The organism is Micromonospora sp. HK10 (genome assembly GCF_000982955.1).
Lineage (GTDB): Bacteria > Actinomycetota > Actinomycetes > Mycobacteriales > Micromonosporaceae > Micromonospora.
In genome coordinates, this window is record NZ_KQ058836.1 from 3,400 (window position 1) to 58,127 (window position 54,728).

The following is a 54,728-nucleotide window of genomic DNA, read 5'->3' on the forward strand; positions in this document are numbered from 1 at the left end:
TGGTGTGGCGGTCTGCTCGGCCTGGACCGGTGTGGCGGTCTGCTCGGCCCGGACCGGCGCGGTGGCGACCGGCTGCGGCGGCGCCGCGGCGGGCGCGGCGACCGCGCCGCTCCGGTCGGGAAGCCCGTCGGCCACCACGGCCAGCGTGTGGGCCAGCCCGCCGGGCATGCCGGTGATGCCGGCGTCCCAGGCCCGCAGGGCGAGCCAGGCCGCGGCCGGGTCGTGCCCGGGCGCGACCCCGGGCGGGCCGATCAGCATCAGGCTCGCCGCGAGGTCGAGCAGCGCCGGCAGCTCGCCGTCCGGCACCCCGGCCAGCCGGGCCGCGCAGACCGTGGCGGTCAGCACGCCGGTGCTCACCGGCACCGTGGGCGCCGACAGCCCGGCTGCGGCAGCCAGTCCGGCGTCGACCGCCGCCGCCAGCTCCGCCACCGACCGGCCGTGGGCCGCGCCGACCGCGAGACCGACCAGCGTCGGCCCGACCGCCGGTCCGAGCGACGCGCACCGTTCGCCGTTCCAGTGCAGGGCCACGTAGGTCTCCGCCCGGGTGCCGGCGCCGATGAGGGGGAAGTCGCCGTCCGGCGTGCCGACCCGGGCGGCCCACGCGGCCAGGGAGCCCTCCGGCGGCGGCAGGGCGGCGAACCCGGCCAGCAGGGCGGCGACGCTCATTCCCGGGTCACCTCGACGCTCTCGGTGACCAGGTAGAACTTGAACTTCGTCCGGCCGGCCGGGCCGCGCTCCGCCGGCAACGGGTGCTCCTCGAACCAGCGCAGGTAGTTCGCGTACGCCTCCTCGTCGGCGTAGTGCATCTCGGCGATCCGGTAGAAGGTGTAGCCGTCCGGCACCGACGCCGTGCCGCCGGAGGCCTGCCGCACCGGGCGCAGCACCTTGTTGAAGACGATCCGGTCGAGATAGGGGTTGGCCAGCAGGTCCGGTGCGTGCACCTCGAAGAGCCAGCGCTCGTACTCCTCGGGGCTGACGCCCTCCTCGATCTCGTACCCGAGAATGGTCTTGATCATGTGGTCGTTCTCCTCACTGTCCACAGGTGGGACTCGGCGCCCACGCCGAATCCCTCGAGCCGCACCCGGACCGGCTCGATCCGCACCCCGGCCAGCTCCGCCGCCACCTCGTCGTCGGTGCGGACGGGTGCCCGGTCGAAACCGGACGCCCGCTGCCGCGCCACCTCCCGGCGGTAGACCGCGACGGTCCACTCGGCGGGCATGACCGAGGCGGTGCCGCGGACGGCCACCATCCGGGGCGGCAGCAGGCCGAGGTCGAAGACGTGCGGCCGCTCGTTGCTGGCGCCCGGCGCGGGCGGGCCCACCCAGGCGACCAGCGTGCGCGGGTCGCGCCGCCACTGCGCGAGCCGCCGGTGGCCGGCCCGCTGCACCAGGCTGACCGACCAGTCCGGCTCCAGGAACGCGGTCATCGTGCGGTTCACCGGGAACCCGCCGGCGTCGATGGTGGTCACCTGCGCGAAGCCGGCCTCCCCGTGGACGAAGGCGTACGCGGCGACGCGGGCCGCGGCCAGCTCCATCACCGGCTCCACGGCGCCAGGCGCCAGGTCGTCACGCTGGCCGGCGTCCGCCGGACCCGGGCGGCGAGTTCACTGTGCGTGTACGCCCGGTCGGGCACGACCGCGCTGACCACGTCCACCGCGATGCCGGACCGGGCGAACGGGTACGGGTCGAGCCAGATCTCGCCCGGCCGGCGCACGCCCACCGTGATCCGCTCCGCCGGGCCGAACGGGTGGGTACGCACGGGCGGCAGCAGCACGTCCTCGGCCGAGTGCTCGAGGGCGGCCAGCTGCGGCCCCCAGGGCCGGGCCGGGCCGGGCTCGGCGGCCGGCCGCGACGGCATCACGCACAGGTAGAGCGAGAGCAGGTCCCACAGTTGCAGCAGCTCGTAGTTGTGCCAGAGCCGGGTCTCGAACGCGGCCCGGGGCTCGGCCGCCGTCCAGGCCAGCCGCTTCGCCTCGATCCACCGCCGCTCCTCGGTGTCGACCGCGTCGTCCTGCGCCGCCCGGCCGTCCGCGCCGAGGTCCAGCCGACCCCGGGCGCCCGGCGCCGACCACCGGCCCCGGTACAGGCCGGTCCAGTGCATGCCGACCAGGACGCCGGCGTACACGTCGCCGAGCGCCACCCGTTCGACGCCCTGCCGGTAGAGCCGCACGTGCTCGGTCGCGTCGATCTCCAGGAAGTGCAGCGGCCGGCGTTCGAGCTCGTGGAAGAGCACCCGGGCGTCCCAGGCCCGCCAGCCTTCGTCGTGCCGGCTCGCGGCGGTGCGTACCGGGGAACGCGGCGTGGGTGTCTCGAACCGCTCGTTGCCCCAGGCGTCCGCCAGCTCGCCGGCGATCCGGCCGTGCTCGACCTGTTCGATGAGGTGCAGCGCGCCGTCGCGCCGGACGACGATCATGCCGCCACCGCCCGCAACGCGGCCCCGAGAGCCCGGGCGCTGCCGCCGGCCAGCCCGTCGACCGCGGCCAGCACGGGCGCGGCCCGTCCGGGGAAGCGGTGGTCGAGCAGCCGCCGGGCCTTGGCCCGCGACGCCGCCCGGTCGAAGGCCCGGGGGCCGTCGCCGCGCGGCAGGTCGGCGGCGCCGACCAGCACGGTGCCGTCGGCGCGGACCACCCGCACCCGGGCCGGTCGGCCGGCCGGGTAGCCGGCGTCCAGCGCGGGGTCGTGCCGCACCTGCACGCGCGCGGCCAGGTCGCGCACCGCCGGGGAGGATACCGTCGCCGCGGTCAGCGTGGTCTCGTCGAGCCGGCCGGTGAGCAGCGCGACCGCCACCGAGGTGGGCACGCTGAACCGGGCGGCCAGCTCGCTGTCGGCGACCGCGCCGAACCGGGCCGCGTGCGCGAACGTGCGTACCTCGACCCGCGCCACGTCCGGCAGCGGGCCGGTCGCGGCCACGATGTCCGCCACCGCGTCGTTGACGCCGTGCAGGTGGGCGCAGGTGGGGTGGGCCTTCGTGTAGCCCCGCAGCACCTCGTGGCCGTGGTCGCGCCCGAGCCCCGACCAGTCGCGGGCGGCGACCGCCGCGAAATGCCGGTCCAGCGTGCCGGGCAGCGGTTCCAGACCGGCCACGGCCGCGGCGCCCAGGCTCGCGCCCAGCTGCACCGAGGCGCCCAGGAACGCGTGCCCCCCGGTACGCCCAGTGAAGATCGTCGCCGCGTCGCTGAGCAGCACGGCCGAGCCGGCCAGCTCCACGGCGCGGCGCATGGCGGCGGCATCGCCGGGCGCCAGCAGCCGGGCCACCCCCGCCGCCGCGCCGACCTGGCCCCAGGTGCCGATGTCGTGTACGCCGTCCGGCGTGCCGCCCATCGCCCGGCCCACCCGGACGCCCACCTCGTAGCCGGCCAGCACCGCCGACAGCAGCTCCCCGCCCGGCAGGTCCCGCTCCTCGGCCACCGCCAGCACGGCCGGGACCACGTGCGACGCCGGATGCCCGCGCGCCGGCCGGTGACCGTCCTGCAGCTGGTCGGCCGCGATCGCGCTGCCGTTGCGGAACTGGGCGTCGGCGGCCGGCCAGCCGCGCGACGAGCCCACCACCGTCGACTCGCCCGAACCCCCGGAACCGGCGCCAAGCGCGCGCAGCTCGGGCCGCCCGCTGCCCAGCGCGGCGACCGCGATCGTGTCCGCGACCAGGTCCACCACCCGGTCCCGCACGGCGGCGGGCGCCGCCGCCCAGTCGGTGGCCGCGGCGGTCGCGGCGAGCTGCTCGATCATCCCCGCACCCGGGCCATCAGGCCGGCCACGTCCGGCGCGGCGGCCAGGTCGAGGACGGCGGACGCGATGTCCTCCCGGTCGGGCACCCGCGCCGCGTTGGACGCGAACTTGGCGGCCAGCTCGGCCGAGCTGAGCGGGTTGCCCGGACCGCCCCGGTTGACGTCGACCCGCTCCTCGTGCCGGGTGCCGTCGCGCAGCACGACCCGCAGCACCGCCGGGAACTGGTTCGGGAAGATCTCGTCGCAGCGGGCGTCCGCTACGCACCGCACCTTCGCCGCCAACGCCAGCCGCGCCTCGTCCGCCGCGGCCGCGTCGGTGAAGTCGTCATGGCCCAGCCCGAGACCGCCGCCGCCCAGCAGGGCCGCGGCCACCGTGTAGGGGCCGCTGAACGCCGCGTGGTAACCGGACTCCGGCCGGGCCTTGTCCTGCGGCGGTTCGGCGATCGTACGCAGCACCGGCGACGGCACCCCCAGCTCGATCGACTCGATCGCGTCCGGTGCCACACCCCGGGCCCGCAGGGCCAGCGCCGCGTCGATGCCGGCGTGCGTGAAGTGGTTGCACGGGTACGGCTTGAAGAAGATGCCGGGCAGCTCCCAGTGCGTGCCGAGCCGGTCGACCACCGCGTCGACGTCGGCCCGCTCCCCGCAGAACGCGTGCAGGAAACCGAAGCGCCCCTCGACCACGGTCGGCGGCCCGGTGAGCCCGTGCCGGGCCAGTTCGGCGGCGACCACGCCGGAGTGCGCGGCCCAGCCGCAGTGCACCCGCTTCACGGTGCCGCCGGTCCGGTTGGCCTCCAGCAGGCCGGCGCCCATGCTCGCGGCGATCCCGGCGGCGTGCGCGATGCCGTCGGCGTCGGCCCCGCCGACCATCGCCGCCGCCACGGCCGCCCCGACCGCGCCGCAGATCGACGTCGCGTGCTGGCCGCGCTCGAAGAACTCGGAATTGCCCAGCGCCCGGTCGTAGCCGCCCATGCCGAGCCGGACCGCGACCTCGATGCCCATCCCGGCCGCGTCGAGCAGCGCGGCCCCCGACGCGCCGCGCGCCTCGGCCACCGCCAGCGCCGCCGGCACCACCGGCGAGGAGGGGTGCAGCACCGACGGCAGGTGGGTGTCGTCGAAGTCCAGCGAGTGCGCCAGCGTGCCGTTGACCAGGGCCGCGTTCGCGGCCGGCACGCGCAGGCCGGTGCCGATCGCCACCGCCTCCGGCGTGCCGCCCGCCGCCCGCACGTAAGCGGTGACCGCCCGGGCGGGCGGCAGCCCGCTGGCGGCGAGGCTGTTGCCGATCAGGTCGAGCACCCGGCGGGCCACGTCCTGCCGCAGGTCCCCGGGGAGCCCGCAGCGCCGCACGTCCTCGGCGACCGCCGCGAGCCGCTGGACCACGGTCGGGCTGCTCATGGGGTCACCGCCGCGAAGGGGCGGATGGGGGAGCCGGTGCCGCCGACGATGCGCAGCGGCGCCATCACGAAGACGAAGGCGGCCAGGCCCTCGGCGGCGGCCTGTTCGAGGTTGAGGTGCTCGATGATGTAGATGCCGGCGTCGACCAGCAGCACCCGGTGCACGGGCAGCACGCTGTGCCCGGAGCCCGGGCGGATCTGCTCGTACGCCGTGGTGTCCGAACCGGTGGCGACCACCCGGCGCGCGGCGAGCCACTCGGCGGCGTCGGTGGTGGCGCCCGGCACGCCGGCGGTCTGCCCGAGATAGGTGGTCGCGTCGGCGAAGTGCCGCGCCCAGCCGGTGCGGACCAGCGCCACGTCGCCGGGGCCGGGCTCGACGCCGGCGCGTTCGGCGGCGGCGGCCAGGTCGGCCGCGGTCACGCCGTACCCGGGGGGCAGCACCTCGACCCCGTGTACGGCGGCCACGTCGAGCAGCACGCCGCGGGTGAGCAGCGCGGGCGTGTGCTCGGCGCCGAGCGCGGTGAACCGGCCGCCGGTCTGCGCCGCCGCGGCGTCCACGCCGCCGTGCAGCCGGCCGTCGTGGCTGACGTGGGACAGCGCGTCGACGTGGGTGCCCACGTGCCCGCCGGTCACGATCATCTCGTTGGCCGCCGAGCCACCGTCCGGGCGGACCATGTCGCCGTGCCGGCGGATCAGGCTCATCCGGAAGCCGGGGTGGTTGGGTGAGCACGGCATGCCCGTGAAGTGCGGGTGCCCGAGCTCGACGAGCCGTACCCCCGCGGTCACCGCGGCGAGTAGGGGATCGTCCGTGCGCGCCGGGCGGGCCTGCGGCTCGGTGGTCAACTCGTTCCTCCTGAGGGTGGTTCGGACGGGTCGGTCAGGTCGAGGACGAGTCGGGCCCGGCGCACCACCGCTGGGTCGACGAACCGCCCGGCCGCGTCGAGCACGGCCACCTCGCCGGCTTCCTCCGCGCGGGCCGCCGCGGCCACCACGGCCCGCGCGGCGGCCACCTCGGCGGCGGTCGGCGTGAAGACCTCGTGCACGACCGGGATCTGTCGCGGGTGCACCACCGACCGGCCGACGAAGCCGGTGGCCCGGGCCCGTTCGGTGCTGGCGCGCAGGCCGTCGAGGTCGGCGACGTCGGTGTAGACGCTCTGCACGGGGGACGGCAGCCCGGCGGCCCGGGCCGCGACCACCACCCAGCCGCGCGCCCAGGCCAGCCCGTCGTCGCCGGTCACCCGCAGGTCGGCGGAGAGGTCGGCCTCGCCCAGCCCCAGCCCGGCGACGCGCGGGTGCGCGGTGGCCAGCTCGGCGGCCCGGGCCAGCCCGGCGGCGCTCTCCAGCAGCAGTTGCAGCGGCAGGAAGGCGCGGTTGGCGACCTCGCGGACCAGGGCCGGGTCCTCGCAGCGCGGCAGGCGCAACCCGGTCAGGCCCAGCCCGGCCAGCGCGTCGACGTCGTCCTCGCCCCACGGGCCGGCCGGGTCGTTCACCCGTACCCACAGCGGGCGGTCGTGGGGAGCCTCGGCGGCCAGCCGCAGCGCGGTGTTCCGGGCGGCGGCCTTCTGGTCCGGCGGTACCGCGTCCTCAAGGTCGACGACCACCGCGTCGGCGCCGGCGGCGAGGGCCTTCGCCACCCGGTCGGGGCGGTGGCCGGGCACGTAGAGCCAGGATCGCGGGGTCACTTGGGCAGCCCGCCGGACCAGCCCAGCGCCCGCGAGATGCGGTCGGCGGCCTCCCGGACCAGCGGACCGAAGCGTTCCCGGGCGGCGGCGTCGACCCGGTGCGCGGGGCCGCAGACCGAGATGGCGCCGACGACGGTGCCGTCGATGCCGAAGACCGGTGCGGCGACCGAGCCGGCGCCGTCCTGCCGTTCGCCGTCGGAGTGGGCGAGCCCGGTCTCGCGGATCGTGGTGAGTCGGGTGCGGAGCACGTCGGGGACGGTCACCGTGCGGCCGGTCAGCGACGGCAGTTCGGTGCCGAGCACGGCCTCCCGCTCGAGGTCGGGCAGGAAGGCCAGGATGCAGGTGCTGGAACTGCCGGCGTGCAGCGGGAAACGGCGGCCCACCTCGACGGTCATCTTGATCTCCCGGGTGGACTCGACCTGGTCGAGGTAGACCCGGCCGCCGTGCACCCGCGCCGACACGGTCGTCGTCTCGCCGGTGGTCAGTTGCAGCTCGCGCAGCACCGGCATGGCGACCGTGCGCAGCTGCGACTCGCGCAGGGCGCGGGCGCCGAGCGCCGCGGCCCCCGGGCCGAGCTGGTAGCCGCGGCTGGCCGGATCGCTGACCAGCAGCCGGCGCTCGACCAGCGTCTGCAGGATCCGGTGCACGACCGCCTTGGACAGGTCGAGGCTGCGCGCGATCGCGGTGACCCCGAGGAAGTCCGGCCCGTCGGTGAACAGGAGGAGAACATCGGCCACGCGGCTCGCCGCCTCGGTGCCCTGACTCTCTGCCACGTCGTCGTCTCCCCATGCCATGTTTCTGCCAGCGGAACACGATTCCAGCACCGACCGGCTGCGGGGTCAACCCCCCAATGTGGGCTCTGTACTGCGATGAACACGATTCTGCGACGAACCCTTGACCAGGTGAACCGGCGGTGCCAGCATCATGCCCCATGTGATGTTCCGTGCGGCGGAACACCGTCACCCCCAGGAGCTGACATGAGGAAGACCTGGACCCTGAGCCTCGCCATAGCCCTGCCGTTGGCCCTCGCCGGGTGCGGCGGGTCCGCGCCCGCCGGCACCAGCAACGGCGGTGGCGCGCAGTCCGGCGGCACGATAAAGATCGGTTCCCTGCACCCGCTGAGCGGCGCGGCCGCGGCGGACGGGCAGCAGATGGACAACGGAGCCAAGCTGGCCGTCGAGGCCATCAACAACGCCGGCGGCATCAAGTCGCAGGGCGGCAAGAAGCTCGAACTGGTCAGCGCCGACACCCAGGGCAAGCCCGAGGTCGGCCAGAGCGAGGCGCAGCGCCTCATCCAGGACGGCGTCGTCGGCCTGGTCGGCACCTACCAGAGCGCGGTCACCGCCAACGTGTCCACGGTGGCCGAACGCAACAAGGTGCCGCTGCTGATCGACGTGTCCAGTGCCGACTCGATCCTCTCCCAGGGCTACAAGTTCACCTTCCGGGTGCAGCCCAGCTCCACCGTGCTCGGCACCGCCGGGGCACAGTTCCTCGACCAGGTGGCCAAGGCGGCCAACCAGCCGGTCAAGACCGTGGCGGTGCTGCACGAGCAGGGCCCGTTCGGCACCGCGATCCGGGACGCCTTCAAGGCCGAGGCCGAGAAGGCCGGCATCAAGGTCGGCCCGGCGCTCGCCTACGACGCCGCCAACGTCTCCGACCTGACCACCCAGGTCACCCAGGTCAAGGCCAGCGGCGCCGACGTGCTGATGGTGGCCGGCTACTACCGCGACGGGGTGCTGGCCGCGAAGGCCGTCGCCACCGTCAAGCCGCCGGCCCTCAAGGCCGTCTACGGCGTCGCCAACGGCGCGTTCGACCTGCCGCAGTTCCCCAAGGAGGTGGGCGCAGCGGCGGAGGGCTACTTCGACGCCAACTACCACCCCGACATGACCAACCCGGACATGCAGGCGCTGGCGAAGCTCTACCAGGACCGCCACAACGACCAGATCCGCACCGGCGCGGTGCTCGCGTACGACTCGGTCCGGGTGATCGCTGACGCGCTCGAGCGCGCCGGCAGCGCCGAACCGGCCAAGGTCCGTGACGCGATCGCCAGCGGCTCGGTGCCCACCCTGATCGCCGGCAACGGCCCGATCAAGTTCGGCCCGACCGGGGAGAACGAGAACGCCACCCCCATCCTCATGCAGGTCCAGAGCGGCGTGATCAAGCAGGTGTTCCCGGCCGACAAGGCGGAGGCGAAGCCGGTCTTCCCCGCCTTCAAGAGCCAGTGACCTCGCCAGCAGACCAGGGCCACGTCGCCGCCGGCACCGGCGGCGGCGTGGCGACCCTGGATCCCGACGAGGTACGCGCGCCCACCGCCCGCGCCGTGCCGTGGCTGCGGATCGGCGTGATCGCCGCGCTGGTCGTGCTCGCCATCGGGCTGGCCTACGTCCGCTCCGGCAGCGGGGTGGTCGTGGTCCAGGCGGTGGCCACCGGTGTCCTGATCGGCGGCGTCTACGGCCTGATCGCCATGGGCCTCACGCTGATCTTCGGCGTGCTCGACATCGTCAACTTCGCGCACGGCAGCTTCCTGGCGCTGGCCCTGTTCCTCACCTTCGGGCTGACCCAGGCCGGGCTGCATCCGTACCTCGCCCTGGCGGCCAGCGTGCCCGCGATGTTCCTGCTCGGCGTGCTGGTACAGCGCGGCGTCCTGGCCGGCGCGATGGGCAAACCGCTGGAGAACCAGCTCCTGATCACGCTGGGCATCTCCCTGATCATCGAAAATGGACTGCTGCTCTTCTTCGGCGCCAACCCGCGCTCCGTGGCACTGCCCGGCGACCGCGGCGTACCGATCTTCGAGGCGGTGGCCAACCTGTCCCGGATCCTCGCCTTCGTCGGCGCGCTGATCCTGGCCGGGCTGCTCTACCTGCTGCTGCAGCGCACCCGGCTGGGCACCGCGATCCGCGCGGTGGCCGCCAACGACACCGGCGCGCAGCTGGTCGGGATCGACACCCGGGTGATCTACGCGGTGACCTTCGCGCTCGGCACCGCCTGCGCCGGCGCGGCCGGCACGCTGGTCGCGCCGCTGGTCACCATCGAGCCCACCACCGGTTCGCTGTTCAACATCGTGGCCTTCGTGGTGGTCGTGCTGGGTGGCATGGGCAACGTGGTCGGCGCGCTGGTCGGCGGCCTGGTGATCGGGCTGGCCGAGCAGCTCGGCGGCATCTACCTGCCCGGACAGTCGCCGCTGCTGTCGGTGTTCATCGTCTTCGTGCTCGTGCTCTTCCTGCGCCCGCAGGGACTCTTCGGGAGGTCGGCATGACGACCACCACCGACACCCCGGCGGCGGAGACGGCGGCCGGCCGGCCGCTGCCGCGGCTGCCGTGGAACCGGCACCTGGTGGCCATCGCGGTCCTGGCCGTGCTGTTGGTGCCGCTGCCGCTGATCCTGCCGGCGGCGCAGGCCTCGGTCGCGGTGCGGGTGCTCATCTTCGCCCTCATGAGCATCGGCTGGAACATGATGAGCGGCTTCGGCGGCATGTTCAGCTTCGGTCACGCGGCCTACTTCGGCATCGGCGCGTACGCCTGCGCCTGGCTCCTGGTCGAGCAACGGGTGTCGCCGTGGATCGGGATGCTCGCCGGCATGGTGATCGCCGCGGCGTTCGCCGCCCTGATCGGTTTCCTCGCGCTGCGCTACAAACTGCGCGGCGCCTACTTCGCGCTGGCCACCTTCGCGTTCGCCGAGATGCTCCGGCTCTGGGCGACCAACAGCGACTTCGTCAACCGCGCGGTCGGCTACCACGTGCCGCTGCGTACCGACAGCTCCTGGTGGTGGCTCCAGTTCGAGCCCAGCTCGCCGAACTACTTCTGGATCGCGCTCGGGCTCACCGTCGTGGCGCTGGTGGTCAGCGTGCAGTTCGTGCGCTCGCGCGCCGGGCAGTTCACCAAGGCGGCCCGTGACGACGAGGAGGCGGCGGCCGCGGTCGGCATCCCGGTGATGCGCTACAAGCTGCTGACGATGGCGCTCTCCGCCGCGATCACCGCGGTCGCCGGCGCCTTCTACGTGCAGTACTTCCTGTTCATCGACCCCGATCTGGCGTTCGGGTCGAGCGTGTCGATCCAGGCGATCCTGCCCGCGGTGATCGGCGGCGTGGCCACCATCTGGGGTCCGGTGATCGGCTCCGTGGTGATGGGCCCGCTCAACGACGTGACGGCGACGATGCTGCGCAACCCGCCGCCCGCGCTGGAGTTCCTGCAGGGGCGCAGCGGCCTTGACGTGATCGTCTACGGCATCCTGCTGATCATCATCGTGCTGGTGCTGCCGAAGGGCATCTACGGCACGATCCGGCAAAGGTGGTCCCGGCGATGACGCTGCTACGGGTCGACGGCATCTCCAAGTCGTTCAAGGGTCTCCGCGCGGTCGACGAGGTGAGCTTCGAGGTCGCCGAGGGCAGCATCCTCGGCGTCATCGGGCCCAACGGGGCCGGCAAGACCACGGTGTTCAACCTCATCACGGGCGCCCTGCGGCCGGACACCGGCCGGGTGCACCTGGCCGGCCGGGAGATCACCGGGCACGTGCCGCACCAGGTGACCGCCGCGGGCATGACCCGGACGTTCCAGCTGATGCGGCCGTTCTACTCGATGACCGTGCTGGAGAACGTCACGGTCGCGGTGCTGGCCGGCGGCGCCGCCCGGCGTACCGCCCGGACCGCCGCCGCCGAGCTGATCGAGCGGGTCGGCCTCGGCCGGTGGCGGGACGCGCCGACCGAGGGCCTGCCCACCGCGGCCCTCAAGCGGCTGGAGCTGGCCCGGGCCCTGGCCAGCAAACCCCGCGTGCTGCTGCTCGACGAGGTGCTGGCCGGTCTGGTGCCGGCCGAGCGGGCGCCGGTGATGGAGCTGCTGGAACGGCTGCGCACCGAGGACGGCGTGACGCTGGTCTTCGTCGAGCACATCATGGCCGCCGTCATGCGGCTGTCGGACTCCGTGCTGGTGCTCGATCTGGGCCGGGTGCTCACCTCGGGCGCACCGGAGGAGGTGACCCGCGATCCCCGGGTCATCGAGGCGTACCTCGGGGAGGACCCGCATGCTCACGCTTGACGGAGTCAGCGCCGGCTACCACGGCCTGCAGATCCTGCACGAGCTCGACCTGCGGGTCGAGGAGGGCGAGATCGTGGCGATCGTCGGGGCCAACGGCGCCGGCAAGACCACCACGCTCAAGACCATCTCCGGCCTGGTGAAGCCGACCGCGGGCACGATCACGTTCGACGGCCGGCGGGCCGACGGGGTACGCCCCAGCGAGCTGGTCACCCGCGGGTTGTTGCAGGTGCCGGAGGGGCGGGCGCTGTTCGGGCCGCTCAGCGTCGAGGAGAACCTGCGGATGGGCGGCTGGACCCGCGGTCGCAAGCCGCTGGACGCGCCGCTGCGCGAGGTCTTCGACCTGTTCCCGATCCTCGCCGAGCGGCGCGCCCAGGCCGCCGAGACGCTCAGCGGCGGGCAGCAGCAGATGCTCGCCATCGGCCGGGCGCTGATGGCCGGTCCCCGGCTGCTGCTGCTCGACGAGCCGTCCACCGGGCTGTCGCCGAAGCTGACCTGGACCGTGCTCGACGCGGTCAAGGCGATCCGCGACCGGGGCGTCTCGGTGCTGCTGGTCGAGCAGAACGCCGCGCACGCGCTGAACCTGGCCGACCGGGCGTACGTGCTGGAGAGCGGCAGCCTGGTCCTCGACGGCCCGGGACCCGAACTCGCTCGCGACGACCGGGTCCGCGCCGCGTACCTGGGGCTCTAGCCATGACCTCGACCGTGGCGGCCGTAGCCCGGCTCGGCGCCTGGGCGGCCGGGCTGCGCTGGGCCGACGTCCCGGACGCGGTTTGCGACCGGCTCGGGCTGGTGCTGCTCGACTCGCTCGGGGTGACCGTGGTCGGCGCCCGGCAGGCCGAGCAGCGGGCCCTGGCCGCCGCCTGGCGCCCCGGTCCCGGTCCCGCGCCGCTGGTCGGTGGCGGCACGACCACCACCGTCGAGGTGGCGGCCTGGCTCAACGCGACCGCGTTGGCCCGGCTCGAACTCGACGAGGGGCACAAGTACGCCAAGGGCCATCCGGCGGCGCACGGGCTACCGGCGGTGCTGGCGCTCGCCGCCGACCTGGGTGCCTCCGGTCCGGAGACGATGGCGGCGCTGCTCGCGGCGTACGAGGTGGCGGCGCGGTTCGGCCGGGCCACCACCCTGCGGGCCGGCCTGCATCCGCATGGCAGCTGGGGCGTCGCGGGCGCGGCGGCCGGCTGCGCGCGGCTGCTCGGCCTGCCCGGTGAGGGCGTCGCCGCGGCCATCGACGCGGGCGCCGGCCTGCCGGTCGCCGGGCACTTCACCAGCGCCCTGGACGGCAACCCGGTCCGCGACGCCTGGCTGGGCGCCTCGAACGGGTCCGGGCTGGCGGCGGCGCGGATGGCCGCGGCCGGTGTCGCGCGCAACACCGGCACGCCCGCCGTGTCGCTGGGCGACGTGCTCGGCCGGTTCGACCCGGCCCCGCTGACCGATGGGCTGGGCAGCCGGTGGGAGGTGCGGCTGGGCTATTTCAAGCGGCACGCGTCCTGCTCGTTCACCCACCCGGCCGCCGACGCGGCCCTGCTGATGCGTGCCGACGGGCTGCCGCTCGACGCCGTCGAGGAGATCGTCGTCGAGACCCATTCGCTGGCCGGCGGGCTGGGCCGGACGAGCTGGGACAGCCGGTTGGCCGCGCTGTTCTCCACGCCGTTCGTGGTGGCCGCCGCGCTGGTGCACGGCACCGTCGACCCGGCCGTCTCCGCCGACGGGCAGCGCGACGACCCCCGGGTGCGGGCGCTGGCCGGCAAGGTCGTGCTGCGGGTGGCACCGGACCTCGACGCCAGACTGCCCGACGAGCGGGCCGCCCGGGTCACCGTCCGCACCGCCGGCGGGCCGCCCCGCGTGCTCGAGGTGCCCAACCCGGTCGGTGACGCGGCCCACCACCCGATGGCCGAGGACGACGTGTTGGCGCTGCTCGAACGACTGCTCGACGCCGGCACCGTCCGCGCCGTGCACGAGGTCGTCACCGGCCTGGCCAGCAGCGCCGATGTCGGCCCCGACCTGCGCCGCCTCGCCGAGATCTAGGAGGAAGACCGTGCGGATCTACGCCGTGACCCCGATCCACGTCGACGCCGAGGAGCTGGCCCGCCGGCAGGCGCGCTACGCCGCGCTCTCGCCGCCCGGCGTCGAGGTCGTGCTGCACGACATCGGCGCGGACGCGCCGCGCGCCCTGGACACCGACGCGCAGGTGCGGGAGAGCGAGGCGTTGGTCGCGGCGGCGCTGCGTACGGCGCCGACCGGGTTCGACGCGCTGCTGCCGGACTGCGTCCTCGACCCCGGCGTCGCGGACCTCGCGGGCACCCTGCCGGTACCGGTCTTCGGACTGCTCCGGCTCAGCCTCGGCTGGGCCGTGCTGACCGGGCGCAGGTGCGCGGCGGTGGCCCGCAACAAGGCGATCGCCGACGAGATCGTGGCTCGGGCCGGGGTCTACGGCTGGTCGGCCGACCTGCTCGGCGTCGAGGTGCTCGACCTCGACGTGCACGCGATCGCGGACACCTCCCGCTGGGCCGACACCCTCGGCGCCGCCGTCGGCACGCTCGCCGCGGGCGGCGCCCGTTCGGTGATCAACGGATGCTCGGCGGTCGACCTGCCGTCCGGCGCCCGCCTGCCGGCCCGGGTGGTGGACCCGACCGCGCTGGCGCTGCGGCTGATCGCCGCGGGGGAGGTGGCCGTATGAGCGACCGGCACAGCGTGACCGGACCGGACCTCGTGGTCGCCGGCGCCGGCGGGGGCCTGGTGGCCGCCCTGCGTGCCGCGCAACTCGGCCTGGACGTGCTGGTCGTCGAGGCCAGCAAGCACTTCAGCCGGGGCAACAACACCTCGATGTCGACCGCGATGATCCCCGGCGCGGGCTCGCGGTGGCAGCGCGCCGCCGGCATCGACGACTCGGCCGAGCTGTTCGCGGCGGACGTCGCCCGCAAGACCGGGGGACAGGGCGACCAGCGGCTCGCCCGCGCGCTCGGCGCGGTGAGCGCCGAACTGGTCGAGTGGCTGGCCGACAGCGTCGGGTTGGAGTTGTCTCTGGTCACCGACTTCCACTACCCGGGCCACTCGGTCGACCGCTGCCACACCGTGGCGGGCCGGCACGGCACCGTGCTGCTCGACCAGTTGGTCCAGCAGCTGACCAGGGCCGGCATCGACCTGATGGTGCCGGCCCGCCTGGTCGACGTGGTGGTCGACGCGGGCCGGGTGCGGGCCGCCGTGGTCGAGCGGCCGGACGGCACCCGCGAGGAGATCCCGACCCGGGCGGTGCTGCTGGCCACGAACGGCTACGGCGCCGACCGGGCGCTGGTCGCCGAGCACCTGCCGGAGATCGCCAACGCGGTCTACCACGGAAGTGAGACGTCCCGCGGCGACGCGCTGCGGATCGGCACCGCGCTCGGCGCGGAGAGCGCCTTCCTCGACGCGTACCAGGGGCATGCCGCGCTGTCGGCCCGCGCGGCGACGCTGGTCGGCTGGGCGACCGTGATGCACGGCGGTTTCCTGCTGGACACCACCGGACGGCGGTTCGGCGACGAGACGAGCGGCTACTCCGAGTACGCGGCCGCGCTCGCCGCCCGCCCCGACGCCACCGGCTGGCTGGTGCTGGACCGCCGGATCCACGACGCCTGCCTGGCGTTCACCGACTTCCGGCAGAGCGTCGAGTCGGGCGCGCTGCTGGAGGCGGCCGACGCCGCCGCGCTGTCGTCGGTCACCGGGTTGCCGGCCGACGCCGTGACCGCGGAACTCGCCGAGACGGCCGCGGTGGCGCGCGGCGAGCGCGCCGACCGGTTCGGTCGCACCTTCTTCGAGGCGCCGCTCGAGCCGCCGTACCTCATCGCCCGGGTGGTGCCGGCGCTCTTCCACACCCAGGGCGGCCTGGTGGTCGACGAGCACGCCCGGGTGCTGCGCCCGGACGGCGCGCCGATCCCCGGGCTCTACGCCTCGGGCGGGGCGGCGGCCGGCATCTCCGGCCACGGCGCGGCCGGCTACCTCGCCGGCAACGGCCTGCTGCCCGCGCTCGGCCTCGCCTACCTCGCGGCGAACCACGTCGCCCGAACCACGGAAGGAACCCCATGACACCCCTGGAAACCCTGATCAAGAACGTGACCGTGGTACGTCCTGACGCCGGCTCGCCCGACGGCGACGCGCTCGACATCGGCATCGCCGGCGGCAAGGTGGTGCGGCTGGAGGCGGACATCCCGGCCGACGAGGCGCAGACCGTGGTGGACGGCCGTGGCCGGTTCGCGTACCCGGGGGCGGTGGACGCCCACCAGCACTGGGGCATCTACAACCCGCTGGCCGAGGACACCGAGACGGAGAGCCGCGCCAGCGCGCAGGGCGGGGTGACCACCGGCCTGACCTACATGCGTACCGGGCAGTACTACCTGAACCGGGGCGGCTCGTACGCCGAGTTCTTCCCGCAGGTGCTCTCCGCCTCGGCGGGCCGCTCGTTCATCGACTACGGCTTCCACCTGGCGCCGATGTCGAAGGAGCACATCGACGAGATCCCGTCGATCGTGGAGAACTTCGGCGTCACCTCCTTCAAGATCTTCATGTTCTACGGCAGCCACGGCCTGCACGGCCGGTCGGCCGACCAGAGTTCGTTCCTGATGATCCCGCCGAACGAGCGGTACGACCTCGCCCACTTCGAGTTCGTGATGCGCGGCGTGCAGGCGGCCCGGGAGAAGCTGACCGAGGCCGCGCCGCACGTGTCGTTGTCGCTGCACTGCGAGACCGCCGAGATCATGACCGCCTACACGAAGCTGGTCGAGCAGGACGGGTCGCTGTCGGGTCTGGCCGCGTACAGCGCGTCGCGGCCGCCGCACTCGGAGGGGCTCGCCGTGACGATCGCGGCGTTCCTGGCCGACGAGACCGGACTGCCCAACATCAACCTGCTGCACCTCTCCTCGCGCAAGGCGCTGCGGGCCGCGATGTTGATGGCCCGGACGTTCCCGCACGTCGACTTCCGCCGCGAGGTCACCATCGGTCACCTGCTGGCCAGTGTGGACACCGCGCACGGCCTGGGCGGCAAGGTGAACCCGCCGCTGCGCCCGCAGGAGGACGTGGAGGCGCTCTGGGAGTACGTGCTCGACGGCAGCGTCGACTGGGTGGTCAGCGACCACGCGTGCTGCAAGGACGAGATGAAGTTCGGCGATCCGCGCGACGACGTCTTCGCCGCGAAGTCGGGCTTCGGCGGCGCCGAGTACCTGCTGCCCGGCCTGGTCTCGGAGGGTCGTAAGCGCGGCCTGTCGCCCCAGCGGATCGCGCAGCTGGTGGCGTGGAACCCGGCGCGCCGCTACGGCCTGCCCGGCAAGGGCACCATCGGGGTCGGCTTCGACGCCGACCTGTGCCTGGTGGAGAACGCGAGCTGGACCGTGCACGCGGCCGACTCCGCGTCGACCCAGGAATACACCCCGTTCGAGGGCTTCGAACTGGGCGCCCGGGTCACCGACACGTGGGTCCGGGGGCAGCACGTGCTCGACGCCGGCAACGTCGTCGGCACCCCGAGCGGCCGCTACGTCCACCGTCCGTACCAGGGGTGAGCATGTCCGGTGGCAACGACGGGCCGCTGGCCGGTCTGCGGGTGCTCGACGCGTCGACCATCCTGGCCGGCCCGCTGGTGGCGCAGGTGCTCGGCGACTTCGGCGCCGAGGTCATCAAGATCGAACATCCGGGCCGGGGCGACGGCATGCGCGGGCACGGGCTGGCCAAGGACGACCAGCCGCTGTGGTGGAAGATGATCGCCCGCAACAAGCGGACCGTCGGGCTCTATCTCGGTGACCCGGCCGGCGCGGAGATCTTCCGCAAGCTGGCCGCCACCGCCGACGTCGTGATCGAGAACTTCCGGCCCGGCACGCTGGAGCGCTGGGGGCTCGGCTACGACGTCCTGTCCGCCGACAACCCCGGGCTGATCCTGTTGCGGGTCACCGGCTTCGGCCAGTCCGGCCCGTACGCGGCGCGGCCGGCCTTCGGCACGCTGGTGGAGTCGATGAGTGGCTTCGCCCACCTGACCGGCGAGCCGGACGGCCCGCCGACGCTGCCGGCGTTCGGTCTGGCCGACTCGATCGCCGGCATGGCGGGCGCGGCGGCGGTCTCGATGGCGCTCTTCCAGCGGGAGAAGGACGGTCGGGGTCAGGAGATCGACCTCGACCTGCTCAGCCCCATCATGACGGCGGTCGGGCCCGGGGTGATCTACGCCGACCAGCTCGGCGTCGACCAGCAGCGCACCGGCAACCGGTCGCAGAACAACGCGCCCCGCAACACCTACCGGACCGCCGACGGGCACTGGGTGGCCATCTCCACCAGCGCCGACAGCATCGCCCGGCGGGTGCTGACTCTGGTCGGCCATCCGGAGGTGATCGACGAGCCGTGGTTCGCCACCGGCCGCCAGCGGGCCCAGCACGCCGACCTGCTCGACGGCTACGTGGGGGAGTGGATCGGGGCGCGCACGCGCGACGAGGTGCTGCGCGCGTTCGCGGAGGCGGGCGCCGCGGTGGGCCCGGTCTACCGGCCGAGCGAGCTGCTCGACGACCCGCAGGTGCGGGCGCTGGAGCTGGTGACCACGGTGGAGGATCCGGACCTGGGTCCGATCCGGATGCAGAACGTGCTCTGGCGGATGGGTCGCACGCCGGGCCGGATCCGGTTCACCGGGCGGGCGCCGGGCGCCGACACCGATGCGGTGCTCGGCGACGAGCTGGGCCTGTCGGCGGCGGAGCTGGCGGCGCTACGCGAGCGCGATGTGATCCGCTAGGTTCCGCTGAGCGGAACGATGCACATGGATATTGACAGGCTATTCTCCCAGCTCTAGCGTCATTCTCCAGATCGTGGTGCTGTCACCGCGTTCCGCTTAGCGAAACACTGGAGGGCATGTGCTCCACAGGTTCCGTTTCCTCACCGGACTGGCCGTCGCCGCCGGCCTCGTCGTCGCCGGGTCTCCCGGCATCGCTCAGGCCGCGCCGCGACCCGACTGCTCCACCACCACTCCCGCCGCCGCCCAGAAGCTCCTCCGTGCGGTCGGCTACCCGACGACGATCACCTCCCTCACCACCGGCACCACCGCGGCCGGCACGCGCTACTGCGACGTGCGGACCAGCATCACGGTCGGCGCCGACGACGGCAGCACCTCCGTCATCCAGCTGCGCCTGCAGGCGCCGATCGACTGGAACCGCCGCTACGTCCAGCTGGGCGGCGGCGGCTTCTGCGGCAGCATCCCGACCGCCGGCACCTCCGGCGACGGCAACGTCGACCTCGGCTACGCCGTCGCCTCCGACGACACCGGCCACGTCGGTGGCGGCTCGGACGCCTCGTTCGCCTACCAAAACACGGCCGCCCAGAACACCTGGGCGTACCTCTCCGAGCACCTGACCGCGCTCGCGGCCAAGGCGATCCTCAAGGAACTGACCCACCACAGCCCCGCGTACTCCTACTTCGTGGGGTGCTCGACCGGCGGGCGGCAGGCCCTGATCGAGGCGCAGCGCTGGCCCGGCGACTTCGACGGGATCGTCGCCGGCGCGCCGGCCCACCGGCAGAACTACCTCGCCCCGCTCTCCCAGGGCGTGCGCGAGCTGCAGAACCGGGACGCCGACGGCCGCCAGATCATCACCGCGGCCACCGCGGCGGTGATCAACCAGGCCGTGCTGGCGGCGTGCGACGGCGTGGTCAAGGACGGCGTCGTCGACGACCCGCGCGCCTGCCGGTTCGACCCGACCACGCTGCTCTGCCCGGCCGGCACGACCGGACCGGATTGCCTCAGCGCCGCGCAGGTCGCGGTGCTCAAGAAGTGGTACGACAGCCCGCGCGACGACCAGGGCCGCGAGCTGTACCCGGGCGGGCTGCCGCTGGGTTCCGAGGGCGGCTGGGTCGGCGCCAACATCAGCACGTCGCCGAGCGGGCTGAGCGGCGGCGGCGCGTACGCCGAGCAGGTCCTGCGCTACCTGGCGTTCCCGACCGACCCGGGACCGAGCTACTCGCTGTGGGACTTCGACCCGAACCGGGACGCGGCGAAGCTGGACACGATGGCGAAGGTCTACAACGCGGACACCCCCAACCTGGACGCGTTCCGCAAGGCCGGCGGCAAGCTGATGCTCTACCACGGCCTGGCCGACCCGCTGATCACCGCCTTCGGCACGATCCAGTACTACGAGGACGTGGTGGCGCGGTACGGCTCGTTGGCCAGCACCCAGCAGTTCGCCCGGCTGTTCCTGCTGCCCGGCGTGTACCACTGCTCCGGCGGCCCCGGCGCCGACCGGGTCGACTGGCTCGGCGCGATCCGCGACTGGACCGAGCGGGGCCAGGCGCCCACCTCGGTACTGGCCAGCAAGGTCAGCGGTGGTGCGACGACCATGCAGCGTCCGGTGTACGCGTACCCGCTGCAGGCCAGCTACGACGGCAGCGGCGACCCGAACACGGCGACCAACTGGGAGCCGGTGCCCGGCCCACGCGGTCGGCACTGACCCGTGGCCGCAGAGCGGGGCCCGCATCGGTGCGGGCCCCGCTCTGCTGCGTCAGCGGGCGAGGGAGCGGCGGCCGACCCTCGCCGACGTGGTCCGTTCCGAGCGGCGGTCGCCCCCGGGTGAGCCGCCGCGCGATCTGTCCGGCGGCTTACCGGGCGGGCGTGCGGTGCGTGGTGTCGATGACCTCGTCGGGGATCAGCGGGCCGTCCCGGAGCGGGCGCGGTGCCGCCCGCTGGTGGTCTTCCCGCGGGCTGCGGACGCCTCCGGTGTGTCCGCAGCCCGGTGCTCGCTCGCCGGGTCCTCACGGACGGATGCGGATGACCGTCTTCCCGGTGACCCGCTCGGTCCGGTTGAAGGCGGCCACCGCGTCGTCGAGGGTCGCGACCAGGCCGATGTGGGTCCGGAGTCGTCCGTCCCGCACCCGCCGGACGACCTCGCCCAGTTGGGCGCGATCGGGCTCGACGACGAAGTCGACCGCCAGGCCCTCGGTGGGTCGGGCCTCCGGCGGCCCGACCACGGACACCAGCGTTCCGCCGGCCCGGATCAGCCCGGCCGAGCGTTTGCCGATGTCACCGCCGATGACGTCGAACACCAGATCGACTCCGCCGACGTCCTCGAGGGCGTCGTTCTCGAGATCGACGAACTCCTGCGCGCCGAAGTCGAGCGCCGCCTGACGGTCGCCGGCGCGTCCGGTGCCGATGACGTACGCGCCGGCCTCGCCGGCGAGCTGCGTGACCAGCGAACCCACCGCGCCGGCCGCGCCGTGCACGAGGACGCTCTGCCCCGCGCGGAGGCGGCCGTGCTCGAACAGCCCCTGCCACGCGGTCAGGCCGGAGATCGGCAGGCTCGCGCCCACGGTGAAGTCGACGTCGCCGGGGAGCGGGGCGAGATTGCGCGCCTCAACGGCCACATACTCCGCCAGCGTGCCGTCGCGACTCCAGTCGGCGAGGCCGAACACCCGCTGCCCGACGGACAGTCCCGTCGTGCCGTAACCGAGGGCGGTGACCACGCCGGCCAGCTCGTGCCCGGGAATCGACGGCGTCCGGTCCTGGCCGAGGCGATCGGTCCAGGTCGAGGGCCAGGCCAGCTCGGTCGGGACGAACCCCGACGCATGAACCTCAACGACGACGTCGTTCAGCGCCGGCGTCGGCTCGGGCCGGTCCACCAGCGTCATCCCGGCCTTTCCCGCGGCCTGGTCCGTCACCACGATCGCTTTCATGGGAATTGCCTCCTCGGTCGTTGTCTCTGTGCTGGAGATGCGGTCGGAATGAGAAGCCCACCTGGTCTGATGCCGGCGGCCATCGGCCAGCCGAATGGTCCGTCGCACGGTTCGCGGTTGGTGTCAGCATCGCCCGGTTCCCCGGCGGCAACCTCAGGTACGGGGAACTCGGCACCGGTGGGCCCGCCGGGCACCTCGTCGCCAACGGCGGCGCCCGGTCGGACGCCTCGAACCTAGCCGCCGCTCAACTGGTCGGTCAAGTCCAGCCTGAAAGCGGACGAGTGATACCGTGACGGCGTTCTAGCACAGCTTGCTGGCGTGCTGCCCGCGTCGGGTCGGCACCGCTATTGGACTAACTGGTCCAAAATAAGTCGATCGGCTGCGGGAATACGGCCGGCCCGTGTGGCGTCTGTACAGGGGCGTCTCACGTCATGGCGGAGATCTCCCGTCGAGACGCCGGGAGGGCGGTGCCGCAGCGGAGGCGCGCCCCTGTGCACGAGTGACACCAACCACCAGTCAGGAGACGACGTGACCATCGAAAGGGCGATCCTCGCCGGCGGCTGCTTCTGGGGCATGGAGGAATTGTTCCGGCACCAGCCCGGCGTCGTGTCCACGCGCGTCGGCTACAGCGGCGGCGACGTCCCGAACGCCACCTACCGCAACCACGGCACGCACGCCGAGTCGATCGAGGTCAGCTACGACCCCGAGAAGACCGACTTCCGCGCCCTGCTCGAGTTCTTCTTCCAGGTCCACGACCCGTCGACGAAGAACCGCCAGGGCAACGACATCGGCACCAGCTACCGGTCGGCGATCTTCTACACCAGCGACGAGCAGAAGCGGGTCGCCGAGGACACCATCGCCGACGTCGACGCCTCGGGCCTGTGGCCCGGCAAGGTCGTCACCGAGGTCACTCCGGCGGGCGACTTCTGGGAGGCCGAGCCCGAGCACCAGAACTACCTGCAGACCTACCCGGACGGCTACACCTGCCACTTTCCCCGCCCCGGCTGGAAGCTCCCGAAGCGGGCGACGGCCTGACACCCCCGGCGCGCGGACCCCGAGGTCCGCGCGCCGGCGCGCCTGGATGAGTGTCGGCACGGCCGATCGTCGTCCCCACGGCCAGCATGGGACACGACGCCGGACCGACTCCACGGTGCGGTCCGCCACGGACTTTTCGGGCGTGCCGCTGGATACACTTGCGCGATGGGCGACGAGCAGGTGGCTCCGCCGACGAAGCCGCGGAGGATCAGCCAACGGGGCATCGCGACGCGCGAGCGGATCCTCGAGGCGGCGAACCGCCTCATGTTCGTGCGCGGAGTGAATGCGACGACCCTGGACGACGTCCGCGAGGCGAGCCAGACCAGCAAGTCCCAGCTTTACCACCACTTCGCGGACAAGCAGGAACTCGTCCGCGCGTTGGTCAGTTATCGAGGCGCACTCGTGCTGCAGCGTGAGCGCGGCGGGCTCGAACGGTTGAGGTCCTTCTCCGGGCTGGTCCGGTGGCGTAACGCGCTGGTCCAGGCCAACTCGCTGAACAACGGCAGATACGGGTGCGGCCTCGGGTCGATGGCAGTCGAGCTGTCCGATCAGGACGAGCAGGCGCGATCGATGCTGTCGGAGACGTTCGCGGAATGGGAAAAGCTGATCAGCGACGGCCTGCACCGGATGCGGGACAGCGGTGCGCTGCGCCGGGACGCCGACCCGGAGAAACTGGCCACCGGGTTGATGGCGGCCCTACAGGGCGGCTACCTGCTGGCGAACGCCGCGCACGACGTGGCGCCCATGGAGGTCGCCCTGGACATGGCCCTGGACCACATCAGGTCGTTCCTCACGGAGCCGTCCGGCCAGCCGACCCGTTGATTGCGGCCGCCCGAACGGCGGCTACCCGAGGCGCGGCTTGATCTCGATCCACGCGCGCAGTTCGGCGGCGAGCTGCGGGTCGTGGACCTCGTCCAGGTGCCACTGGGCCGCGCTGAGCAGGGCCTGCTGGAGTTGGCTGGCCGGCAGTCCGACCGGCCGCTCCGCGAGGTGTTCGTACATTTTCGGGACCTGGTGTCAGCGGACATGGACTGGGCCGACTCCCGCAAGACCCGATTCCGGCGCGCCGCGTCCCGGGTGAAGATCGCATCGCTTGTTCTGGCCGCGCTGTCGACCGTCGTGTTGGGAATCAACGCCATACCGGCCAATGCCGCGATCGCGTTGCCGATGGTCGGGCGCTGGACGCGGCACAGCCCGGCAGCCGGTTTCCCGTCGGCACCGTCGGCGGACAGTAGCGCGGAGCGGCCAGCCTGACCCGCGGTCACCGCGGCGGATCGTCGGCGCCGGCGGGCTCGGCCCGTCCGGCCCGGTGCCGGTGGTAGTACCGGGCTACGCGGGCGCGGTTGCCGCACCGGGTGCGGGAGCACCAGCGGCGACCGGGATGCGCCGGCAGGAAGAGCACGACGCAGTTCTCGGCCTCGCACTGCCGCACGGTGGCCAGCCCCGGATCCGTGAGCAGCTCGACGGCGGCCTCGGCGAGGCGGGCCGCGAGCTGCGCACCCGGGCTGCCCTCGCGGCCCACGCGCGCCCGTGGGGCACCCGACAGCCAGCGCAGCTCCCGGATCGCGGGCGCCCGGCGCTGACTGTCGTTGAGGTACGCGACGGTGTCGGCGGGTGGCGCCAGGCCGCGCCGGGCGTGGTCGACGGCGACCGCGATGTGGCCGCGTACGGCCTGGACCATCGCCACGTCGTCCGGCGTGATCGTGGCCGACGCCTCGGGCAGGTCGGACCCGCGATCGGCTTGGGCGGCGAGCCACGCCTGCACCTGTGCGGGCGTGGCGAGCAGGTCGACGGTGTTGCCGCCGTGCCGCACCACCGTGTTGATCAGGTCGAGTGGCAGCGGCTCGCCCACGAGTGGCGTCAGGTCCGTCATCGGCTAATGGTATCCCGGCCTCTTGACGCGTTAGGTCGGTCACCGGTAACTCTAATGCAACATTGGGCTAAAGAAGGGTGTGACCATGACTGTGCGCGTGACCCGGGTCGTGCACCGGCACCTCGACGTGGGCGGGCTCCGGCTCTTCTACCGGGAGTCCGTCCCCTCCGCGCCGGGAGGGGCGGACCGGCCACCGGTCCTGTTGCTGCACGGCTTTCCGTCGGCCTCGCACCAGTACCGGCGGCTCATCGACGCGCTGGGCGACCGCCACCGGCTCATCGCGCCGGACTACCCGGGCTTCGGGCACAGTGACGTGCCGACGCCGGCGAGTCTGGGCGGCACGTTCGACTACACCTTCGACGGACTGGCCGACGCGGTCGACCGGTTCGTCGAGCGCCTCGGGCTGACCCGGTTCGTGCTGTACATGTTCGACTTCGGCGCCCCGGTGGGCTTCCGGCTCGCCACCCGCCACCCGCACCGCGTGGCCGGGCTCATCGTGCAGAACGGCAACGCGTACCTCGAAGGGCTGTCGGATCAGGCGCGGGACTTCATCGCGCTGCGCCCCACCGACCCGGGCGCGGAGGAACAGGTCCGCGCGCTGCTGACGCTGCCCGCCACCCGCGGCCAGTACGAGGGTGGCACCTCGAACCCGGAGGAGGTCGCGCCCGACGGCTGGACCCTGGACCAGCACTTCCTGGACCAGCCGGGGCGCAGCCAGCCGCAGCTCGACCTGGCCTTCGACTACCAGTCGAACCTCCGGCAGTACGACCGTTGGCAGGAGTGGCTGCGGCTGCACCAGCCCCCGACGCTGATCGTGTGGGGCCGCAACGACCCGTTCTTCCCCGCGCCGGGCGCCGAGGCGTACCTGCGCGACCTTCCCGATGCCGAGCTGCACCTGCTCGACACGGGGCACTTCGCGCTGGAGGAGAAGCTGCCGCGGATCGCGCCGCTGGTGGCGGGCTTCCTCGACCGGATCGCCCGCGCCGAGCGGTCGGCGGGCGCCGCGACGAGATAGGCCGATCGGTCGGTCCGGGCGTGTGCTGCGCGTCACAACCCGAGCGGAAATGGACGCCCCGTCCGTTTCGTTGGCAGGGTCGAAGCCGGTAAGCGGACATGGTGTCCGTATATCCGGGAGGAAGAAGGGAAGGTCGTCATGGTCCATCTGCTGCACCTGGACACCAGCGCCCGCCGCGCCTCACACTCCCGCGCCCTGAGCAGGGTGTTCGCCGAGCAGTGGCGGGCGGCGAGCCCGACGGGCACCTACACCTACCGGGACCTCGCCGCGGATCCGGTCCCGGTGATCGGCGAGGCGTGGACGGAACTCTGCGACTACGCCCTGGCCCACGGCATCACCGACCCGGTCCGCCTCGTCGACGGGGTGCGCACCCCGGCGCAGCGCGCGGCCTGGGCGGTCGTCGAGCCGCTGTTGACCGAGCTGGTCACCGCCGACGTGCTGCTCATCGGAGTGCCGATGTACAACTTCTCGATCCCGGCGAGCCTCAAGCTCTGGCTCGACCAGGTGACGTTCCCGCGCGCCGCACTGGACGCCACGGTGGTCGTGGTCTCCGCGCGCGGCGGCTCGTACGCGCCGGGCACACCCCGGGAGCCGGTCGACCATCAGGAACGCTACCTGCGCGACTTCTTCCGGGGGCACTTCCAGGTGGACGACATCACCGTCATCAACGCCGAGTTCGTGAACTCGACCGTGGACCCGACGCTGGCGCGGTGGCGCGAGTCGTACGCCGCCTCGTTCGACGCGGCAAAGCGGGCGGTGTCCGACCTGGCACGCACCCTGGCCGCCGGTGGCCCCGTCGCGGCACGGGCCGGGTCATGACCTGGCTGATCCTGGTGCTCGCCGGCCTGGTCGAGATCGTCTGGTCGCAGAGCATCAAGCCCACCCAGAACTTCACCAGGCCGGTGCCGACGCTGATCTGTCTCGTCCTCGGCGCCGCGGCCGTGTACCTGCTGTCCCGGGCCATGCGGGACCTGCCGGTCGGCACCGCCTACGCCGTGTTCACCGGGATCGGCGCGATCGGGGCGATCTCGCTGGGCATCGTCGTGCACCGGGACCCGGTCAGCGTCGGCAGGTTCGCCGCGCTGGCCCTGATCGTCGGCGGCATCGTGCTCGCCCGGGTCACCAACCCGGACTGAGCATGCGGAGCACCGCCCCCGCGGTGGCCTGATCGGCGCGGGCGGCGCTCGTCGGTCCGGACGGGAACGGCCGTGCGGGACGGGTCCGGCAACGGGCAGCGGACCCGTCCCGCACGGCTCATCCGCCGTCGAGCACGCCGGCCGCGAGGGTGCGCAGGGCGGCGGCGATCTGCTCCGGCGTGCGGCGGCGCTGCTCCCGCTGGTACTGGTAGACGTCCGGGGCGAGCGGCGCGAGCAGGACGTCGACGAGCGCGTCGACCTGCGGCGCGGCGGCCTGCGCCAGCAGCGCCCGCACGTGTGCCCGCCAGAAGCCGTACGCCCCGGTGGCGAAGCGCGCCGGCCCGACCTCGGCGCCGAGCACGAGCGGCAGGTGTTGCTCGAGCAGGTCCACCATCGCGGCGTAGAAGGCCGCCAGCCGTTCGGCCGGGGGAGCGCCGGGACCGAGCGGCGGGGGCCCGGACATCATCCGCTGCTGGAGGTCGCGCTCGTGCTCGTCGAGCAGGGCCTGGGCGATCGACGCGGGGTCCGGGTAGCGCCGGTAGAGGGTGGCGCGTCCCACGCCGGCGGCCCGGGCGATGTCCTCCATCGTGACGCTCCGCGGGTCGCCGTCGGCGAACAGGGTCCGGGCGGCGGCGAGCACCCGCGCCCGGTTCCTGGCCGCGTCGGCCCGCTCGCCCGGAGCGCGATCGCCGAGCGGGTCCCCGGTCAACCGGTCGGTGCGGCCGTTCACCGGGCCAGCCTAGCAAGTGGACGCGGCGTCCGAATGGGTGGCGACGGCGCGCCTGGCCGGCGTGATCCGCCGTCCGCGGTCCGGCCATCCCGGCGTGGCCCCCTTCGGTCATGATGGGGCGGCGAGCCGGCCGGCGAGGCCCTTGACGATCTCGGTCGCCAGTACCGCCTGCCCGACGGTGGCGAAGTGGATCCCGTCCCGACTGAGCAGATCCGGCCGGTCGTTGACCGGGTGGTCCCACATGTCGACCAGGACCGCGTCGTGCCGACCGGCCAGCGCACGGGTGATCGCGTTGATCCGGCGTACCCGGTCGGTCCAGTCCGCGTACCGCGGCACGACGAAGGCCCGGCCCAGAGTGAACACCGTCAGCTGCGCACCGGTCCCGGCGGCGACCTCGAACAGCCGCTCCAGCCGGCTCGCGATGAGCGCGTAGTCCGGGTCCGGCCGGAACAGGTCGTTGGCGCCGCAGGGCAGGTGGATCAGGTCAGGACGGAACTCGACGAGCCGGTTCACCTGCGTGCGCAGGGTTCGGGACGTGGTCGCGCCGGCCTCGCCGAGGTTCAGGTAGGCCAGGTCCGGGTGGACCTGACGCAGCACATCCGCGACCCGGGCCGGCCAGCCCAGGAGGCCGTATCCGGGACTCGGATCACCGACGCCGGCCGACAGGCTGTCGCCGACGGTCGCGAAGCGACGCCATGGGGCCCGGCCGAGCAGGGCCGTAGCACGGGACGGGGACAGGCAGGAGGGATCCGATTCCTCCGTCAGCTCTCCGCTTGCTGGGCTCATAAACAAAACGTACGATCGTTCGTGTACTTTTTGCAAGGGTCGCCGAGCGAGAGCTGCCATGACCACTGACCAACGCCGGGCCCGCGGGGCGCGTACCAGAAGGACCATCACCCGACACGCCGCGGACGTGGCCTCCGTGACCGGCCTGGCCGGCCTGAGCCTCGGCGGTCTCGCCGCCGACCTGGGACTGAGCAAGAGCGGGGTGGCAACCCTGTTCCGCAGCAAGGAACAGCTCCAACTCGCCACCGTGGAGGCCGCGCGGGAGGTCTTCCTGGACGCGGTCGTGCGGCCGGTCCTGGACACGCCGCGCGGCGCCGCTCGACTGTGGGCACTCGTCGAGCGCTGGATCGGCTACGCCGAGCAGCCCACCTTCGCGGGCGGCTGCTTCTGGGCGGCAAACCTGCCCGACTTCGACAGCCGCCCCGGCCCGGTCCGGGAGGCGCTGCGGCGGCAGCGCCGGGCCTGGCTGGCGCTCATCGCCGAACAGGCGCGGCACGCGATCGCCGCCGGCGACGTCGTCGACCCGGACGCCGACCTGGTCGCCTTCCAGGTCGACGCGGTGCTCACCGCGGCCAACACCGCCATCCGCCTCGATGAGCCGCACGCCGCGGACCACGTGCGCCGCTCCGTCGAGCGGCTGGTACCCCGACCATGATCCCACCGGTCGGATGGCGGTCCGCCCGACCGTGCCCGGACCACTAGGCTGGCCCGGAACCGCACCAGCGCCGGCGCCCACCCGCCCGGGCGGGAAGGCGCCGATCCGGCCACCCGAGGAACCCCGTGCACCCACGCCGAATCGTCTGCGCCGTCGCCGGCGCCGCCGCCTTGACGGCCCTGGTCGGCTGCGGCGGCGGTCCGCCGGGCCGGCCGGCCGCGCGACCCACCACGGAGGACGGAATGCTGGTCGAGCACATCCACACCGCCGATCCGTCGGGCCACGTCTGGAACGGCCGGCTCTACGTGTACCCCTCGCACGACGTCGACACGGGCGTGCCGGCCGACCGGCTCGGCAGCCAGTACGACATGCGCGACTACCACGTGCTGTCCATGGCGCAGGTCGGCGGGGAGGTCGTCGACCACGGCGTCGCCCTCACCCTCGCCGACATACCCTGGGCGGACAAGCAGCTCTGGGCTCCGGACGCCGCGCGCAAGGGCGACCGCTACTATCTGTTCTTCCCGGCGAAGGACCGCGACGGGATCTTCCGGATCGGCGTGGCCACCTCGGCCGACCCGGCCGGCCCGTTCGTCGCCGAGCCGGAGCCGATCGCCGGCAGCCAGAGCATCGACCCGGCCGTCTTCACCGACCAGGACGGTACGACGTACCTCTACCTGGGTGGGATCCTCGGCGGGCAGCTGCAGCGCTGGCGGAACGGCGAGTACGTGGGGACGGACACCTATCCGGCGGACGACGAGCCGGCGCTCGGCCCGCGCGTCGCGCGGCTCACCGACGACCTGCTGGGCCTGGCCGAGCCGGTCCGCGAGGTCGTCGTCCTCGACGAGGCCGGCCGGCCGCTGCGGCAGGGCGACCCGCGCCGCTTCTTCGAGGGGTCGTGGGTGCACCGGCACGCCGGCCGCTACTACCTGATGTACTCCACGGGCGAGAGCCGCCAGCTGGCGTGGGCGACGGGCGACTCGCCGTACGGCCCGTTCACCTATGGCGGCACGGTGCTCGAACCGGTCGACGGCTGGACCACGCAGGGTTCGATCGTCGAGTTCGGCGGCGACTGGTACCTGCTCTACCACGACGCCAGCCGGTCCGGCGTCGACCACCTGCGCGACGTGCGGATCGCCCCGCTCGAGTACACCGAGGACGGTGGGATCCGCACCGTGAGACGGTAACCGTCCGCCGGTGCCCGGGTGAGCGCGGCGGCGGGCGACGGCTGACCCGGAGTCGGCCCGGCGTCTGCGTCAGCTTCCGACTTGCGCAGCTGCGCAAAGTCGTCCTTGTGGCGGTGCCGACAGCGCGGTGAGGGTGAGTGGAGCCCGTGCCGCACCGAGCCCTCCGGGCTGGACGCGGTCCTCACCACGCAGGAGCAACAGTTGCGAAGTCTCAAGGCACCACCCGCCCTCGCCGTCCTGGCGGCGGCCGCCCTCCTCGGCACCACCGCCCAGGCCGCGCACGCGGCGAGCCCGTCGCCGGCGGGCCCGAGCACGGCCGCCGGGGCGTCCGTCCCGGCCACCGTGGCACCCGCCACGGACACCCCCGCGCTCGTGGACGACCTGGCCGACCCGGCCGACGCCACGATCGCACCGGACAAGGCCGCGCGGGCCCACCTCGCCGGCCACCGGGACCGCTACCGGATCGCCGACCCGGCCGGCACGCTCACCACCGGGCGGGTCGACACGCACGGCACGCGGGAGACGGTCCGGCTGGACCAGAGATACCGGGGCCTGCCCGTGTTCGGCGCCCAGTACGTGGTGCGGATGCAGAAGAAGGCCGGCACCCGTACGGTGACCGGCACCTCGGGCACCTACTTCACCGACCTCGACGTCGACACCACGGCCACCCCGCTGCCCGCGGACATCGCGATCGCCCGGGCCGTCGAGGACGTACGCAGGAGCCTGCACCCCGGCGCGGCCGTGGTGGCCCGCGCCCCGCGGCCCGGCGCGAAGCCCGACCCGGCCCGCGCCGACCTCACCGGCACCGACCAGGGGCTCGTGGTCATGCCGACCGGCACCGGCGTGCTCGCCCGGCGGGTGCTCGTCAAGGGCCGGGACGTCGTGACGGGTCAGCCCGTGCTGCGCGACGTGTACGTGGGCGCGACGAACGGCGTGCCGCTGCTCAGCGTCAGCCGGATCAAGACGTTCGCCACCGCGCAGCAGGCCGCCGCCCTGGCCGCCCGGGGAACCGCCAAGGCGCCGCAGGCCGCGCCGGCGGCGACCGCCACGGGCACCGGCGCGACGCCGGTCGCCGGCACGGGCACCACCCTGCACGGCGCCACGGTGCCGATCCCGCTCATCCGGCCCGACGGCGGCGACGGCTACCTCATGACGGACCGGACCCACGCCCGCAAGGACGGCCGGACGGTGCCGATCACCACCTGGGACGGCCGGGGCCGGGACTACTACGACCTGCTCGACGGCGGGTGGCCGGAGGGCGTCGGGCCGTTCGCGTCGCCGTCCCGCACGCTCGGGGCCGACCTGACCGACGCCGGCGCCGTCGACGCGGCCTGGGACGCCGCCCAGGTGTTCGAGTGGTACCAGGCCGAACTCGGGCGCGACAGCCTGGACGGCGACGGCATGCCGATCGACTCGATCGTCGGCATCACCTACGGCGGCTACCCGTGGGTCAACGCGTACTGGGACGGCACCCGGATGGTGTACGGCAGCGGCGACGACGAGTACCTGCCGCTGGCCGCCGACCCGGACGTGGTGGGCCACGAGATGACGCACGGCGTGGTGGAGCACACCGCCAGCCTGGTCTATGGCGGCCAGCCGGGCGCGCTCAACGAGGCCATCGCCGACTACTTCGGCAACGCCATCGACGTCGACGCGTCGGGCACCTCGATGTCCGACCCGGAGGCGAGCCTGCTCGGCGGCGACCTCTGCCGCACCCTGGCTCCCGCCCGGTGCGCCCTGCGCAACCTCGACGACGGTGCCACCACGGCGGACTTCCAGCACCTGATGGACACCCCGGCGATGGACGACGGCGGCGTGCACCTCAACTCGACGATCGTGTCCGGGGCGCTCTGGGACCTGCGCCAGGCGTTCGGCGGCGCGGTCGCCGACAAGATCGTCTACCGGGCGCTCACCGACTACCTCGCGCCCATGTCCGACTTCGTCGACGCCCGCGAGGCGGTGCTCGCCTCCGCCCGGTCGTGGGGTCTGAGCAAGAAGGACCTCCGGGTGGTGCAGGCCGCGTTCGACTCGCGGGGAATCACCGCGAAGTGGAAGGCCGGCCTGTACGGCAAGAAGACCGACCTGCTGGTCGACCGGCTCAACACCGGGCTGTACGTCGACATGACGGCGAGCCTGGCCGGCGGCTGGTTCGCCGTGCCGCGGTCGGACGCGAACCACACCCAACCGACCTCGATCTGGGTGGGCCGCACCAACGGCAGGACCGCGCCGTACCGGATCTCCCCGGACGACGGGAACGTGCACAGCTTCCCGCACACCGACGGCAAGCGGGTGGTGTGGCTGTCGATCGAGGCGAACGCCGACTCGCCGACGTGGGAGATCGACCGCATCCTGTCGGCGCCCGTCGGCGGCGGCAAGGTCGAGGAGCTCTACCGTTCCCCGTACCGCATCGACGGCCTGGGCTTCGACGGCACCGTGCTGGCGTGGAGCCAGTACGACCCCGAGCAGAACTACCTCGACGTCGTGCGCTACCTGCGGGGCGACTCGCCGACCGTGCACACCCTCGCCCACCCGGGCTGGGTCGGCAACGCCACCGCGCCGAGCGTCCGGCACGGGAAGATCTCCTACGTCCGGTACGAGGACCTCGCGCAGCCCAACCCCGACGGCACCTGGTGGTCGCTGGGCGTCGAGGTGTACGACGTCGCGACCGGGAGGACGACCTTCGCCGGCGGTGACCCGGGCGCCGAGACGATGAGCTACCCGCAGGTGTCCGGCACCGCCGTCGCCTGGGTGATCAACCGGGACTACGGCCGCTACGTCGACGGCGCGTGGAGCCAGGGGACGTACCACGACTCGGTGCGGCTCTTCGACTTCGCCACCGGCACGAGTCACCTGCTCTTCGAGGAGAACTCCCCGCAGGCGAAGCGGGCCGACGTGCTCACGCTCTCCGACACCACCCTGACGATCACCGAGGAGGCTCCCGTGGACCGCTGGCTGGCGACCGGCGGCTACCCGGACAACTCGCTGAACCCGAAGCTCGAGCAGTACCGGTTCGACGGGACGTACGTCGGGCCGGCGTCGTGCAGTCCGGGCGCGCAGATGTTCGCGACGGCGGGCGCGGGGCGCGACGTGATCTACATGGACTCGTCGGCGGGCGGTTTCGGCCTGGCGTACGCGACGGGCGCGAAGTCCTGCCGGTGAGCCCCGGTTAGGCCGGCCCGAACGCCCGGCGGCGCGCCGGGAACCCGCGGGTGGGGTTCCCGGCGCGCCGTGCCTACCGGCCGCGCTGCCGGTAGGTGGACGGTCCCGGACCGGTCAGCCACGCTGCTGACACGGTACGCAACAGCGGGCCGAGGGCAGGATCTCCAGCCGCGCCGTCGGGATGTCCTGGCCGCAGCGGTCGCAGACGCCGTAGGTGCCCTCGGACATCCGCCGCAGCGCCTGGGCGGTGGCGGCGACGCCCTGCTGGGCCACCTCGATCAGCCGGCGCAGGGTGTCCGGGTCGTGACCGCCGTGGTCGGGCTGTCGGGTGTGCACGGTGAGCTCGGTGAGCTGGTCGGTGTGCTGCTGGAACTGGCGCTCCAGCAACTCGCGCAGCGCTTCCGTGCGGTTTTCGAGGGTGTGCGTCATGCTCGCTCGTCCTTTCCGGAAGGAGGCCGGGTCCGGTCGGCCATCGGGTGTCGGGTCGCCGCGACGGCGGCCATGCCGGCCCCGGTCAGCGCGGCGGTGCGCGGTGACGCCGCGCGGTGCACGGTCGCGCCCAGCGTGGCGACCAGCCGGGCGGTCAGGTCGGGCCGGGTGGCCCCGTCGCCGATCACGACGACGCCCCGGCCCAGGGCGGCCCGGAGGGGTTGCCGCAGTGCCGGCTCCTGCCGCAACTCCCGGATCAGCCTGGTCGCGGTGTCCGCGAGCATGCCGGCGGTCACCGCGTGGTTCAGGTCCCGGGTGCCGACCTCGGCGCGCCGGGCCGCGACCACCCGGCCGTGCTCGAGCAGGGCCACCTCGGTGAGCTGGGCGCCGATGTCGGCGAGCAGCAGGGTGCCGGCGGCGGCGCCCGCGCCGATGGCGCCCGCGCGGACGCTGTCGACGAAGAGCAGCCGGGACGGCGCGAGTACGGCGTTGAGCACCCGGCGGGTGGCCGCCTGGTCGGCCGGCGTGGCGAGGACCGGACGGCAGGCCACCACGAGCGAGCCCACCGGCAGCGGGAGCCGGTGGTCCCGCAGCAGCCGCCGCAGTTCGGTGGTGCAGGCCGGGCCGTCGACGATGCGTCCGCGCCGTACCACCGGGGTCCGCAGGCCCTGGCCGACCGGGACGCTCAGCATGCCGTGCGGCCCCAGCCAGATCCGCAGCTGGGCGCTGCCGAGGTCCACGGCGACCGGCTCGGGCGCGACGGAGACCACCGGGCGGGTGGTGTGGGACCGGCCGACCAGCATCCCGGTGCGGGCCGGAGGGTGTACGGAAGTGACGTTGCCGGACATACCGACCTCTTCTACGGTGAGACCCCCGGGCCGTCGAGGCGGCGGGGGTGGAATGCGGTGGAACGGGCGGTCGGGCCGTACGGCGACCGTCAGATCGGTGCGCCCGCTACGGCGTCGACCCGCCGGGGCTCAGGGACGTCCAGCACGCGGCGGCGGGATAACCTCACCGGTCCGGGCGGCGGGCCGCTGCGGCCCGGACCGGGCCACCCGGGCCGGCGCACGCCGGGACAGCGGCGGGCAACCGGCGAACACGCGTCGGGTGGCCACCGGCGTGCGGGTCATCATCACCGCCTCCTCGCTGCTCGGGTACGCGTCGGACCTCAAGCGTCGCCCGGAAGCACGACGTTGGCATTGCGCGCGGCCGGCCAACAAGAGCGCGCTTGATTGCCGGCCGCCGGAGAACACCATCGCGTCCCGTCCGGCCGCCGTCACCGTTGGTGGCGGCCCCTGGTCGCCGCCCCGGTGACCTGCGCATGTCGGCCACGCACGGGTGTTCAGCGGCTATGGTTGGCCGCATGGAGAGCCGACGGCGCCCGGCCGGCGCGCAGCGGTCGCTCGCGCTGTCGATGCTGGCGGTGCTGGCGGTCGTCCTCGCGGCGCTCCGTGCCGGCTGCGCGTTCGGCATGTGCATCGTGGTCCGGTTGAACCGTGCCATCGCGGGCTGCGTACCCGCCTGGTCGGCCGACCGGGCGCCGCCGTCCATCGTGCGAGCCGAACGATCGTCCACCGCGCTGCCGTAGCGCCGGCCCCGCTCCCGGCCGGCCCTGGGCAGCCGTCCCGCAAGGAGCATCCGCTGTGAACATCGAACGCACGACGCTGCCCGGCATTGGCGTACGGCACATCTTCACCACCCGGGAGGGCCGCCGGATCGGCATCGTGGAGTACCTGGTGGGCGACCGCCGGGACGTCGTCCACGACGACCCGAACGATCCGGACGGCATGGTCACCCTCACCCTGACCCGCAGTGAGGCCAGCGCGCTGGCCGCCCTGCTCGGCTTCCCGGAAGTGGTCGCCGTGCCGGCCTGACCCATTAGGCCGGCAACGGCCGACGGGGCCAGTCCAGTGCGCGCGCGCCGAGCACGGCGGCATGCAGGGTGAACCGGTCCCGCGGGTCGGCGGGGTCGTAGCCGCTCAGCGCCCGGATCCTGCCCAGCCGATAGGTGACGGTGCGGACGGACACGTGCAGGCGGCGGGCCGCCTCCGTGGCGACCTCGCCGCACCCGAAATACTCGTGCAGGGTGTCCAGCAGCGGCTCGGCGCCGCCCCGGGCCTGGCTCAGCGGGGCCAGCACCGCCTGCACGAGGTCCACCATCGCCGCCTGGTCCCGCAGCAGGACCCGGTAGACGAGCAGGTCGTGCGCGTCGATCACGGCGGTGTCGGCGTGCAGCCGCCGCGCCGTGGTCAGCGCCTCCCGGGCCTCCTCGTAGGAGCGGGCGATCCCGTACAGGCCCGGGTGCGGGCGGCCCACCGCCACCTGCCACGGCCGGCCCCGGACCAGCCGGTCCAACTCGCCGTGCATCAACCGCCCCAACGCCGGCCCGCCGTCGCCCGCGCCCCGGTCCGGCGTCACCGGCTCCGCCGGGGCGATCACGACGAGCAGCCCTTCCTTCGTGGCCACCAGCACGTCCCGGTCGCCCAACCGGTCGAAGATGACCCGCTCCAGCGCGCTGATCGCCGACTCGGCGTCCGGCAGGCGGTGGCCCGGTGCGGCGAGCGCGACCTGGTGGACCCGGGCCAGATCCAGCCCGAACGGCTCGGCCCGCTCCACCAGCCCGCCGAGGTCGGAGTCGCCGCGCAGCAGGTCGTCGACGAGTTCCCGGCGCAGCGTCTCCTCACGCCGGACCAGTTCCCGGCGGGCCGCCGCGTAGCCCTCGGCGAGCGTGGCCACGGCGGTGTCGACCACGTGGAGCACCGCGTCGGCCGCCGCCCGCACCGTTTCGCTGTCGGTGGCCGAGGCCAGGTGCGGCAGCTGCCGCCAGAGCCGCCGGGCCGCCGACAGGTAGAGCCGGACGGCGCGGCCCGCGGAGACGCCCTGCTCGGCGGCGCGCCGGCCGAGCGCGCCCACCGCGTCGAGTTCGCCGCGGCGCGGCCGGCGGCCGGTCGCCGCCGCCTCGGTCAGCAACCGTAGATAGTCACCGAGCAGTTCCACCGGTACGCCGCCGGCGTCGGCGCTGGCCGCCCGGGCCACCTCGGTCAGCCACCCGTCGTCGCCGGGCGCCCCGGCCCGATCCGGTCGGCGGGCGCTCTCGGTCATCGTGCTCTCCCCGGGCGGGGCCGGCACCGAACGCCGGCCCGATCCGTCCAGCCTATTGCCGGCGGCCGGACGCCGACGGGCTCCCGGGCCACGCCGGCCGGTCGAGGCTAGCGGCTGCGCTCCACGACGTACTCCGCCAGGTCGAGCAGGAAGCGACCGTCGGCCGTGTCGGCGGCGGCGCCCAGCGCCCGCTGCCCCTCCCGCCGGGCCGCCACCGCGAGTTCCCGGGCGCTGCGGCGCGCCGACTCCACACAGTCGTACGCCAGCAGGCGACCGTGCAGCCACCGCACCTCGGACGCGGTGCGCTCCGCGCGGGTACGGCTCAGGAAGCCGAGCAGCCGCTCGCGCTCGTCCGCGGTGCACCGCCGCATGAAGTCGATGAGGATCAAGGTCCGCTTGCCCTCCCACAGGTCACCGGCGATCTCCTTGCCGTACCGGGCGTAGTCGCCGGTGAGGTTGAGCGCGTCGTCCTGGATCTGGAACGCCGCGCCCAGATACCAGCCGTAGCGGTCCAGCACGTCGACGGCGTCGTGCCGGCCGGTGGCCACGAGGATCCCGGTCCGGCACGGGTAGATGCAGGTGTACCAGGAGGTCTTCTTCAGGCACATCCGGTAGTAGTCGTCCGCGGCCAGGTCGCACACGTTGTCCCGGATCCAGCCGATCTCGATGGCCTGCCCCTCCAGCGAGTGGCGCAGCATGAGCTCGGTCTCCTCGAACAGCCGCCAGGCGATCCCGGAGCCGAGCGCCGCCCGGTTCGCGGCGAGCCGCTGCAACGCCAGCAGGTTCGTCATGTTGCCGACGTTCAACGCCACGCCGACCCCGTAGCGGGCGTGCAGGGTCTCCTCCCCGCGCCGCTGCTCGCTGGCGTCCTGGATGTCGTCGTGGATGAGGAAGGCGTTGTGGAACAGCTCCACGGTCACCGCGGCGTTGAGCCCCACCGACGGCGTGCCACCGAACGCCCGGCAGGTCGCGAGGCACAGCGCCGCGCGCAGTCCCTTGCCCCACCGCCGCGGGTATTCGGTGACCAGGTCGTAGAGGTAGCGCGGGCCGCCCGGGGGCACGTCGTCGAGGAGCGCGCCGAGCATGAGCGCACGGTAGCGCTCCAGGGTGCCCTCCACGTCCGGCGGGACCGCGCCGGCCCTCGGCGTCATCGCCGGTTACCGGTCCGGCGACGCCGGGCGCCTGCCGGTCGGTGGCATGAGCCGGTCGGCGAGCCCGTTGGCCACGTCCGGCACCAGGCGGGCGAGGTTGAGCACGGTGTCCAGCGCGTCGTGCGCGTCCGACGTGTACCGGCGGACGACCTCGCCGCGCCGTTCGTCCGCGGTCCGCAGTTGGGCGATCACCGTGTCGATCAGCGCGTGCCCGTCGGTGCGGACCCGCGCGACCAGCTCGTCGAACGCCTCCGGATCGACCCGGCGGTCCTCGCTCAGCCGCTCCTGCAGCCGCCGGGCCCCGGCCAGCCCCGCGGCGAGCTCCTCCTCCAGCACCGTGGCCGCGTGGGTCACGGTCTCGGAGGTCTCGTCGGCCACCTTCTCGAAGCGCTCGTCGCCGCGCTCGTGCTCGCCGTTGCTCATGGGCGCAGTCTCCACCCGGGCGATCGGCGCGGGCCAGAGGTGTGTCGAGATGGTGACTGACCGTGTCGTACCTGCTCGCGACGGGTGTGGCCGGGTCGACCGGCGCTCAGCCGGCCCGGGGGGCGTACATGATGACCGCGACGCCGACCAGGCAGATGGCGGCCCCGATCAGGTCGTAGCGGTCCGGGCGGAACCGGTCGACGACCATGCCCCAGACCAGCGAGCCGGCGACGAAGACCCCGCCGTACGCGGCCAGGATGCGGCCGAAGTTGGCGTCGGGCTGGAAGGTGGCGACGAAGCCGTAGACGCCCAGCGCGATCACGCCGCCGGCGACCCAGAGCAGTCCCCGGTGCTCCCGCCAGCCCTGCCACACCAGCCAGGCGCCGCCGATCTCGGCGAGCGCGGCGAGCAGGAACAGCAGGATCGACCGGGCGACCGTCATGCCCAGACCGTAGCCGGGCCTCCCGGCGGTCCCGCTGGTCACCCGGCCGGCGCGCGTCCCGGTCCGGTCATCGGCGTACCCGCCGGGCCCGCTCGGCGAGGGCGTCGAGGATGTCGACGTGCGCCGCCGGCACCCGCACGTCCAGCGTCAGGCCGGTCGCGTCCGCGCGCGAGATGTCGAACGTGAAGAACGAGCAGCAGGACGACTCGCGGGCCGCCAGGTCCCGGGCCGCCCGCTCGGTCTGCTCCGCGCCGTCCAGCCGGAGCAGCAGCCACCCTGCCGACAGCCGGTCGACGCCCCGGACCGCGTCCTGAAAGAACCGGTCGAATTCGGCGAGCCGCAGCGGCTGCTCGGCCGTCGGCAGGGTGCACGCGTCGGGCACCCAGGAGTCATCCGGCATGCCATGCTGGTCGCTCATGCGCCAACGGTACGCCCGGAACCGGGTGCCCGGAGGCTGGCGCCGGCCCGGGGGAGCAGGTGGCCGGCGGCGGTGGCGTCAGGGACGGCGCAGGAGCGCCCGGGCGTGGTCCGCTGGCGTCCGGAGGCGGCATCGGGCACGCTGGCGCGCATGGTTTCGGTGGTGCAGAACGTGGCGATCGATTGTTCGGATGCCTACGGGCTGGCCCGGTTCTGGAGCGGGGTCACCGGCCGCGACCTGCATCCGGAGGACCGGCCGGGCGACCCCGAGGCCCAGGTGGCGCTGGCCGACGGCCTGGTGCTGCACTTCAACCAGGTGCCCGAGCCCAAGCAGGTCAAGAACCGGGTCCATCTGTGTCTGCGCCCGGACACGTCGCGGGACCAGGAGGTGGACCGTCTCCTCGGCCTCGGCGCCACCTTCGTCGCCGACCACCGCAATCCGGACGGCTCCGGCTGGGCGGTCCTCGCCGACCCGGAAGGCAACGAGTTCTGCGTCCTGCGCAGCGCGGCCGAGCGGGCCGCGACGTCCTGACCCGGGGCCGCGTCGCCCTGCCAGGGCCCGAACCAGCGCGCCGTGCGTTCCGGGTCGGTGAGGCTCGCCCAGACGTCCGCCAGTGGCGCGCCCGGCCGGCGGTGGCCGTCGACCGGCCCCGCATACTGGCCGGATGGCGAAGCGGATGACCGACGGGGAGTGGCAGCGGTTCGTCACCGAGGGCACGCGCACCGGCAAACTCGCGACGACGCGGGCCGACGGCTCGCCGCACCTGGTCCCGGTCTGGTTCGTGCTCGACGGCGACGACGTGCTGTTCAACACCGGCAAGACCTCGGTGAAGGCCCGTAACCTGGCCCGCGACGGCCGCGCCGTGCTGTGCGTGGACGACGAGCACCCGCCGTACGCGTTCGTCACCCTGCGCGGCCACGTCACCATCAGCGAGGACCTGGCCGAGATGCGGCAGTGGGCGACCCGCATCGGCGCGCGCTACATGGGCGCCGACCGGGCCGCGGAGTTCGGTGCCCGCAACGCCGTGGCCGGCGAGCTGCTGGTGCGCCTGCGGGTCGAGAAGGCCCTCGGCTACACCGGCATCGCCGACTGAGCCCTGGCGCGGACGCCGGGCGGCGGCAGCGCCGCCGCCCGCCGTCCGGACCGGGGTCAACCGGTCTCAGGAGCAGGGCGCTCCCGCGCAGACGTCGACCACGGCGCCGGTGAGCAGGAACGTCGCCTTCTGCTGCTGCGCCGCGGGCTGGGCACGCGGGAACTCGTGCGGATCGTCGCCGTACTCGGGGCCGGCAGGCGGGAGGTTCGTCGGCGGTGGCGCGGTGGCGCCGCCGCTGTTCCAGATCACGATCGCCGAACCGGTGTACGGGTACGCGCGGATCGGCGCGATGCCCCAGTAGGGCGTGACGTCGCGCGACCAGCCGTCGGCGAGCGCCGGGGTGTGCAGGCGGGCGCCGACGGTGCGCGCCTCGACCTCGGCCGCGGCCGGGGAGACCTGGTGGTCGCCGAAGGCCACGTGCATCAGCACCTGGTGCGCCGGGGTGCCTGGCAACGGCCGGTCGGTCATGTGCTGGGCGTACCCGTTGGCCTCGGCCCGGTCCCACAGCATCTGCAGCAACGCGAAGATCAGCTGCTGGTCGGCCCGGTCCGGGTAGGACTGGTCCATGATGCTCTGGAACGGGGCGAAGTCGAGGCTGCGCTGCAGCAGCGTCGAGTAGTTCATCGCCGGCACGCCGAGCACCGAACGGGTCCAGTCCTGGGCGATGGCGGTGAGCGCTCCACCGTTGATGCCGCCCTGGCTGTTGCCGTCGTAGTGCAGCCCGCCCGGCCCGTCGATCAACGGCCGTCCGGTGGCGTCGGTGAACGCCGGGTCGGCGCCGAAGCCGGCCGGGTGGATCATCGCCCGGCCGAGGAAGAGGAAGTTCAGGAAGCTCTGCTGCAGCCGGTCCGCCACCGCGGGAAAGGCGCTGAGGTCGCTGAACGCGCCGGCGACGTACGGGACGTCGGCGTTGGCCATGCCGATCCAGCTGGTGGCGCAGAAGGTGAAGTTGTGGCTGGCCGACATCTCCTTGACGTTCCCGGCGTTGATCTCGGTCGGGCGGCCGAGCAGGCCGTGGCCGTAGAGCGACAGGTGCGCCGGAGCGGCGGCCGAAGCGCTGCGCGGGATGTTGCAGACGAAGTCGGCCTGCACGGTCGCGCCGGAGGGGGTGGGCCGGTCGTCCGGCGTGCGGGCCTTCCCGTCGCCGCCGGCGGGACCGTAGTGCAGCCGCGACCCGGGCCCGCCGGTGCCGGTCAGATAGGACGGTACGGCGATGGTGCCGCTCACCTGCCGGGCTATCCGGGGATCCTGCTCCGGCGCGTAGTTCACCACCTGGCTGACGGTGAACGAGGGCGCCTGCGCGCCGAGGGCGGCGAACGCGCCGTCCCGGATCGCCAGCATCCGCCCGGTGAGACCCGGCCGGCTCGCCACGGTGAAGTCCCAGGCGAGGTAGAGGTCGTGCCGCTTGACGTGGGCCGCGCCCAGGTCGGCGAGGATCCGCTTCAGCTGCGGGGTGCGGGGGTCGCCGGGGTGGGCACCGCCGCCCTTGACGTACGCCCGGAACGCGGCCGGCGCCGGAATCGCCCGGCCCTGGTGGTCCCGCAGGCCGCGCAGGCCCACGACGTAGCGGGTGCCCTCGCTCAGCGCGACGGCCGGCCGGATGATCAGCACCTGGCGGTCGGGCTGACCGGCGGCGTGCGCGTCCAGCTCCGCCCAGTACGGCGTGCGCCGGCCGGTGGCGGTGTCGAGCAGCACGACCGGCGCGTCCGGGGCCAGCGACCGGCCGATGTCGGTGACCGGCGCGATGCCGCTGGCGGTCGCGTCCAGGCCGGGCACGTGCACCAGGATCGGGGTGCCGGGGCTGAACCCGTCCTGCCGGTTCCACTCGGTCGGGTCGATCGGAACGCCGCCGACGGTGGTCGGCATCGAGCTGGCCGCGAACCGCACCCGCCGGCCGGTGGGGCTGCTCCGGTCGGGCACGGTGAAGTAGTCGTTCGGGAACGGCAGCAGGCACGCCGTCGGGTCGATCGGGTCGCAGACGCCGTGCGCGGCCGGCCGCGGCGGTGCCGTGGGCGGTGCCGCGGCGGCGGTGGAACCGAGCAGCACGGCACCGACGGTGACCAGCACGGACAGGGCAAAAGGCAGCCGCCTGGGGGTGGTCACAGGCATCTCCTTCGAGGGTGGACGGAGGGGGAGCGCCGAGGTGGTGGCACGGGCCCGGTGGTGGCGGGCGGATGTCCTTCCTACGCTCGCGAATGATCCTCGGCAATAGGCCGACCAGATCGGGCTGCCGCGGGCGCGCCGGTGCCGGCGCCCGGCGGGCAGGTTTGGCCATTTGTTGCCGGGGGCAAGGATCGGGGCGACACACCCTCTCGGGAAGGGACGGCTCTCGTGCATGTCACCGGCATCATCTCGGCCATCATCATCGGTCTGATCATCGGCGCACTCGGCCGGCTGGTCGTACCCGGCAAGCAGAACATTCCGATCTGGCTCACGCTGCTCATCGGCGTCGTCGCCGCGCTGCTCGGCACCGCTGTCGCCGGCGCGCTCGACGTGGCCGACACCAAGGGCATCGACTGGATCGAGCTGCTCATCCAGGTCGTCTTCGCGGCGATCGGCGTGGCGATCACCGCGGGCGCCTACGGACGTCGCCGAATCTGACCTCTACCCGACGGCCGGTCCGCCCGCTCCCCGGGCGGGCCGGCCGTCGGCTGTCCGGCCCGGGTGCCGGCGCGCACCCCACTGTGGTGCGCCGGCCGGGGCCGGCCCCTGGGCCCCACCGGGTGTCGGGCGGGCGGTCAGCCGCCGGCGGGCTGGAACAGCTCCACCGGGTTCCCGGCGGGATCGTCCAGCACGATCTGGCGCCCGCCGGGGCCGGTGACGATGTCGCTGCGGAACACCACGCCACCCGCCCGGAGCCGGGCCACCTCGGCGTCGATGTCCTCGACGAGCAGGTGGATGCGGTTCCAGCCGCCCGGGTGCGGGGTGCGTCCGTCGGGCATCGCCCGGCCGGCCGAACTGGCCGGGCCGGACAGCAGCAGCCGCAGGTTTCCGCGGCGTACGTCGGCGAACGCGGGCGGGAAGGCGGTGTGCGGGCTGAAGCCCAGGTGGGTGGTGTAGAAGTCGACGGCGGCCTGGACGTCGTCGACGAGGTACCGGACGTGGACGGTCTGGTCGGTCATGACGCCTCCAGTGCGGGTGCGGCGGCGATGGCGTGCAGCAGGAACTCGACGCGTTCGGCGAGCTCGGCGGTGACCCGCTCGAAGGCGGGCCGGCCCTGCGGGTCGGTGGCCGGGTCGGGGATGCTCCAGTGCGCGGTGGCCGGCCGGCCCGGGAACTCGGGGCACACCTCGCGGACCCGGTCGCAGAGCGTGATGACGTGGTCGAAGGGCTGGCCGGCGAACTCGTCGAGGTGCTTCGGCCGGGCGGTGCCCAGGTCGATGCCGCGCGCGGCCAGCACCGCCGCCACGTCCGGGTGGATCGGCTTCGGCCGGCTGCCCGCGCTGAACACGGCCAGGGCGCCGGCGGACCGCTGTCGTAGCAGGGCCTCGGCGAGCTGGGAGCGCGAGCTGTTGCCGGTGCACAGGAACAGCACCCGGGCCGACGGGGGCGCGGCCACCGGCGGGGGCGTGTAGCGCAGCCCCGGGTGCAACGCGCCGCCGGCGGCGGCCAGCAGGTGCCCGCAGCGGGTGAGGTCGAGCCGGTAGTAGACGTCCCGGCCGTCGGCGGAGCTGCGCCGGGTCCGGACCAGCTCCGCCCGCCGCAACAGGCCGAGGTGGTAGGAGACGAGGCTCTGCTGCTCACCGAGCAACGCGGTCAGCTCGTGCACCTGCCGGTCGCCGCGGGCCAGCTCGCCCAGCAGCCGCCACCGCACCGGGTGCCCCGCGGCCCGCAGGAAATCCGGCAGGGCCGCGCCGGTGCCGCTCCGGTCGCGCCGCATGGCCCGACAATACATCAAACCGCTTTGATGCAAAACGCGATCGGCCCGCTCGACACGCGCGACCGGCACCCCGATCGGTCGAGGGTTCCGGGCGGGAGATGGCGATATGCGCCTCAGTGGATGCTTTGGGTGTGATGATGGCGATGTGGGAAATGCCGCTACCGAAATGACCATGCCTCAGATCTCGCCGCTCGCCGGTGAGCCGATCAAACGTGCCGACGCCGAGCGGCTCGCCGGGGTGCTCAAGGCCCTCGCCGACCCTGCCCGGCTGCGCCTGGTCAGCCTGATCCAGTCCGCCCCCGAGGGTGAGGCGTCCGTCTCGGACCTGACCGCGCCGCTGGGCCTCTCCCAGCCCACGGTCAGCCACCACCTGCGCATCCTCACCGAGGCCGGCCTGCTGGAGCGGGAGAAGCGCGGGGTCTGGGCGTACTACCGGCTGGTGCCGACCGCGATCGCGACCATCGCGGATCTGCTCACCCCGCCCCGCAAGCGATCGACCCGGCGGACGCGCTGACGGGCGCGGCGGCGCCGCGGACCTGACGCCGGGCCGGCGGCCCGGCGGCGCGCTGATCGGCTTGACCCCGGCATCGGTAAGTCATAACCTACCGTTCGTGGCTACTTACCAAGCGCCCGACGGGTGGGACGCATTGGGCGATCCCACCCGGCGGGCCATCGTCGCGTGCCTGGCCGAGCGACCCCGGGCCGTCGGCGAACTCGCCGACGAGCTGCCGGTCAGTCGGCCCGCGGTGTCCCAGCACCTCAAGGTCCTCAAGGACGCCGGGCTGGTCACCGATCAGGCGGCGGGCACCCGCCGGGTCTACCGGCTCAATCCGGCCGGGGTGGCCGCGCTCCGGGACCAGCTGGACACGTTCTGGCGCCGGGCGCTGGGCAGCTACCAGGACATCGTCGAGGAACCGACCGAGGAGATCCCATGACCGGCACCACAGTCCCCACCGTCCACCGGCAGATCGTCGTCGAGGCCCCGCTGGAACGGGCGTTCACCGTGTTCACCGAGCGGTTCGGTGACGTCAAGCCGCCGGAGCACAACCTGCTCGGTGCCGCGATCGCGGAGACGGTGTTCGAGCCCCGGGTCGGCGGCCACATCTACGACCGCGCCGTCGACGGCACCGTCTGCCGGTGGGCGCGGGTGCTCGTCTACGAACCCCCGAACCGGGTCGTGTTCAGCTGGGACATCGACCCGCAGTGGCAGATCGAGACGGACCCGGACCGGACCAGCGAGGTCGAGGTCCGGTTCCTCGCCGAGACCCCGCACCGCACCCGGGTCGAGCTGGAACACCGCCACCTCGACCGGCACGGCCCGGGCTGGCAGTCGGTGAGCGACGGCGTCGGCCACGACGAGGGATGGCCGCTGTACCTCGCCCGGTACGCCGCCCTCATCGGCCAGGCCGGCTGAGGGCCGCGCGGCAGCCGTCGCAAACCCCCGTCGATCTCCCCCCGGGTACGCCATGATGAGTCGTGGCGTACCCGGCTTCGCGCCCGGTGCCGGACGCTGCCGACGGCCGGACTACGGCGCGACCGGGCGGCGGACCTGGTCCGGGCGTGTCGTGGAGCAAAACTTGATTGATTCCAAAAGACTGGGCTAGGGTCGTGCCATGGCGTCCGACTTCGAGACTCGACTGCGGGCGGTCTCGTTGCGGGTGACCCGGCCCCGGCTGGCGGTGCTCACCGCACTGCGCGACCACCCGCACGTCGACACCGACACGGTGATCGCGCTGGTGCGGGCGGACCAGCCCACCGTCTCCCACCAGGCGGTGTACGACGTGCTGCGCGCCCTCACCGACGCCGGGCTGGTACGGCGCATCCAGCCGGCCCGGGCCACCGCCCGCTACGAGCTGCGGGTGGGGGACAACCACCACCACGTCGTCTGCCGCTCCTGCGGCGCGATCGCCGACGTCGACTGCGCCGTCGGCCACGCTCCCTGTCTCACCGCCTCCGACCACCACGGCTTCGTGGTCGACGAGGCGGAGGTCGTCTACTGGGGCACCTGCCCCGGCTGCGCGACCGCACGCACCTCCCAGTGAACCGCCAGTTCGGAAGGAAACAGATGAGCGACACCCAGGACAACACCCCGGTGAGCGCACAGGGCGTGGACGCGAAGGCCGCGGCCGGCTGCCCGGTCGCGCACGACTCCGTGACCGCGCACGGCAGCGAGAGCGAGAACCCGGCGATCGACTCGCCGACTCCGAAGACCGGCGGTCGTCCGCGCAGCAACCGGGACTGGTGGCCCAACCAGCTCGACCTGTCGGTGCTGCACGCCAACTCGCCCAAGAGCAACCCGCTGGGGCCGGACTTCAGCTACGCCCGGGAGTTCGCCAAGCTCGACGTCGAGGCCCTCAAGCGGGACATCACCGAGGTCCTCACCACGTCGCAGGACTGGTGGCCGGCCGACTTCGGCCACTACGGCGGCCTCATGATCCGGATGAGCTGGCACTCCGCGGGCACCTACCGCATCCAGGACGGCCGCGGTGGCGCCGGCGACGGCAGCCAGCGGTTCGCCCCGCTCAACAGCTGGCCGGACAACGCCAACCTGGACAAGGCCCGCCGGCTGCTCTGGCCGGTCAAGCAGAAGTACGGCCAGAAGGTCTCCTGGGCCGACCTGCTGGTGCTCGCCGGCAACGTCGCGCTGGAGTCGATGGGCTTCAAGACCTTCGGTTTCGCCTTCGGTCGTGAGGACGTCTGGGAGCCCGAGGAGATCTTCTGGGGTCCGGAGGACACCTGGCTCGGCGACGAGCGCTACGTCTCCGAGAAGGAGATGAGCGAGGGCGTCGGCGCGACCGAGATGGGACTCATCTACGTCAACCCGGAGGGCCCGCGCGGCAACGCGGACCCGGCCGCCGCGGCCCACTTCATCCGGGAGACCTTCCGCCGGATGGCGATGGACGACGAGGAGACCGTCGCCCTCATCGCCGGCGGCCACACCTTCGGCAAGACCCACGGCGCCGGCGTCGCCGACGACCACGTCGGCCCCGAGCCCGAGGGGGCCCCGCTGGAGGCGCAGGGCCTGGGCTGGCTGAGCACCTACGGCAGCGGCGCGGGCCCGGACACGATCACCAGCGGTCTCGAGGTGACCTGGACCGACCGGCCGACGCAGTGGAGCAACCGCTTCTTCGAGATCCTCTTCGGCTTCGAGTGGGAGCTCACCACGAGCCCCGGCGGCGCCAAGCAGTGGGTCGCCAAGGACGCCCCGGAGATCATCCCGGATCCGTTCGACCCGGCGAAGAAGTACAAGCCGACGATGCTCACCACCGACCTGGCGCTGCGGGTCGACCCGGCGTACGAGAAGATCTCCCGCCGCTTCCTGGAGCACCCCGACGAGTTCGCGCTGGCCTTCGCCAAGGCCTGGTACAAGCTGCTGCACCGCGACATGGGTCCGGTCAGCCGCTTCCTCGGCCCGTGGGTGCCGGAGCCCCAGCTGTGGCAGGACCCGGTGCCGGCCGTCGACCACGAGCTCGTCGGCGAGGCCGACATCGCCGCCCTCAAGGCCAAGGTCCTGGAGTCCGGGCTCACCATCGCGCAGCTGGTCACCACCGCCTGGGCCTCCGCCGCGAGCTACCGCTCCACCGACAAGCGGGGCGGCGCCAACGGCGCCCGGATCCGGCTCGAGCCCCAGCGCAGCTGGGAGGTGAACGAGCCGGAGCAGCTCGCCACGGTGCTGGCGACCCTCGAGGGCATCCAGCGGGAGTTCAACTCCGCCGGCGGCGCGCAGATCTCGCTCGCCGACCTCATCGTGCTGGCCGGTTCGGCCGCCGTCGAGAAGGCGGCGCGGGACGCGGGCGTGCCGGTGACCGTGCCGTTCCACCCGGGCCGCACCGACGCGTCCCAGGAGCAGACCGACGTCGAGTCGTTCCGGGTGCTGGAGCCGCGCGCCGACGGGTTCCGCAACTACCTGCGCCCCGGTGAGAAGACCCAGCCGGAGGTGCTGCTCGTCGACCGGGCGTTCATGCTCAACCTGACCGCGCCCGAGATGACCGTCCTCGTCGGGGGCCTGCGTGCCCTCGAGGCCAACGTCGGTGGCGCCCGGCACGGCGTGCTCACCGACCGGCCCGGCGTGCTCAGCAACGACTTCTTCACCAACCTGCTCTCGCCGGGCACCCGGTGGAAGGCGTCGGAGTCCGACGAGCACGTCTACGAGATCCGCGACCTGGCCACCGACGAGGTGAAGTGGACCGCCACCGCGGTCGACCTCATCTTCGGCTCCAACTCGCAGCTGCGGGCCCTCGCCGAGGTCTACGCCAGCGAGGACGCGCGCGAGAAGTTCGTGACCGACTTCGTCGCGGCCTGGACCAAGGTCATGGAGCTGGACCGGTTCGACCTGGCCTGATCCGGCCCCGACGGCGAGCCCCGGCCGATCCCTGGTGGATCGACCGGGGCTCGCCCGTGCTCGGGGGCCGGCTCGCGATCCCCGCCTGCGGGTGGGACGCCTCAGCCGAGCCGCACCCGCGACCCGGAGGTCCCCCACGGGTGCAGACCGGCCGACCGCGCCCGTCCCCCCGCCACGGGCTGTTAGCCTGCGGCAATGTCCGCACCGGAGGATGTCGAGCCGGGCGACCCCGCCGCCGGGCCGGCGGACACCGGCCGGCTGGCGGCGTTCAGCGACGCGGTCTTCGCGATCGTCATCACGCTGCTCGTGCTGGACCTGCGGGTGCCGGACCTCCACGAGGGTGAGCTGGCCGCGGCGCTGCGCTCGGAAGCGCCGTCCTTCCTGGCCTTCGTCGTGTCATTTGTCTACGTCGGCGTGCTCTGGCTCAACCATCACGCGGCGCTGCGGCTGGTCCGCGGCACCACGCTCGCGTTCAACTGGATCAACCTCGCCATCCTCTTCGGCGCGGTCCTCATCCCGTTCCCCACCATGGTGCTGGCCTCGGCACTCAGCGAGGGCAACCGGGCCGACCTGCGGGTGGCGGTGGTCCTGTACGCCGCCGCCGCGGCGCTGATGTCCGCGCCCTGGCTGGTCTTCTTCGCCTACCTCCGCCGCCATCCGAGTCTGCGGGCGCGCGGGGTCAGCCAGGATCGGGTCCGCGCGCAGGAGGTGCGGCCGGTCACCGGCCTGGTGCTCTTCGGGCTGACCGGGCTGCTCGGCTGGTTCGTGCACCCGCTCCTCGGGCTGCTCGGCATCATCACGATGATCATCTACCACGCGTTCACCAGCGAGGGCGTCCGCGGCGGACCTCCCCGGTGGCGGGCTGGCGGCCGGCGCTGACCACCGCCGGCCGGATGTTCAGGCGGGACCGGCCGCCGGCGATCACGCGCCGGGGATCAGCACGCTCAGGCAGGTCACGCAGCCCTCGAGCTTCTCGAACTCGGCGATGTCGACGATCACCGGGGTGAAGCCGAGGTCCGTCACGAGCGCCGCGGTGCGCGGCGCCGAGGCGGCCAGCAGCACGCGGTCGCCACCGAGCGGCACGACGTGGCAGCCGGCCTCCTCGTCCACCGGGCGCACCGGATGCCGCAGCGCGGCGGCGTCGAGCAGGTCCGGCAGCGCGAGGAGGGTGCCGTCGGGCAGCGCGGTCACCGCCGACTTGAGGTGCAGCACGCCGCGCAGCGGGACCGGGACCACCGTGCGGCCGCGGGTCGCCAGGTGGGCGGCGAGCTGGGCCGCGCCGGCGGCGTCGGTGCGCCCGCCCTGGCCCACGTACACCGTGGTGCCGACCTGCAGCACGTCCCCGCCGTCCAGCGTCCCGGGCGCCTCGATCCGCAGGACCTCGAGCCCCGCCTCGCGTACCGTCTTCTCGGTGCCGGCGATCTCCGGACGGCGCTGGGGCGCACCGGGTCTGGTGAGCACCGCCAGGCCGGCGCAGACCACGACGGTGTCCTCGACGAAGACCGCGTCCGGGCAGTGTTCGGCGGGCGGGACCTCGCGTACCGGCCAGCCGGCCCCGGTGAGCGCCGCCCGGTACGCGTCGTGCTGCCGCCGGGCCCGCGCGACGTCCACGTCGGTGCGCTCGATGTGGGTGACCAGCCCTTCGGCCAGCCGGCTGCCGGGTCGCCGGACCAGGGCGATGCCTCGCGTCATGCCCTCAGTCTGCCGCACCTCGATGCGGTGGACCGCCCGGCGGACGGGTACGTCCACCTCGGGCACCGCGATCATCCGCGCGGCCGCCTGGCCGGCCGCGCTCACCGGCGCGCGGGCTCGCCCTCGTCCGGTCCGTCCAGCCAGTTGCGGATGCCGCCGAGCGCGGTGGGGCCGTAGTCCTCCTCCACGCCGCGGGCGAGGTCCGCGATCGACACCGCGCGCAGCGCGGCGCGCCAGGCGGCGTCGGCGCCGGCCATCGCGCGGGCGACGGGGCACGGCCGGGTGCAGGCCTCCGCGGGCGTGGCCAGCGGGCCGCGCTGGCGGATCTCGGTGCACACGAAGGCGGGCGCCGCGCCGTCGACGGCGGCCACCACGTCGAGGACGGTGATGAGCTCGGGTGCCCGGGTCAGCACGTATCCGCCTGCCTTGCCCTGCACGGAGGTCACCAGGCCGGCGCGGGAGAGCGCCTGCAACTGCTTGGCCAGGTAGCTGCCGGAGACGTCATGCAGCGCGGCGAGCCGGGCGGCCGGCACCGGCTCCGTCGCCGTGGTCAGCACCACGCAGCAGTGCAGCGCCCACTCCACCCCACCCGACAGCTTCATCCGACCCCCCCTTGACTCGGACAAAGGCTATCCGATTATTGTCTCGGACAAGAAGTATCCGAGTTCGAGGCCGGGCGCCTCGACGAACCGGGCGTGCCGGGCGGCAGGCCGTGGAAGGGTGAGAGCCATGAAGCTCACAGTCATCGGTGGCACCGGACTGATCGGCTCCCAGGTGGTCCGGAAGCTGACCGAGGCCGGGCACGAGGCCGTCGCGGCATCCCCGTCGACCGGCGTCGACCTGCTGTCCGGTGAAGGCCTGGGGCAGGCGCTGGCGGGCGCCGACGTGGTCGTCAACGTGGCGAACTCGCCGACCTTCGACGAGGCCTCGCTGGACTTCTTCCGTACCTCGATGAACAACCTGCTCTCCGCCGGGGAGCGGGCCGGCGTCCGGCACCAGGTGGTCCTCTCCATCGTCGGCGTGGACCAGGTCCCGCAGCTCGACTACTACCGGGCCAAGACGCTGCAGGAGGAGCTGCTCCGCCAGGGGCCCACGCCGTACTCCATCGTGCGCGCCACCCAGTTCTTCGAGTTCGTCAACGCGGTCCTGGCCTGGACCTCGGACGACAAGACCGTCCGCCTGCCCGCCACCCCGGTGCAGCCGATGGCCGCCGCCGACGTGGTGGACGCGGTCGTCGAGGTGGCGACCGGGGCGCCGCTGAACGGCATCCGCAACGTCGCCGGCCCGGACGTCTTCGCCCTCGACGAACTCGGGCGACTCACCCTCGCCGCCCAGCAGGACGACCGGACCGTGGTCACCGACGACCAGGCCGGCATGTTCGCGGTCGTCGACGGCGACGTGCTCATCGGCGGCCCGGACGCGCGCCGCGCGCCCACCCACTACCGGGACTGGCTCCAGTCGGCCCGCTGACCGACCGGCACCCGGCGGCGACCCGGCAGGACGGGCGAGCGCGTGACGGCCGGCAGGGCGAACGGTTGGCTCCGCGGACCCGGTGATCAACGGGCCACCTACCTGGAGCTCTTCTTCGACCTGGCCTTCGTCTTCGCGCTCGCCCAGCTCTCGTACGCGCTGCTCGAGGACCTGTCCTGGTCCGGCGCCGGCCGGGCGCTGGTGCTGCTGCTGGCCGTCTGGTGGGTCTGGTTCACCACCGCCTGGATCACCGAGCTGTTCGACCCGCAGCGGCCGGCGATCCAGGTGCTGACCATCGCGATCATGGTGGGCGCCCTGGTGATGGCGGTCGCGCTGCCGGGCGCGTTCGGCGCGGGGGGTCTGATCTTCGCGGCGGCGTACGTCCTCATCCACGTCGGCCGCGACTTCTTCCTGGCGATCGCGCTGCGCGGGCACGAGCTGCGGCGGACCACCGTGCGTGGACTGTTCTGGTTCGGCGTCTCCGCGCTGCCCTGGCTGGCGGGGGCGCTCACCCACGGGGCGGGGCGGGCGATCCTGTGGAGCCTGGCGGTGGCCCTGGACTACGCGGCGTACCTGTTCCGCCATCCCACGCCGCGGGTCGGCCGCACCCCCACGGCACAGCTGCCGAGCGTCGCCGAGCACCTGGCCGAGCGGTACCGGCAGTTCTTCATCATCGCGCTCGGCGAGTTGATCCTGGTCACCGGGCTGACACTGCGCGGTACCGGTTTCACCACCTACGGCACCCCGGCCTTCATCGTCGCGATCGGCACCACCGTGCTGCTGTGGCGGATCTACATCTACCGCGCGGGGGAGTTGCTGTCGGCGGCCATCGCGGCGGCGCCCGACCGGGCCCGCCTCGCCCGGTCCGTGTCGTACACCCACCTGGTCATGGTGGCCGGCGCCGGGTGCACCGCCGTCGGGGCCGAGGTGACGATCGCCCATCCGCTGGAAGCCGGCCGGCCGGCCTGGGCGGTCGTGCTGCTCGGCGGACCCGTGCTGTTCCTCGCCGGCCGGGCGGCCTTCGAGTACACGGTCTTCTCCCAGGTGTCCCGGGGCCGGCTGATCGGGCTGGCCGTGGCGGTCGCCCTCATCCCCGCGCTGGTCCGGCTGCCGCCGCTGCTCGTGGGCGTCGCGGCCGCCGCCGTGCTGGCCGGCGTCGCCCTCGCCGACGCGGCCCGGGCCCGCGCGCACCCGGTCGAGGCGCCGTCGCCACCGGGCGCCGCCGGTTGACCGGGCGAGCCGCGGCCTGTCGCCGGACCGCCACGCCGGCCGCGCCGGCATGATCCGAGCCGGCGAGGAGCCGGCCGGGCCGGCGACGTCACCGCCCCGGACCGTTGCGGTGCGGCCCGCCGTCCGCCCCGGCACGGAGACGTTCGACCAGCTCGTGCGCCGCCGCGATGAACCGCGGATCCGACTCGCAGGGCCGGTGCCCCTGGATCGGCGGTGGGACGCTGTCGCCCGGCGGGGCCACCACGTCGGTGGGATCGCGCAGCCGGCGGTCCACGCTCGCCGCCGGGTCGCCGGCCGGGTCGGGCGGCGGCGACCGGTCCGCGGAGAAGACCCAACCCCCGACCGGGTCGGTGTCGCGCCACAGGTTCACCCACCGCCAGCCGATCCGGGCCCCGATCTCGTGCAGCACCTCGTCGTCGAGGTAGGCGGGGAAGAGCCGGGCGTAGAGCCGGCGCAGCGGTGAGGCGTGGGTGAGCAGGGCGACCCGGCCACTGACCCGGGGCGGCAGCTGGAGCACCGTCGCGGCGGCCAGCACCGAGCCGTGGCTGTGCCCGGTGAGCAGGACCGCCTGACCGCGCCCGACCAGGTAGGTGATCCGCCGGGTCAGCTCCGGCACGGCCCGTTCGGCGTAGCAGGGCGGCGCGAACGGATGGGCGGCCCGGGGCCAGAACGTGCCCAGGTCCCACAGCACGCCGACGTGGCGGCGGAACCCGGCCGTGCGGTGGGCGAAGATCCCGCCGAGCACCAGGCCGAGGATGACCAGCGCGATCAGCCAGCTGCCGGCCGCGATGGCGATGCTGACCAGGTCGGCGGGCAACCCCGCGAACCGCTCGACGACGTCACCGGGCACCACCCGCAGCAGGCCGACGGTGGTGGTGGCGGTGCCGGCGGCGGCCAGGCCGGCGTAGACCACGGCCAACGGGATGAGCAGCTCGGTGAACCGGGCGTGGGCGATCGCCTCCCGCACCTGCCGCAGGCGCGGACCGGCCTCCGCCCGGTCCGGATGGTCGCGGGCCACGATCGCCGCCGCCGCGCGCAGCCGGCCGGGACGGGAGATCAGGGTCACCAGCCCCGCGACCACCAGCGTGATCAGTACGGTCCGGAAGAAGCCGAAGATCGCCCAGGTGTACGCCCGCGGCGGGCCGGCGGCCACCCCCGCCGCGGTCTGCGCGTCGCGGTCCAGGAAGTCCGTCACCCGGTAGACCAGCTCCGCGGAGAACGCCGCCGCCAGGCTGATCGCGGCGGCCGCGACCACCAGCGCGCCCAACCCGAACAGCGGCCTGCCCGGCGGCCGGCGGTCCCGACGGACGAGCAGCACCGCCGCCAGGGCGGCCAGCAGGGCTGTCTGGCCGACGAACAACCCGGTGAGCAGGGCGTCGTAGCCGGGCAGGCCGGCCTCCTCGGGCCAGCGCCGCGGGGCGGCCAGGACATCGGCCGCCGCCGCGGCGGTCAGCCCGAGCGCGATGGTGCGCAGCCCGCTCGCCACCCGGTCGAGGCGCCGGTCGGCGGGGGACCGGTCGATCAGCGCCGGCGTGCAGAGCAGGACCGCGCAGGCGGTCAGGACCGCCCCGGTGAGCACCGCCAGCACGAGCGTGCCGGCCGAATCGGTGGCGGCGAGCCGGGTGACGAGCAGGACGGCGTCCAGGGTCGCGAACGCGGCCGCGACGTGCAGGGAGCGCAGCCGGCGCACCAGCGGTTCGGCGTCCCACCGGCCGACGCCGCCGAGCCGGTGCCCGGAGACGCCCTCCTCGGGCGCGCGGAAGGCCTCGTACACCCGCCCCGGGCGGGTGCTGCCCCGCCAGACCAGGCCGACGGCGGCGGCCGGCACGATCGCCAGCACCGCCAGGCGCACCCCGACCGGCCGTCCGCCCAGCCAGGACAACCAGCTCCGGCCGGTCAGGCAGTGCGGCGAGCCCAGGCACTTCCAGGCGATCAGGTCCAGGGCCACCCCGGCGACGGTGAGCACGTAGAGCACGGTGAGGGTGAGCGCCAGCAACCG

At 73.8% G+C, this 54,728-nt stretch carries 61 protein-coding genes (1 of these 61 running past the window's edge); 34 read left to right on the top strand and 27 right to left on the bottom strand.

Going from position 1 to position 54,728, the window contains the following annotated elements:
• From LQ51_RS33450 to LQ51_RS18770, 9 genes are all read right to left on the bottom strand, one after another.
• A partial coding sequence (locus tag LQ51_RS33450; protein ID WP_046567510.1) for a hypothetical protein occupies positions 1-666 on the bottom strand: 666 nt, incomplete at its 3' end.
• Positions 663-1,016 (bottom strand): EthD domain-containing protein, encoded by a 354-nt coding sequence (locus tag LQ51_RS18735; protein WP_046567511.1) that lies wholly within the window; start codon positions 1,014-1,016, stop codon positions 663-665. The genes LQ51_RS18735 and LQ51_RS33450, both read right to left, overlap by 4 nt.
• Positions 1,013-1,534, bottom strand: coding sequence for a hypothetical protein (locus LQ51_RS18740; protein ID WP_156313141.1), 522 nt, complete (start codon positions 1,532-1,534; stop codon positions 1,013-1,015). The genes LQ51_RS18735 and LQ51_RS18740 overlap by 4 nt, the downstream gene beginning before the upstream one ends.
• Positions 1,534-2,412 carry a DUF3891 family protein gene (locus LQ51_RS18745; RefSeq protein ID WP_046567514.1) on the bottom strand — a complete coding sequence of 293 codons (879 nt, stop codon included), beginning with the start codon at positions 2,410-2,412 and terminating at the stop codon, positions 1,534-1,536. Before LQ51_RS18745 ends, LQ51_RS18740 begins: the two co-directional genes overlap by 1 nt.
• Positions 2,409-3,725 carry an MmgE/PrpD family protein gene (locus tag LQ51_RS18750; protein WP_046567516.1) on the bottom strand — a complete coding sequence of 439 codons (1,317 nt, stop codon included), beginning with the start codon at positions 3,723-3,725 and terminating at the stop codon, positions 2,409-2,411. The genes LQ51_RS18745 and LQ51_RS18750 overlap by 4 nt, the downstream gene beginning before the upstream one ends.
• The gene (locus LQ51_RS18755) at positions 3,722-5,119 is read right to left on the bottom strand and encodes an MmgE/PrpD family protein (protein WP_046567517.1); all 1,398 of its coding nucleotides are present in this window, start codon (positions 5,117-5,119) and stop codon (positions 3,722-3,724) included. The genes LQ51_RS18750 and LQ51_RS18755 overlap by 4 nt, the downstream gene beginning before the upstream one ends.
• Positions 5,116-5,961, bottom strand: a complete 846-nt coding sequence (locus LQ51_RS18760; RefSeq protein ID WP_046567519.1) for a cyclase family protein — start codon at positions 5,959-5,961, stop codon at positions 5,116-5,118. Before LQ51_RS18760 ends, LQ51_RS18755 begins: the two co-directional genes overlap by 4 nt.
• Complete coding sequence (locus tag LQ51_RS18765) at positions 5,958-6,800, bottom strand: HpcH/HpaI aldolase/citrate lyase family protein (protein ID WP_046567520.1); 843 nt, start codon at positions 6,798-6,800, stop codon at positions 5,958-5,960. The genes LQ51_RS18760 and LQ51_RS18765 overlap by 4 nt, the downstream gene beginning before the upstream one ends.
• Positions 6,797-7,573, bottom strand: a complete 777-nt coding sequence (locus tag LQ51_RS18770; RefSeq protein WP_197087827.1) for an IclR family transcriptional regulator — start codon at positions 7,571-7,573, stop codon at positions 6,797-6,799. The genes LQ51_RS18765 and LQ51_RS18770 overlap by 4 nt, the downstream gene beginning before the upstream one ends.
• A gap of 204 nt (positions 7,574-7,777) precedes the next feature.
• Between LQ51_RS18770 and LQ51_RS18775 the strand changes: the two genes are divergently transcribed.
• From LQ51_RS18775 to LQ51_RS18825, 11 genes are all read left to right on the top strand, one after another.
• Entirely contained in the window at positions 7,778-9,025 is a 1,248-nt protein-coding gene (locus LQ51_RS18775) for an ABC transporter substrate-binding protein (protein ID WP_046567523.1), read from the top strand.
• Positions 9,022-10,056: a branched-chain amino acid ABC transporter permease gene (locus LQ51_RS18780; RefSeq protein ID WP_197087828.1), complete on the top strand. Its 1,035-nt coding sequence runs from the start codon at positions 9,022-9,024 to the stop codon at positions 10,054-10,056. Before LQ51_RS18775 ends, LQ51_RS18780 begins: the two co-directional genes overlap by 4 nt.
• The gene (locus LQ51_RS18785; RefSeq protein ID WP_046567525.1) at positions 10,053-11,102 is read left to right on the top strand and encodes a branched-chain amino acid ABC transporter permease; all 1,050 of its coding nucleotides are present in this window, start codon (positions 10,053-10,055) and stop codon (positions 11,100-11,102) included. The genes LQ51_RS18780 and LQ51_RS18785 overlap by 4 nt, the downstream gene beginning before the upstream one ends.
• On the top strand, positions 11,099-11,830 hold the full coding sequence (locus LQ51_RS18790) for an ABC transporter ATP-binding protein (RefSeq protein WP_046567591.1): 732 nt from the start codon (positions 11,099-11,101) through the stop codon (positions 11,828-11,830). Before LQ51_RS18785 ends, LQ51_RS18790 begins: the two co-directional genes overlap by 4 nt.
• Complete coding sequence (locus tag LQ51_RS18795; protein WP_046567526.1) at positions 11,817-12,518, top strand: ABC transporter ATP-binding protein; 702 nt, start codon at positions 11,817-11,819, stop codon at positions 12,516-12,518. Before LQ51_RS18790 ends, LQ51_RS18795 begins: the two co-directional genes overlap by 14 nt.
• Positions 12,519-12,520: 2 nt before the next feature.
• Positions 12,521-13,855, top strand: a complete 1,335-nt coding sequence (locus tag LQ51_RS18800) for an MmgE/PrpD family protein (RefSeq protein WP_046567528.1) — start codon at positions 12,521-12,523, stop codon at positions 13,853-13,855.
• Positions 13,856-13,865: 10 nt separating this feature from the next.
• Positions 13,866-14,507, top strand: coding sequence for an aspartate/glutamate racemase family protein (locus LQ51_RS18805; protein WP_046567529.1), 642 nt, complete (start codon positions 13,866-13,868; stop codon positions 14,505-14,507).
• A complete protein-coding gene (locus LQ51_RS18810) occupies positions 14,504-15,889 on the top strand; it encodes an FAD-dependent oxidoreductase (RefSeq protein WP_046567530.1) in 1,386 nt (461 codons plus the stop codon). The genes LQ51_RS18805 and LQ51_RS18810 overlap by 4 nt, the downstream gene beginning before the upstream one ends.
• Positions 15,886-17,355, top strand: coding sequence for a dihydroorotase (locus LQ51_RS18815; protein WP_046567532.1), 1,470 nt, complete (start codon positions 15,886-15,888; stop codon positions 17,353-17,355). Before LQ51_RS18810 ends, LQ51_RS18815 begins: the two co-directional genes overlap by 4 nt.
• 2 nt (positions 17,356-17,357) lie before the next feature.
• Positions 17,358-18,563, top strand: coding sequence for a CaiB/BaiF CoA transferase family protein (locus LQ51_RS18820; protein ID WP_046567534.1), 1,206 nt, complete (start codon positions 17,358-17,360; stop codon positions 18,561-18,563).
• Between the two features lie 118 nt (positions 18,564-18,681).
• Positions 18,682-20,265, top strand: a complete 1,584-nt coding sequence (locus LQ51_RS18825; RefSeq protein ID WP_052744962.1) for a tannase/feruloyl esterase family alpha/beta hydrolase — start codon at positions 18,682-18,684, stop codon at positions 20,263-20,265.
• 301 nt (positions 20,266-20,566) lie between these two features.
• Here LQ51_RS18825 and LQ51_RS18830 read toward each other — a convergent pair whose 3' ends face one another.
• Positions 20,567-21,484 (bottom strand): NADP-dependent oxidoreductase, encoded by a 918-nt coding sequence (locus LQ51_RS18830; RefSeq protein WP_046567535.1) that lies wholly within the window; start codon positions 21,482-21,484, stop codon positions 20,567-20,569.
• Between the two features lie 528 nt (positions 21,485-22,012).
• Here LQ51_RS18830 and msrA point away from each other — a divergent pair.
• Positions 22,013-22,519 carry a peptide-methionine (S)-S-oxide reductase MsrA gene (msrA, locus tag LQ51_RS18835; protein WP_156313142.1) on the top strand — a complete coding sequence of 169 codons (507 nt, stop codon included), beginning with the start codon at positions 22,013-22,015 and terminating at the stop codon, positions 22,517-22,519.
• Between the two features lie 165 nt (positions 22,520-22,684).
• Positions 22,685-23,341, top strand: a complete 657-nt coding sequence (locus LQ51_RS18840; RefSeq protein WP_046567536.1) for a TetR/AcrR family transcriptional regulator — start codon at positions 22,685-22,687, stop codon at positions 23,339-23,341.
• 21 nt (positions 23,342-23,362) lie between these two features.
• Here LQ51_RS18840 and LQ51_RS32840 read toward each other — a convergent pair whose 3' ends face one another.
• Positions 23,363-23,521 (bottom strand): hypothetical protein, encoded by a 159-nt coding sequence (locus LQ51_RS32840; protein ID WP_156313143.1) that lies wholly within the window; start codon positions 23,519-23,521, stop codon positions 23,363-23,365.
• 24 nt (positions 23,522-23,545) lie between these two features.
• On the opposite strand from LQ51_RS32840, the gene LQ51_RS32845 reads away from it, so the two are divergent.
• Complete coding sequence (locus LQ51_RS32845) at positions 23,546-23,773, top strand: hypothetical protein (protein WP_156313144.1); 228 nt, start codon at positions 23,546-23,548, stop codon at positions 23,771-23,773.
• Positions 23,774-23,780: 7 nt separating this feature from the next.
• Here the strand turns inward: LQ51_RS32845 and LQ51_RS18845 are convergent, their stop codons facing one another.
• Positions 23,781-24,392: a CGNR zinc finger domain-containing protein gene (locus LQ51_RS18845; protein ID WP_046567537.1), complete on the bottom strand. Its 612-nt coding sequence runs from the start codon at positions 24,390-24,392 to the stop codon at positions 23,781-23,783.
• An 85-nt stretch (positions 24,393-24,477) separates the two neighbouring features.
• Between LQ51_RS18845 and LQ51_RS18850 the strand changes: the two genes are divergently transcribed.
• The 3 genes from LQ51_RS18850 to LQ51_RS18860 all read left to right on the top strand — a co-directional run bounded on the left by LQ51_RS18850 (position 24,478) and on the right by LQ51_RS18860 (position 26,543).
• Positions 24,478-25,407, top strand: coding sequence for an alpha/beta fold hydrolase (locus tag LQ51_RS18850; RefSeq protein ID WP_046567597.1), 930 nt, complete (start codon positions 24,478-24,480; stop codon positions 25,405-25,407).
• Between the two features lie 138 nt (positions 25,408-25,545).
• Positions 25,546-26,226 carry an FMN-dependent NADH-azoreductase gene (locus LQ51_RS18855; protein WP_046567538.1) on the top strand — a complete coding sequence of 227 codons (681 nt, stop codon included), beginning with the start codon at positions 25,546-25,548 and terminating at the stop codon, positions 26,224-26,226.
• A complete protein-coding gene (locus LQ51_RS18860) occupies positions 26,223-26,543 on the top strand; it encodes a DMT family transporter (RefSeq protein ID WP_046567540.1) in 321 nt (106 codons plus the stop codon). The genes LQ51_RS18855 and LQ51_RS18860 overlap by 4 nt, the downstream gene beginning before the upstream one ends.
• 118 nt (positions 26,544-26,661) lie before the next feature.
• On the opposite strand, the gene LQ51_RS18865 is transcribed toward LQ51_RS18860, so the two are convergent.
• Together LQ51_RS18865 and LQ51_RS18870 are read right to left on the bottom strand one after the other, a co-directional pair.
• Positions 26,662-27,273 carry a TetR/AcrR family transcriptional regulator gene (locus LQ51_RS18865; RefSeq protein ID WP_156313145.1) on the bottom strand — a complete coding sequence of 204 codons (612 nt, stop codon included), beginning with the start codon at positions 27,271-27,273 and terminating at the stop codon, positions 26,662-26,664.
• Positions 27,274-27,381: 108 nt separating this feature from the next.
• Positions 27,382-28,059 (bottom strand): SGNH/GDSL hydrolase family protein, encoded by a 678-nt coding sequence (locus tag LQ51_RS18870; protein WP_046567541.1) that lies wholly within the window; start codon positions 28,057-28,059, stop codon positions 27,382-27,384.
• 58 nt (positions 28,060-28,117) lie between these two features.
• Here LQ51_RS18870 and LQ51_RS18875 point away from each other — a divergent pair, with 58 nt between their 5' ends.
• The 3 genes from LQ51_RS18875 to LQ51_RS18885 all read left to right on the top strand — a co-directional run bounded on the left by LQ51_RS18875 (position 28,118) and on the right by LQ51_RS18885 (position 33,057).
• Complete coding sequence (locus tag LQ51_RS18875) at positions 28,118-28,714, top strand: TetR family transcriptional regulator C-terminal domain-containing protein (protein ID WP_046567542.1); 597 nt, start codon at positions 28,118-28,120, stop codon at positions 28,712-28,714.
• Positions 28,715-28,839: 125 nt separating this feature from the next.
• The gene (locus tag LQ51_RS18880; RefSeq protein ID WP_052744963.1) at positions 28,840-29,898 is read left to right on the top strand and encodes a glycoside hydrolase family 43 protein; all 1,059 of its coding nucleotides are present in this window, start codon (positions 28,840-28,842) and stop codon (positions 29,896-29,898) included.
• Between the two features lie 201 nt (positions 29,899-30,099).
• Positions 30,100-33,057: a M4 family metallopeptidase gene (locus LQ51_RS18885; RefSeq protein ID WP_156313146.1), complete on the top strand. Its 2,958-nt coding sequence runs from the start codon at positions 30,100-30,102 to the stop codon at positions 33,055-33,057.
• A gap of 114 nt (positions 33,058-33,171) precedes the next feature.
• Here the strand turns inward: LQ51_RS18885 and LQ51_RS18890 are convergent, their stop codons facing one another.
• Both LQ51_RS18890 and LQ51_RS18895 read right to left on the bottom strand, forming a co-directional pair.
• Complete coding sequence (locus tag LQ51_RS18890; RefSeq protein WP_046567543.1) at positions 33,172-33,486, bottom strand: TraR/DksA family transcriptional regulator; 315 nt, start codon at positions 33,484-33,486, stop codon at positions 33,172-33,174.
• Entirely contained in the window at positions 33,483-34,334 is an 852-nt protein-coding gene (locus LQ51_RS18895) for a rod shape-determining protein (protein WP_052744965.1), read from the bottom strand. Before LQ51_RS18895 ends, LQ51_RS18890 begins: the two co-directional genes overlap by 4 nt.
• Before the next feature lie 271 nt (positions 34,335-34,605).
• Here LQ51_RS18895 and LQ51_RS32850 point away from each other — a divergent pair, with 271 nt between their 5' ends.
• The 3 genes from LQ51_RS32850 to LQ51_RS18905 are packed head-to-tail and all read left to right on the top strand — an operon-like array spanning position 34,606 to position 35,360.
• Positions 34,606-34,800, top strand: a complete 195-nt coding sequence (locus LQ51_RS32850) for a hypothetical protein (protein ID WP_231605796.1) — start codon at positions 34,606-34,608, stop codon at positions 34,798-34,800.
• A gap of 49 nt (positions 34,801-34,849) precedes the next feature.
• Positions 34,850-35,074: a hypothetical protein gene (locus LQ51_RS18900; RefSeq protein ID WP_046567545.1), complete on the top strand. Its 225-nt coding sequence runs from the start codon at positions 34,850-34,852 to the stop codon at positions 35,072-35,074.
• 55 nt (positions 35,075-35,129) lie between these two features.
• A complete protein-coding gene (locus LQ51_RS18905) occupies positions 35,130-35,360 on the top strand; it encodes a hypothetical protein (RefSeq protein WP_046567546.1) in 231 nt (76 codons plus the stop codon).
• Between the two features lie 4 nt (positions 35,361-35,364).
• Here LQ51_RS18905 and LQ51_RS18910 read toward each other — a convergent pair whose 3' ends face one another.
• The 5 genes from LQ51_RS18910 to LQ51_RS18930 all read right to left on the bottom strand — a co-directional run bounded on the left by LQ51_RS18910 (position 35,365) and on the right by LQ51_RS18930 (position 39,022).
• On the bottom strand, positions 35,365-36,588 hold the full coding sequence (locus LQ51_RS18910; protein ID WP_046567547.1) for a PucR family transcriptional regulator: 1,224 nt from the start codon (positions 36,586-36,588) through the stop codon (positions 35,365-35,367).
• A gap of 107 nt (positions 36,589-36,695) precedes the next feature.
• Positions 36,696-37,739: a polyprenyl synthetase family protein gene (locus LQ51_RS18915; protein WP_046567548.1), complete on the bottom strand. Its 1,044-nt coding sequence runs from the start codon at positions 37,737-37,739 to the stop codon at positions 36,696-36,698.
• A gap of 6 nt (positions 37,740-37,745) precedes the next feature.
• Entirely contained in the window at positions 37,746-38,162 is a 417-nt protein-coding gene (locus LQ51_RS18920; protein WP_046567549.1) for a hypothetical protein, read from the bottom strand.
• Between the two features lie 106 nt (positions 38,163-38,268).
• Positions 38,269-38,604: a YnfA family protein gene (locus LQ51_RS18925; RefSeq protein WP_046567602.1), complete on the bottom strand. Its 336-nt coding sequence runs from the start codon at positions 38,602-38,604 to the stop codon at positions 38,269-38,271.
• A gap of 67 nt (positions 38,605-38,671) precedes the next feature.
• Complete coding sequence (locus LQ51_RS18930) at positions 38,672-39,022, bottom strand: hypothetical protein (RefSeq protein WP_231605797.1); 351 nt, start codon at positions 39,020-39,022, stop codon at positions 38,672-38,674.
• A gap of 150 nt (positions 39,023-39,172) precedes the next feature.
• Here LQ51_RS18930 and LQ51_RS33455 point away from each other — a divergent pair, with 150 nt between their 5' ends.
• A complete protein-coding gene (locus tag LQ51_RS33455) occupies positions 39,173-39,553 on the top strand; it encodes a VOC family protein (protein ID WP_046567603.1) in 381 nt (126 codons plus the stop codon).
• A 133-nt stretch (positions 39,554-39,686) separates the two neighbouring features.
• Positions 39,687-40,115, top strand: a complete 429-nt coding sequence (locus LQ51_RS18940; RefSeq protein WP_046567551.1) for a PPOX class F420-dependent oxidoreductase — start codon at positions 39,687-39,689, stop codon at positions 40,113-40,115.
• A gap of 66 nt (positions 40,116-40,181) precedes the next feature.
• Here the strand turns inward: LQ51_RS18940 and LQ51_RS18945 are convergent, their stop codons facing one another.
• Positions 40,182-42,218 carry a hypothetical protein gene (locus tag LQ51_RS18945; protein ID WP_082159521.1) on the bottom strand — a complete coding sequence of 679 codons (2,037 nt, stop codon included), beginning with the start codon at positions 42,216-42,218 and terminating at the stop codon, positions 40,182-40,184.
• Positions 42,219-42,446: 228 nt separating this feature from the next.
• Here LQ51_RS18945 and LQ51_RS18950 point away from each other — a divergent pair, with 228 nt between their 5' ends.
• Positions 42,447-42,716 (top strand): GlsB/YeaQ/YmgE family stress response membrane protein, encoded by a 270-nt coding sequence (locus tag LQ51_RS18950; protein ID WP_046567553.1) that lies wholly within the window; start codon positions 42,447-42,449, stop codon positions 42,714-42,716.
• 137 nt (positions 42,717-42,853) lie between these two features.
• Here the strand turns inward: LQ51_RS18950 and LQ51_RS18955 are convergent, their stop codons facing one another.
• Complete coding sequence (locus tag LQ51_RS18955) at positions 42,854-43,237, bottom strand: VOC family protein (protein ID WP_046567554.1); 384 nt, start codon at positions 43,235-43,237, stop codon at positions 42,854-42,856.
• Complete coding sequence (locus LQ51_RS18960) at positions 43,234-43,995, bottom strand: metalloregulator ArsR/SmtB family transcription factor (RefSeq protein ID WP_046567555.1); 762 nt, start codon at positions 43,993-43,995, stop codon at positions 43,234-43,236. Before LQ51_RS18960 ends, LQ51_RS18955 begins: the two co-directional genes overlap by 4 nt.
• A 172-nt stretch (positions 43,996-44,167) precedes the next feature.
• Here LQ51_RS18960 and LQ51_RS18965 point away from each other — a divergent pair, with 172 nt between their 5' ends.
• From LQ51_RS18965 to LQ51_RS18990, 6 genes are all read left to right on the top strand, one after another.
• Complete coding sequence (locus tag LQ51_RS18965) at positions 44,168-44,509, top strand: ArsR/SmtB family transcription factor (RefSeq protein WP_046567604.1); 342 nt, start codon at positions 44,168-44,170, stop codon at positions 44,507-44,509.
• A gap of 97 nt (positions 44,510-44,606) precedes the next feature.
• A complete protein-coding gene (locus LQ51_RS18970; RefSeq protein WP_046567556.1) occupies positions 44,607-44,930 on the top strand; it encodes an ArsR/SmtB family transcription factor in 324 nt (107 codons plus the stop codon).
• Entirely contained in the window at positions 44,927-45,409 is a 483-nt protein-coding gene (locus LQ51_RS18975) for an SRPBCC family protein (RefSeq protein WP_046567557.1), read from the top strand. The genes LQ51_RS18970 and LQ51_RS18975 overlap by 4 nt, the downstream gene beginning before the upstream one ends.
• A gap of 199 nt (positions 45,410-45,608) precedes the next feature.
• Entirely contained in the window at positions 45,609-46,037 is a 429-nt protein-coding gene (locus LQ51_RS18980) for a Fur family transcriptional regulator (RefSeq protein WP_046567558.1), read from the top strand.
• A 23-nt stretch (positions 46,038-46,060) separates the two neighbouring features.
• A complete protein-coding gene (katG, locus tag LQ51_RS18985) occupies positions 46,061-48,337 on the top strand; it encodes a catalase/peroxidase HPI (RefSeq protein WP_046567559.1) in 2,277 nt (758 codons plus the stop codon).
• A gap of 195 nt (positions 48,338-48,532) precedes the next feature.
• A complete protein-coding gene (locus LQ51_RS18990) occupies positions 48,533-49,216 on the top strand; it encodes a TMEM175 family protein (RefSeq protein ID WP_046567560.1) in 684 nt (227 codons plus the stop codon).
• A gap of 42 nt (positions 49,217-49,258) precedes the next feature.
• Here the strand turns inward: LQ51_RS18990 and ddaH are convergent, their stop codons facing one another.
• Together ddaH and LQ51_RS19000 are read right to left on the bottom strand one after the other, a co-directional pair.
• Positions 49,259-50,134 (bottom strand): dimethylargininase, encoded by an 876-nt coding sequence (ddaH, locus tag LQ51_RS18995; RefSeq protein WP_304413733.1) that lies wholly within the window; start codon positions 50,132-50,134, stop codon positions 49,259-49,261.
• Positions 50,131-50,631: an RrF2 family transcriptional regulator gene (locus LQ51_RS19000; RefSeq protein ID WP_046567561.1), complete on the bottom strand. Its 501-nt coding sequence runs from the start codon at positions 50,629-50,631 to the stop codon at positions 50,131-50,133. Before LQ51_RS19000 ends, ddaH begins: the two co-directional genes overlap by 4 nt.
• Before the next feature lie 127 nt (positions 50,632-50,758).
• On the opposite strand from LQ51_RS19000, the gene LQ51_RS19005 reads away from it, so the two are divergent.
• Both LQ51_RS19005 and LQ51_RS19010 read left to right on the top strand, forming a co-directional pair.
• Positions 50,759-51,499, top strand: a complete 741-nt coding sequence (locus tag LQ51_RS19005; RefSeq protein ID WP_046567562.1) for an SDR family oxidoreductase — start codon at positions 50,759-50,761, stop codon at positions 51,497-51,499.
• Between the two features lie 42 nt (positions 51,500-51,541).
• Entirely contained in the window at positions 51,542-52,729 is a 1,188-nt protein-coding gene (locus LQ51_RS19010) for a low temperature requirement protein A (RefSeq protein WP_046567563.1), read from the top strand.
• 88 nt (positions 52,730-52,817) lie between these two features.
• On the opposite strand, the gene LQ51_RS19015 is transcribed toward LQ51_RS19010, so the two are convergent.
• Positions 52,818-54,728, bottom strand: the 3' portion of a protein-coding gene (locus tag LQ51_RS19015) for a hypothetical protein (RefSeq protein ID WP_046567565.1). The gene runs 348 nt beyond the window's last position; the window shows 1,911 of its 2,259 coding nt (coding positions 349-2,259); the start codon falls outside the window, past its right edge — the gene reads right to left on this strand; its stop codon occupies positions 52,818-52,820.

Coding starts and splice junctions, on each gene's coding strand:
- LQ51_RS18735 (WP_046567511.1), bottom strand. CDS start 1,016: ATGATCAAGACCATTCTCGGGTACGAGATCGAGGAGGGCGTCAGCCCC.
- LQ51_RS18740 (WP_156313141.1), bottom strand. CDS start 1,534: ATGGAGCTGGCCGCGGCCCGCGTCGCCGCGTACGCCTTCGTCCACGGG.
- LQ51_RS18745 (WP_046567514.1), bottom strand. CDS start 2,412: ATGATCGTCGTCCGGCGCGACGGCGCGCTGCACCTCATCGAACAGGTC.
- LQ51_RS18750 (WP_046567516.1), bottom strand. CDS start 3,725: ATGATCGAGCAGCTCGCCGCGACCGCCGCGGCCACCGACTGGGCGGCG.
- LQ51_RS18755 (WP_046567517.1), bottom strand. CDS start 5,119: ATGAGCAGCCCGACCGTGGTCCAGCGGCTCGCGGCGGTCGCCGAGGAC.
- LQ51_RS18775 (WP_046567523.1), top strand. CDS start 7,778: ATGAGGAAGACCTGGACCCTGAGCCTCGCCATAGCCCTGCCGTTGGCC.
- LQ51_RS18785 (WP_046567525.1), top strand. CDS start 10,053: ATGACGACCACCACCGACACCCCGGCGGCGGAGACGGCGGCCGGCCGG.
- LQ51_RS18790 (WP_046567591.1), top strand. CDS start 11,099: ATGACGCTGCTACGGGTCGACGGCATCTCCAAGTCGTTCAAGGGTCTC.
- LQ51_RS18795 (WP_046567526.1), top strand. CDS start 11,817: ATGCTCACGCTTGACGGAGTCAGCGCCGGCTACCACGGCCTGCAGATC.
- LQ51_RS18800 (WP_046567528.1), top strand. CDS start 12,521: ATGACCTCGACCGTGGCGGCCGTAGCCCGGCTCGGCGCCTGGGCGGCC.
- LQ51_RS18810 (WP_046567530.1), top strand. CDS start 14,504: ATGAGCGACCGGCACAGCGTGACCGGACCGGACCTCGTGGTCGCCGGC.
- LQ51_RS18815 (WP_046567532.1), top strand. CDS start 15,886: ATGACACCCCTGGAAACCCTGATCAAGAACGTGACCGTGGTACGTCCT.
- LQ51_RS18820 (WP_046567534.1), top strand. CDS start 17,358: ATGTCCGGTGGCAACGACGGGCCGCTGGCCGGTCTGCGGGTGCTCGAC.
- LQ51_RS18830 (WP_046567535.1), bottom strand. CDS start 21,484: ATGAAAGCGATCGTGGTGACGGACCAGGCCGCGGGAAAGGCCGGGATG.
- LQ51_RS18840 (WP_046567536.1), top strand. CDS start 22,685: ATGGGCGACGAGCAGGTGGCTCCGCCGACGAAGCCGCGGAGGATCAGC.
- LQ51_RS32840 (WP_156313143.1), bottom strand. CDS start 23,521: ATGTACGAACACCTCGCGGAGCGGCCGGTCGGACTGCCGGCCAGCCAA.
- LQ51_RS32845 (WP_156313144.1), top strand. CDS start 23,546: ATGGACTGGGCCGACTCCCGCAAGACCCGATTCCGGCGCGCCGCGTCC.
- LQ51_RS18845 (WP_046567537.1), bottom strand. CDS start 24,392: ATGACGGACCTGACGCCACTCGTGGGCGAGCCGCTGCCACTCGACCTG.
- LQ51_RS18850 (WP_046567597.1), top strand. CDS start 24,478: ATGACTGTGCGCGTGACCCGGGTCGTGCACCGGCACCTCGACGTGGGC.
- LQ51_RS18855 (WP_046567538.1), top strand. CDS start 25,546: ATGGTCCATCTGCTGCACCTGGACACCAGCGCCCGCCGCGCCTCACAC.
- LQ51_RS18860 (WP_046567540.1), top strand. CDS start 26,223: ATGACCTGGCTGATCCTGGTGCTCGCCGGCCTGGTCGAGATCGTCTGG.
- LQ51_RS18870 (WP_046567541.1), bottom strand. CDS start 28,059: ATGAGCCCAGCAAGCGGAGAGCTGACGGAGGAATCGGATCCCTCCTGC.
- LQ51_RS18875 (WP_046567542.1), top strand. CDS start 28,118: ATGACCACTGACCAACGCCGGGCCCGCGGGGCGCGTACCAGAAGGACC.
- LQ51_RS18890 (WP_046567543.1), bottom strand. CDS start 33,486: ATGACGCACACCCTCGAAAACCGCACGGAAGCGCTGCGCGAGTTGCTG.
- LQ51_RS18895 (WP_052744965.1), bottom strand. CDS start 34,334: ATGTCCGGCAACGTCACTTCCGTACACCCTCCGGCCCGCACCGGGATG.
- LQ51_RS18900 (WP_046567545.1), top strand. CDS start 34,850: ATGGAGAGCCGACGGCGCCCGGCCGGCGCGCAGCGGTCGCTCGCGCTG.
- LQ51_RS18910 (WP_046567547.1), bottom strand. CDS start 36,588: ATGACCGAGAGCGCCCGCCGACCGGATCGGGCCGGGGCGCCCGGCGAC.
- LQ51_RS18915 (WP_046567548.1), bottom strand. CDS start 37,739: ATGACGCCGAGGGCCGGCGCGGTCCCGCCGGACGTGGAGGGCACCCTG.
- LQ51_RS18920 (WP_046567549.1), bottom strand. CDS start 38,162: ATGAGCAACGGCGAGCACGAGCGCGGCGACGAGCGCTTCGAGAAGGTG.
- LQ51_RS18925 (WP_046567602.1), bottom strand. CDS start 38,604: ATGACGGTCGCCCGGTCGATCCTGCTGTTCCTGCTCGCCGCGCTCGCC.
- LQ51_RS18930 (WP_231605797.1), bottom strand. CDS start 39,022: ATGAGCGACCAGCATGGCATGCCGGATGACTCCTGGGTGCCCGACGCG.
- LQ51_RS33455 (WP_046567603.1), top strand. CDS start 39,173: ATGGTTTCGGTGGTGCAGAACGTGGCGATCGATTGTTCGGATGCCTAC.
- LQ51_RS18940 (WP_046567551.1), top strand. CDS start 39,687: ATGGCGAAGCGGATGACCGACGGGGAGTGGCAGCGGTTCGTCACCGAG.
- LQ51_RS18955 (WP_046567554.1), bottom strand. CDS start 43,237: ATGACCGACCAGACCGTCCACGTCCGGTACCTCGTCGACGACGTCCAG.
- LQ51_RS18960 (WP_046567555.1), bottom strand. CDS start 43,995: ATGCGGCGCGACCGGAGCGGCACCGGCGCGGCCCTGCCGGATTTCCTG.
- LQ51_RS18965 (WP_046567604.1), top strand. CDS start 44,168: ATGCCTCAGATCTCGCCGCTCGCCGGTGAGCCGATCAAACGTGCCGAC.
- LQ51_RS18975 (WP_046567557.1), top strand. CDS start 44,927: ATGACCGGCACCACAGTCCCCACCGTCCACCGGCAGATCGTCGTCGAG.
- LQ51_RS18980 (WP_046567558.1), top strand. CDS start 45,609: ATGGCGTCCGACTTCGAGACTCGACTGCGGGCGGTCTCGTTGCGGGTG.
- katG (WP_046567559.1), top strand. CDS start 46,061: ATGAGCGACACCCAGGACAACACCCCGGTGAGCGCACAGGGCGTGGAC.
- LQ51_RS18990 (WP_046567560.1), top strand. CDS start 48,533: ATGTCCGCACCGGAGGATGTCGAGCCGGGCGACCCCGCCGCCGGGCCG.
- LQ51_RS19000 (WP_046567561.1), bottom strand. CDS start 50,631: ATGAAGCTGTCGGGTGGGGTGGAGTGGGCGCTGCACTGCTGCGTGGTG.
- LQ51_RS19005 (WP_046567562.1), top strand. CDS start 50,759: ATGAAGCTCACAGTCATCGGTGGCACCGGACTGATCGGCTCCCAGGTG.